Source organism: Thalassotalea euphylliae (assembly GCF_003390395.1).
In the GTDB taxonomy this organism is placed as follows: Bacteria; Pseudomonadota; Gammaproteobacteria; order Enterobacterales; family Alteromonadaceae; genus Thalassotalea_F; species Thalassotalea_F euphylliae_C.
Genome location: NZ_QUOV01000001.1, coordinates 57,672 through 115,342 on the forward strand (window position 1 = coordinate 57,672; position 57,671 = coordinate 115,342).

At 44.6% G+C, this 57,671-nt stretch carries 55 protein-coding genes and 1 pseudogene (2 of these 56 cut by a window edge); 27 read left to right on the top strand and 29 right to left on the bottom strand.

Going from position 1 to position 57,671, the window contains the following annotated elements; all coding sequences use genetic code 11:
- Both DXX92_RS00240 and DXX92_RS00245 read left to right on the top strand, forming a co-directional pair.
- A protein-coding gene (locus DXX92_RS00240) for an SPFH domain-containing protein (RefSeq protein ID WP_115998588.1) crosses the window boundary here: on the top strand, positions 1-921 show its 3' portion. Its footprint begins 9 nt before the window's first position; 921 of the gene's 930 nt are visible here — the last part of the coding sequence; its start codon lies beyond the left edge, outside the window; the stop codon is at positions 919-921.
- Positions 922-1,186: 265 nt separating this feature from the next.
- Complete coding sequence (locus tag DXX92_RS00245; protein WP_115998589.1) at positions 1,187-1,900, top strand: helix-turn-helix domain-containing protein; 714 nt, start codon at positions 1,187-1,189, stop codon at positions 1,898-1,900.
- Positions 1,901-2,236: 336 nt separating this feature from the next.
- Here the strand turns inward: DXX92_RS00245 and ubiK are convergent, their stop codons facing one another.
- Entirely contained in the window at positions 2,237-2,506 is a 270-nt protein-coding gene (gene ubiK, locus DXX92_RS00250; protein WP_115998590.1) for a ubiquinone biosynthesis accessory factor UbiK, read from the bottom strand.
- A 166-nt stretch (positions 2,507-2,672) separates the two neighbouring features.
- Between ubiK and rep the strand changes: the two genes are divergently transcribed.
- Positions 2,673-4,694, top strand: coding sequence for a DNA helicase Rep (gene rep / locus DXX92_RS00255; RefSeq protein ID WP_115998591.1), 2,022 nt, complete (start codon positions 2,673-2,675; stop codon positions 4,692-4,694).
- Positions 4,695-4,719: 25 nt separating this feature from the next.
- On the opposite strand, the gene DXX92_RS00260 is transcribed toward rep, so the two are convergent.
- The 9 genes from DXX92_RS00260 to DXX92_RS00300 all read right to left on the bottom strand — a co-directional run bounded on the left by DXX92_RS00260 (position 4,720) and on the right by DXX92_RS00300 (position 15,030).
- The gene (locus DXX92_RS00260) at positions 4,720-5,736 is read right to left on the bottom strand and encodes a 2-hydroxyacid dehydrogenase (RefSeq protein ID WP_115998592.1); all 1,017 of its coding nucleotides are present in this window, start codon (positions 5,734-5,736) and stop codon (positions 4,720-4,722) included.
- A gap of 166 nt (positions 5,737-5,902) precedes the next feature.
- Complete coding sequence (gene recG / locus DXX92_RS00265) at positions 5,903-7,990, bottom strand: ATP-dependent DNA helicase RecG (protein WP_115998593.1); 2,088 nt, start codon at positions 7,988-7,990, stop codon at positions 5,903-5,905.
- A 57-nt stretch (positions 7,991-8,047) separates the two neighbouring features.
- A complete protein-coding gene (gene trmH / locus DXX92_RS00270) occupies positions 8,048-8,758 on the bottom strand; it encodes a tRNA (guanosine(18)-2'-O)-methyltransferase TrmH (RefSeq protein ID WP_115998594.1) in 711 nt (236 codons plus the stop codon).
- 195 nt (positions 8,759-8,953) lie between these two features.
- A complete protein-coding gene (locus tag DXX92_RS00275) occupies positions 8,954-9,343 on the bottom strand; it encodes a RidA family protein (RefSeq protein ID WP_115998595.1) in 390 nt (129 codons plus the stop codon).
- An 87-nt stretch (positions 9,344-9,430) separates the two neighbouring features.
- Positions 9,431-11,533 carry a bifunctional GTP diphosphokinase/guanosine-3',5'-bis pyrophosphate 3'-pyrophosphohydrolase gene (gene spoT / locus DXX92_RS00280; RefSeq protein WP_115998596.1) on the bottom strand — a complete coding sequence of 701 codons (2,103 nt, stop codon included), beginning with the start codon at positions 11,531-11,533 and terminating at the stop codon, positions 9,431-9,433.
- A 277-nt stretch (positions 11,534-11,810) separates the two neighbouring features.
- Positions 11,811-12,089 carry a DNA-directed RNA polymerase subunit omega gene (gene rpoZ / locus DXX92_RS00285; protein WP_115998597.1) on the bottom strand — a complete coding sequence of 93 codons (279 nt, stop codon included), beginning with the start codon at positions 12,087-12,089 and terminating at the stop codon, positions 11,811-11,813.
- 54 nt (positions 12,090-12,143) lie between these two features.
- The gene (gmk, locus tag DXX92_RS00290) at positions 12,144-12,773 is read right to left on the bottom strand and encodes a guanylate kinase (protein WP_428977351.1); all 630 of its coding nucleotides are present in this window, start codon (positions 12,771-12,773) and stop codon (positions 12,144-12,146) included.
- Between the two features lie 168 nt (positions 12,774-12,941).
- On the bottom strand, positions 12,942-14,129 hold the full coding sequence (locus DXX92_RS00295) for an amino acid aminotransferase (RefSeq protein ID WP_115998598.1): 1,188 nt from the start codon (positions 14,127-14,129) through the stop codon (positions 12,942-12,944).
- 190 nt (positions 14,130-14,319) lie between these two features.
- Positions 14,320-15,030, bottom strand: coding sequence for a DUF445 family protein (locus DXX92_RS00300; RefSeq protein WP_115998599.1), 711 nt, complete (start codon positions 15,028-15,030; stop codon positions 14,320-14,322).
- Positions 15,031-15,146: 116 nt separating this feature from the next.
- Here DXX92_RS00300 and DXX92_RS00305 point away from each other — a divergent pair, with 116 nt between their 5' ends.
- Positions 15,147-16,022 carry a peptidylprolyl isomerase gene (locus DXX92_RS00305; RefSeq protein WP_115998600.1) on the top strand — a complete coding sequence of 292 codons (876 nt, stop codon included), beginning with the start codon at positions 15,147-15,149 and terminating at the stop codon, positions 16,020-16,022.
- Between the two features lie 6 nt (positions 16,023-16,028).
- On the opposite strand, the gene DXX92_RS00310 is transcribed toward DXX92_RS00305, so the two are convergent.
- Positions 16,029-16,958, bottom strand: a complete 930-nt coding sequence (locus tag DXX92_RS00310; RefSeq protein ID WP_181901658.1) for an alpha/beta hydrolase family protein — start codon at positions 16,956-16,958, stop codon at positions 16,029-16,031.
- Positions 16,959-17,139: 181 nt separating this feature from the next.
- On the opposite strand from DXX92_RS00310, the gene DXX92_RS00315 reads away from it, so the two are divergent.
- The 3 genes from DXX92_RS00315 (at position 17,140) to DXX92_RS00325 (ending at position 20,621) form a co-directional block, all read left to right on the top strand.
- Positions 17,140-18,495 (top strand): DASH family cryptochrome, encoded by a 1,356-nt coding sequence (locus DXX92_RS00315; RefSeq protein WP_220347616.1) that lies wholly within the window; start codon positions 17,140-17,142, stop codon positions 18,493-18,495.
- Positions 18,496-18,814: 319 nt separating this feature from the next.
- Complete coding sequence (locus tag DXX92_RS00320; RefSeq protein ID WP_116002240.1) at positions 18,815-18,958, top strand: DUF2256 domain-containing protein; 144 nt, start codon at positions 18,815-18,817, stop codon at positions 18,956-18,958.
- A gap of 22 nt (positions 18,959-18,980) precedes the next feature.
- Positions 18,981-20,621, top strand: coding sequence for a cryptochrome/photolyase family protein (locus DXX92_RS00325; RefSeq protein ID WP_115998602.1), 1,641 nt, complete (start codon positions 18,981-18,983; stop codon positions 20,619-20,621).
- Between the two features lie 38 nt (positions 20,622-20,659).
- On the opposite strand, the gene DXX92_RS00330 is transcribed toward DXX92_RS00325, so the two are convergent.
- From DXX92_RS00330 to DXX92_RS00350, 5 genes are all read right to left on the bottom strand, one after another.
- Positions 20,660-21,349, bottom strand: a complete 690-nt coding sequence (locus tag DXX92_RS00330; protein WP_115998603.1) for a flavin reductase family protein — start codon at positions 21,347-21,349, stop codon at positions 20,660-20,662.
- 74 nt (positions 21,350-21,423) lie between these two features.
- A complete protein-coding gene (locus DXX92_RS00335; protein ID WP_115998604.1) occupies positions 21,424-21,639 on the bottom strand; it encodes a TIGR02450 family Trp-rich protein in 216 nt (71 codons plus the stop codon).
- A gap of 26 nt (positions 21,640-21,665) precedes the next feature.
- On the bottom strand, positions 21,666-22,226 hold the full coding sequence (locus DXX92_RS00340) for a CIA30 family protein (RefSeq protein WP_115998605.1): 561 nt from the start codon (positions 22,224-22,226) through the stop codon (positions 21,666-21,668).
- 91 nt (positions 22,227-22,317) lie between these two features.
- Positions 22,318-22,791: a transcription elongation factor GreB gene (gene greB / locus DXX92_RS00345; protein ID WP_115998606.1), complete on the bottom strand. Its 474-nt coding sequence runs from the start codon at positions 22,789-22,791 to the stop codon at positions 22,318-22,320.
- A 26-nt stretch (positions 22,792-22,817) separates the two neighbouring features.
- Positions 22,818-23,297: an NYN domain-containing protein gene (locus DXX92_RS00350; protein ID WP_115998607.1), complete on the bottom strand. Its 480-nt coding sequence runs from the start codon at positions 23,295-23,297 to the stop codon at positions 22,818-22,820.
- A 193-nt stretch (positions 23,298-23,490) separates the two neighbouring features.
- Here DXX92_RS00350 and dbpA point away from each other — a divergent pair, with 193 nt between their 5' ends.
- The 4 genes and pseudogenes from dbpA to DXX92_RS00370 all read left to right on the top strand — a co-directional run bounded on the left by dbpA (position 23,491) and on the right by DXX92_RS00370 (position 28,403).
- Complete coding sequence (gene dbpA, locus DXX92_RS00355; RefSeq protein ID WP_115998608.1) at positions 23,491-24,876, top strand: ATP-dependent RNA helicase DbpA; 1,386 nt, start codon at positions 23,491-23,493, stop codon at positions 24,874-24,876.
- A 191-nt stretch (positions 24,877-25,067) separates the two neighbouring features.
- On the top strand, positions 25,068-27,449 hold the full coding sequence (locus DXX92_RS00360) for a Tex family protein (protein WP_115998609.1): 2,382 nt from the start codon (positions 25,068-25,070) through the stop codon (positions 27,447-27,449).
- A gap of 142 nt (positions 27,450-27,591) precedes the next feature.
- Positions 27,592-28,016: pseudogene (locus DXX92_RS00365) on the top strand (GNAT family N-acetyltransferase).
- A 126-nt stretch (positions 28,017-28,142) separates the two neighbouring features.
- A complete protein-coding gene (locus DXX92_RS00370) occupies positions 28,143-28,403 on the top strand; it encodes a YdcH family protein (protein ID WP_115998610.1) in 261 nt (86 codons plus the stop codon).
- A gap of 217 nt (positions 28,404-28,620) precedes the next feature.
- Here the strand turns inward: DXX92_RS00370 and DXX92_RS00375 are convergent, their stop codons facing one another.
- The 5 genes from DXX92_RS00375 to DXX92_RS00395 form a co-directional block, all read right to left on the bottom strand.
- Positions 28,621-29,154 (bottom strand): sel1 repeat family protein, encoded by a 534-nt coding sequence (locus tag DXX92_RS00375; RefSeq protein WP_115998611.1) that lies wholly within the window; start codon positions 29,152-29,154, stop codon positions 28,621-28,623.
- Between the two features lie 357 nt (positions 29,155-29,511).
- On the bottom strand, positions 29,512-30,546 hold the full coding sequence (locus DXX92_RS00380; protein WP_115998612.1) for a DcaP family trimeric outer membrane transporter: 1,035 nt from the start codon (positions 30,544-30,546) through the stop codon (positions 29,512-29,514).
- A gap of 260 nt (positions 30,547-30,806) precedes the next feature.
- Positions 30,807-32,705 (bottom strand): acetate--CoA ligase, encoded by a 1,899-nt coding sequence (acs, locus tag DXX92_RS00385; protein WP_115998613.1) that lies wholly within the window; start codon positions 32,703-32,705, stop codon positions 30,807-30,809.
- Between the two features lie 187 nt (positions 32,706-32,892).
- Complete coding sequence (locus DXX92_RS00390; protein ID WP_115998614.1) at positions 32,893-33,645, bottom strand: exonuclease domain-containing protein; 753 nt, start codon at positions 33,643-33,645, stop codon at positions 32,893-32,895.
- 17 nt (positions 33,646-33,662) lie between these two features.
- Positions 33,663-35,552, bottom strand: coding sequence for a putative nucleotidyltransferase substrate binding domain-containing protein (locus DXX92_RS00395; RefSeq protein WP_115998615.1), 1,890 nt, complete (start codon positions 35,550-35,552; stop codon positions 33,663-33,665).
- Positions 35,553-35,792: 240 nt separating this feature from the next.
- Between DXX92_RS00395 and DXX92_RS00400 the strand changes: the two genes are divergently transcribed.
- The 4 genes from DXX92_RS00400 to DXX92_RS00415 all read left to right on the top strand — a co-directional run bounded on the left by DXX92_RS00400 (position 35,793) and on the right by DXX92_RS00415 (position 41,828).
- Complete coding sequence (locus DXX92_RS00400) at positions 35,793-36,038, top strand: DUF4212 domain-containing protein (RefSeq protein ID WP_374188917.1); 246 nt, start codon at positions 35,793-35,795, stop codon at positions 36,036-36,038.
- Positions 36,038-37,774, top strand: a complete 1,737-nt coding sequence (locus DXX92_RS00405) for a sodium:solute symporter family protein (RefSeq protein WP_115998617.1) — start codon at positions 36,038-36,040, stop codon at positions 37,772-37,774. The genes DXX92_RS00400 and DXX92_RS00405 overlap by 1 nt, the downstream gene beginning before the upstream one ends.
- Positions 37,775-37,893: 119 nt before the next feature.
- The gene (locus DXX92_RS00410; protein WP_115998618.1) at positions 37,894-38,334 is read left to right on the top strand and encodes a hypothetical protein; all 441 of its coding nucleotides are present in this window, start codon (positions 37,894-37,896) and stop codon (positions 38,332-38,334) included.
- A 53-nt stretch (positions 38,335-38,387) separates the two neighbouring features.
- Positions 38,388-41,828, top strand: coding sequence for a hybrid sensor histidine kinase/response regulator (locus tag DXX92_RS00415; protein ID WP_115998619.1), 3,441 nt, complete (start codon positions 38,388-38,390; stop codon positions 41,826-41,828).
- 51 nt (positions 41,829-41,879) lie between these two features.
- Here DXX92_RS00415 and DXX92_RS00420 read toward each other — a convergent pair whose 3' ends face one another.
- The 4 genes from DXX92_RS00420 to coaBC form a co-directional block, all read right to left on the bottom strand.
- Positions 41,880-42,536 (bottom strand): response regulator transcription factor, encoded by a 657-nt coding sequence (locus DXX92_RS00420; protein WP_115998620.1) that lies wholly within the window; start codon positions 42,534-42,536, stop codon positions 41,880-41,882.
- Positions 42,537-42,694: 158 nt separating this feature from the next.
- Positions 42,695-44,164 (bottom strand): aminoacyl-histidine dipeptidase, encoded by a 1,470-nt coding sequence (locus DXX92_RS00425; protein ID WP_115998621.1) that lies wholly within the window; start codon positions 44,162-44,164, stop codon positions 42,695-42,697.
- 293 nt (positions 44,165-44,457) lie between these two features.
- Positions 44,458-45,042 carry a nucleoid occlusion factor SlmA gene (gene slmA / locus DXX92_RS00430; protein WP_115998622.1) on the bottom strand — a complete coding sequence of 195 codons (585 nt, stop codon included), beginning with the start codon at positions 45,040-45,042 and terminating at the stop codon, positions 44,458-44,460.
- A 125-nt stretch (positions 45,043-45,167) separates the two neighbouring features.
- Entirely contained in the window at positions 45,168-46,379 is a 1,212-nt protein-coding gene (gene coaBC / locus DXX92_RS00435) for a bifunctional phosphopantothenoylcysteine decarboxylase/phosphopantothenate--cysteine ligase CoaBC (RefSeq protein WP_115998623.1), read from the bottom strand.
- Positions 46,380-46,487: 108 nt separating this feature from the next.
- On the opposite strand from coaBC, the gene radC reads away from it, so the two are divergent.
- The 8 genes from radC to mutM all read left to right on the top strand — a co-directional run bounded on the left by radC (position 46,488) and on the right by mutM (position 50,900).
- Positions 46,488-47,159, top strand: coding sequence for a RadC family protein (gene radC, locus DXX92_RS00440; RefSeq protein WP_115998624.1), 672 nt, complete (start codon positions 46,488-46,490; stop codon positions 47,157-47,159).
- 143 nt (positions 47,160-47,302) lie between these two features.
- Positions 47,303-47,614, top strand: a complete 312-nt coding sequence (locus DXX92_RS00445) for a PilZ domain-containing protein (RefSeq protein ID WP_115998625.1) — start codon at positions 47,303-47,305, stop codon at positions 47,612-47,614.
- A gap of 95 nt (positions 47,615-47,709) precedes the next feature.
- A complete protein-coding gene (locus DXX92_RS00450) occupies positions 47,710-48,378 on the top strand; it encodes an AAA family ATPase (protein WP_115998626.1) in 669 nt (222 codons plus the stop codon).
- Positions 48,365-48,760 (top strand): hypothetical protein, encoded by a 396-nt coding sequence (locus tag DXX92_RS00455; protein WP_115998627.1) that lies wholly within the window; start codon positions 48,365-48,367, stop codon positions 48,758-48,760. The genes DXX92_RS00450 and DXX92_RS00455 overlap by 14 nt, the downstream gene beginning before the upstream one ends.
- A gap of 228 nt (positions 48,761-48,988) precedes the next feature.
- On the top strand, positions 48,989-49,225 hold the full coding sequence (rpmB, locus tag DXX92_RS00460; protein ID WP_084692866.1) for a 50S ribosomal protein L28: 237 nt from the start codon (positions 48,989-48,991) through the stop codon (positions 49,223-49,225).
- A 10-nt stretch (positions 49,226-49,235) separates the two neighbouring features.
- Entirely contained in the window at positions 49,236-49,391 is a 156-nt protein-coding gene (gene rpmG / locus DXX92_RS00465) for a 50S ribosomal protein L33 (RefSeq protein ID WP_115998628.1), read from the top strand.
- Positions 49,392-49,578: 187 nt separating this feature from the next.
- On the top strand, positions 49,579-50,070 hold the full coding sequence (locus DXX92_RS00470; protein WP_147301906.1) for a hypothetical protein: 492 nt from the start codon (positions 49,579-49,581) through the stop codon (positions 50,068-50,070).
- Positions 50,071-50,087: 17 nt separating this feature from the next.
- Positions 50,088-50,900: a bifunctional DNA-formamidopyrimidine glycosylase/DNA-(apurinic or apyrimidinic site) lyase gene (mutM, locus tag DXX92_RS00475; protein ID WP_115998630.1), complete on the top strand. Its 813-nt coding sequence runs from the start codon at positions 50,088-50,090 to the stop codon at positions 50,898-50,900.
- Positions 50,901-50,983: 83 nt separating this feature from the next.
- Here mutM and coaD read toward each other — a convergent pair whose 3' ends face one another.
- Together coaD and DXX92_RS00485 are read right to left on the bottom strand one after the other, a co-directional pair.
- The gene (gene coaD, locus DXX92_RS00480) at positions 50,984-51,463 is read right to left on the bottom strand and encodes a pantetheine-phosphate adenylyltransferase (RefSeq protein ID WP_115998631.1); all 480 of its coding nucleotides are present in this window, start codon (positions 51,461-51,463) and stop codon (positions 50,984-50,986) included.
- Positions 51,464-51,559: 96 nt separating this feature from the next.
- On the bottom strand, positions 51,560-51,952 hold the full coding sequence (locus tag DXX92_RS00485; protein WP_115998632.1) for a nuclear transport factor 2 family protein: 393 nt from the start codon (positions 51,950-51,952) through the stop codon (positions 51,560-51,562).
- Between the two features lie 164 nt (positions 51,953-52,116).
- Between DXX92_RS00485 and DXX92_RS00490 the strand changes: the two genes are divergently transcribed.
- On the top strand, positions 52,117-52,773 hold the full coding sequence (locus DXX92_RS00490) for a TetR/AcrR family transcriptional regulator (protein ID WP_115998633.1): 657 nt from the start codon (positions 52,117-52,119) through the stop codon (positions 52,771-52,773).
- Positions 52,774-52,826: 53 nt separating this feature from the next.
- On the opposite strand, the gene DXX92_RS00495 is transcribed toward DXX92_RS00490, so the two are convergent.
- On the bottom strand, positions 52,827-53,573 hold the full coding sequence (locus tag DXX92_RS00495) for a 3-deoxy-D-manno-octulosonic acid kinase (RefSeq protein WP_245961365.1): 747 nt from the start codon (positions 53,571-53,573) through the stop codon (positions 52,827-52,829).
- 67 nt (positions 53,574-53,640) lie between these two features.
- Between DXX92_RS00495 and DXX92_RS00500 the strand changes: the two genes are divergently transcribed.
- Positions 53,641-54,699, top strand: coding sequence for a glycosyltransferase family 9 protein (locus DXX92_RS00500; protein ID WP_245961366.1), 1,059 nt, complete (start codon positions 53,641-53,643; stop codon positions 54,697-54,699).
- A 67-nt stretch (positions 54,700-54,766) separates the two neighbouring features.
- Here DXX92_RS00500 and waaA read toward each other — a convergent pair whose 3' ends face one another.
- The gene (waaA, locus tag DXX92_RS00505; RefSeq protein ID WP_115998635.1) at positions 54,767-56,053 is read right to left on the bottom strand and encodes a lipid IV(A) 3-deoxy-D-manno-octulosonic acid transferase; all 1,287 of its coding nucleotides are present in this window, start codon (positions 56,051-56,053) and stop codon (positions 54,767-54,769) included.
- Between the two features lie 140 nt (positions 56,054-56,193).
- Here waaA and DXX92_RS00510 point away from each other — a divergent pair, with 140 nt between their 5' ends.
- Positions 56,194-57,000 carry an alpha/beta hydrolase gene (locus tag DXX92_RS00510; RefSeq protein WP_115998636.1) on the top strand — a complete coding sequence of 269 codons (807 nt, stop codon included), beginning with the start codon at positions 56,194-56,196 and terminating at the stop codon, positions 56,998-57,000.
- Positions 57,001-57,288: 288 nt separating this feature from the next.
- On the top strand, positions 57,289-57,671 hold the beginning of the coding sequence (locus tag DXX92_RS00515) for a glycine C-acetyltransferase (RefSeq protein WP_115998637.1). Its footprint extends 820 nt past the window's final position; the window shows 383 of its 1,203 coding nt (coding positions 1-383); its start codon is at positions 57,289-57,291; the stop codon falls past the right edge of the window.

Sequence of the window (57,671 nt, forward strand, 5' to 3'; positions counted from 1 at the left end):
AAAGGATTAACTCAATCAAGCAATACTGAAAATCCTCCAATTTTTCGTCATGCCAAGCTCGGCGGCGTGGCCATCACCGCTTTTATCCTAGTATGGATGGTGTTTTTTACTATTGATGAAGGTCACGTTGGTATTGTTAAACGCTTTGGCGAAGCAACTACCCAAGTAAACCCGGGCTTACATTTAAAAGTTCCTTTTGCCGACTCCGTTGAAGAGCTTGAAATTCGTACCCGTAAAAATACCGAGGCGTTAAAGGCGTCAACTTATGAGCAGATGCCAGTGCAAGCAGAAGTGTCGGTTAACTGGACGGTAATTCGCTCTGAAGCTTTTGAACTGTATAAAAATTACGGTGGTTTAGATCAATTCGAAAACCGTATTCTTGACCCGCGTTTACGCTCTGCAGCAAAGGATGCGTTAGCACGCTTCAAAGCTGAGGAAATAGTGCAAAATCGCGGCAAAGTGATTCAAAAAATAGAAGAAACACTATTGGCGACTATGTCAGAATTTCCAGTGAAGTTAGACAGCGCCCAAATCGAGAACTTAGTACTTCCAGCAAAATATCTGCAAAGTATTGAAACTAAGCAGACCGAGAAGAACTTAGCAGCGGCTGAAAAACATCGCTTAGAGCGTCAAAAACTAGAAGCACAACGTGAGGTAAATACAGCAGAAGCCAAGCGTGATGCGGAAAAAGCCCGTGCTGACGGTTCTGCTTATGCGATTATGACGGAAGCGAAAGCCGAAGCTGAGGCTATTCGATTGAAAGGTTTAGCTGAGGCTGAAGCGATCAAGAAAAAGGCCGAGGCAATTAAAACCAGTAAAGTGTTGGTTGAATACGTGAAAGCGCAGCAATGGAATGGTCAAATGCCAACAACGGTAATGGGTGAAGGCCAGGGTATTTTGTGGAATATGAAAGAGCAATAAGCTCGAAAAACTAACGGAAAGCCAGACTAAACGTCTGGCTTTTTTATTGCGCCGTATTTGGTCATTGCGACTCATAAAAATACTAAGTTTCCTGTTTATTCAAGGAAATTCCCTGATATTCTGCTTTCTATTAACCGAGGAATAGCCAAGAATAATAGCCAATCCAATCGAGATAGGGCGGCCGGCAGCCTTATCTTTGTTGGGTTTCTTCAGGTTTTAACTTTAGGTTATTAACTTTGGCACAAGTAAACATAGGGAAAAGATAATGAGTTTAGGTGAACAGTTAAAATCGCTTCGACAAGCGAAACAATTAAGCCAGCCGGAGCTAGCAGAATTAGCTGGAATCGAGCAGTCGTATTTATCAAAACTAGAAAATGATAAAGCGCAGCCTTCAAATGATATGTTACGTAAGTTGATCGCAGCACTAGAAATTGGGCTGGAAGAGTTATTGCGAAAGCTGCCAACCACAAGCGTACAAAAGTTGGCGTCATTACCAGATGTTGAGCAGTGGCTAAATAAACAAAACCAACAACAATTTACCCAGCGAAGAAATTTTCTACTTATGTCGAGCGCGTTAATCGTATTTGCCATCACATTGTTTTTTACCGGCTATAGCAAGTTAATTTTCTCAGAGCAGCAACATGAATATGTCTCCGAAGGCGTGGTGCGTGAAGGAGAGATCAAAACCATTTTTGATGATTGGCCGCGCTTATTGCCACGAGGCGAAAAAGACGGTCATAAGTTACGCGAGCAAAAAGCCATTGAAATGACAGGGCGTCGTGATGTTGAGCATATTCGCATTGCGACTTGGCTTGGCAATCCTATCGAAAAACCAGTTGATGGTGGAACACGCTATTACTGGTATTCACAAATGGTTGATCAGGCACAACCGATAAATGCTTGGCTGCAGGTGGTTGGTATATTTTTATTTGCTGCGGGTGTGATGGGGTTTGTAATTGAACGCAAACTGTTTAGATAACAAGATAGCGACCAAAGAGTATTTGCTAGCAGTGGTACTAAATACCAATCAGCATAATAATATATTCAACTCAGAGCTATTTCAGCGGTTCAAGTACAAGAAAAATTTTTGCCGATATAGCCACTCTACATCTAGAAAATTTTGCGCCGTAATTGGGCTGCTGAAAAGCTCCCGAAGGGCTTGGCTAAAACACTTTACTGCGGTGTTGCATGTCTTTGAAATAGAATAACTATGACGGGCAACCATGCGCCTTGCATTAAAGCGTTTTAACTCAAGCTGAGTGAACATTTATTTATGCTGATTGGTATTAAACTGCTAGCGCATTACTTGCGTTAATTACTCTGCCGAGCCTTGCTCAAGCTCTGCTAACTTTTGCTCTAAGGTAGCAACAGTGGCTTCCAATGCTGAAAGCTTTTCACGGGTTTTGATCAGTACTTGTGTTTGTACATCAAACTCTTCGCGTGTGACGACATCGAGCTCAGATAACTTACGTTGAATCACGGTTTTTGTGCGCTCTTCAATTTCATTTGCAACAGACTTAACGCCCGGTGGAATGGCATCGCTGACTTGCTTCGCGATTTCTTCAATTTTTTTTGCGTTGATCATTTTGGCTGCCTTATCGTTGATTCGAACACTTGCTTGAAAGTCTACCGTAAAAGCTCGGCTAATCGCATAAATTTTTGCATGAGCTACTGGTCTAGATCAGAAAACAAGGTAAAATTTGCCGCCTTAATAGAGTACGCCGAAATTAACCCATAGGTAGAGTCAAGTAATGCAATTAAACCCTCGCCAAGATGAAGCAAAAAAATATGTCAGTGGCCCTTGTTTGGTGCTGGCTGGCGCGGGCAGTGGCAAAACGGGTGTTATTTGTCAGAAAATTGCTTACTTGATCCAAAAGTGCGGTTATAAGGCGCGTAATATCGCGGCGGTGACCTTTACCAACAAAGCCGCACGAGAAATGAAAGAGCGAGTTGCGAAAATGTTAGGGCGCGATCTTACCCGTGGTCTAATCGTGTCGACCTTTCACTCACTTGGTTTGGATATTGTTCGCCGCGAAATTAAAACCTTAGGTTATAAGCCGGGCTTTACCCTGTTTGATGATCAAGACACCATTGCCTTGCTTAAAGAGCTTACCGAGCAAGAGCTTGAGGGTGATAAAGACTTGCTGAGCAAGTTGCAAATGATGATTTCTAACTGGAAGAATGATTTACTGCTGCCAGACCAAGTGCTTAAACAAGCAGGCGATGCCGATACTGCCTTATACGCCGAGTTTTACCAGCGTTATCACAATCATATGAAGGCTTACAACGCACTGGATTTTGATGACTTGATCTTAATTCCTACCTTGTTGCTTAAGCATTATCCGGAAGTGCGCGCCCGTTGGCAGAAAAAAATTCAGTATATGCTGGTGGATGAATACCAAGATACCAACGCTAGCCAATATGAACTGGTGAAGCTGATCACTGGCGAGCGTGGTCGTTTAACTGTGGTTGGCGATGATGACCAATCGATTTATTCATGGCGTGGTGCTAAACCGCAAAACCTAGTGTTATTAGGGCAAGACTACCCAAACCTTAAGCTGATCAAACTTGAGCAAAACTATCGCTCCAGTGGCCGTATTCTGCACTGTGCCAATATTCTGATCGCCAACAACCCACATGTTTATGACAAAGCCTTGTTTAGTGAGCACGATTACGGTGTGCCAATTCGCATCGTGCAAACTCGTAATGAGGAGCATGAAGTTGAGCGTGTGGTAGGTGAGCTGATTGGTCATCGCTTTATGAATAAAAGCCACTACAAAGATTATGCGATTCTTTATCGGGGTAACCACCAATCTCGCTTGCTGGAAAAAGCGCTGATGACCAACCGCATCCCGTACAAAATTAGCGGTGGTACCTCGTTTTTCTCACGCGCTGAAATTAAAGATATTATGGCTTACCTACGCTTGCTGGTAAATCATGACGACGACAATGCATTTTTACGTATCTGTAATGTCCCTAAACGAGAGCTTGGTCCAGCAACCTTAGAAAAACTTGGCAATTACGCCAATAAACGCCAAATTAGTATGTTTGCTGCTAGCTTTGAGTTTGGCTTAGAGCAAACCTTATCGGGGCGTGCACTGCATAATTTGCAAAAGTTTACTCGCTGGATAGTGGAAACGGCAGACAACGCTGAGCGCGGTGATACGCCCGCGGTATTGCGCTCGATGATCCGTGAAATGAACTATGAAGATTACCTCTACGACAGTTCACCGAGTGGTAAAGCGGCAGAAATGCGCATGAAGAATGTCACTCAGCTATTTAGCTGGGTCACCCAAATGCTTGAAGGCGATGAATTGGACGAGCCAATGACGCTACCGCAAGTGGTTTCTCGCTTAACTTTGCGCGATATGATGGAGCGCAACGAGGAAGAAGAATTTTCCGATCAAGTTCAGTTAATGACGCTACACGCCTCTAAAGGGTTGGAATTTCCGTATGTCTTCCTGATTGGTATGGAAGAAGGCTTACTGCCGCATCAATCCAGTATTGATGAAGACAATGTTGAAGAAGAGCGCCGCCTCGCCTATGTAGGGGTGACTCGTGCTAAGCGAGAGCTGATTTGTACTTATGCCCGTGAACGTCGCCAATTTGGTGAGGTTGCGCGTACCGAGCCCAGTCGCTTCTTATATGAAATGCCACAAGACGACTTAAATTGGGAAAACGAAAAGGCGCCGAAAAGCCAAGAGCAAAAGCAAGAGACCGCTAAGGCTGGGGTGGCGAATTTACGTGAGCTGCTAAAGAAAAAAGGAAGTTAGGCTGTTCAACCTATATCAATCTGGATTAGCCTAAATCAACCAGTAAGCTTGGCTCAATCGCTTGCTGGTTAAGCAACTTTTGCAGGCTCTCAATCGTCGTTTGTGCGATAGTGGCAATCGCTTCTTCGGTAAAAAAGCCTTGATGCCCAGTGATCAGCACATTGGGAAAACTGCTTAATCGAGCGAAGGTGTCGTCCTGTAAAATTTCACCACTAAGATCTTCAAAAAACAGGTTGGTTTCCTGCTCATAAACATCAATACCTAAGTAACCTAATTGCTTGCTTTTCAGTGCTTTGATTACCGCTTTAGTGTCAACCAGTGCACCACGGCTCGTATTAACTAACATGGCATTAGGCTTCATTTGACTTAGGGTATGCGCATTCACTAGGTGCTTGGTTTCCGGGACAAGTGGGCAATGCAGCGAGATAATATCCGATTGTTGAAAGAGTGTGGCTAGCGGAACATAGTTCGCGGTAAGCGCTTTGGCTTCGGTTTTGGCGTCTAAGCTTGGGCTTGGGTCATAGCATAGCAACTGACAGCCAAAGCCTTTTAAAATGCGTAACGTCGCCATGCCTATGTTACCTGTGCCGATAATGCCGACAGTTTTGCCGTAGAGGTTAAAGCCCATCAGGCCATCTAAGGCAAAGTTATCTTCGCGAATACGATTATAGGCTTTGTGAAACTTGCGGCTTAAGGTCAGCATTAAACCAACCGTGTGCTCAGCGACTGCTTGTGGTGAATACTCAGGTACGCGGCAAACCTTGATATTTAACCGCTTGGCTTGTGCAATATCGACATTGTTAAAGCCGGCGCAGCGCAGTGCTATGGTTTCAATACCAAAGCTCGCCAATTTTGCTAACACATTGGCGTTAACCTGATCGTTAACAAACACACAGACGGCGTTAAAACCTTGGGCAAGCTCTACCGTTTCTTCGCTGAGGCGGCAGTCAAAGTATTCAAAGGTTAAATCGCTGGTGGTATTAAACTTGTCAAAAAAGGTGCGATCATACTTTTTACTGCTAAAAACAGCGATTCGAAACATAGATTCTCCTGCCTAACTAACCTAGGTTTTAGCTGGATTCAAGGTGTGTGCTGATTACAGTTTGGCTGAATGGAGGAGTGTTTTCAAAGTCGTTTAGGTGAAATGATTTCAGTTGTTGCGGAATATCAACTAAATAGGTTTATCACGCGATGTCGATATGTAAATGCTAGGCGTTGGAGTATTGTTCGCGATTGCCAAGCCAGCGTTGAATTATCCCTTCCGCTTGTTTGGGGTGTTGCTGCCATAGCAGATAGGCGTGTTGTTGTACTTCTGGGATCAGGTCTTTGTCGCGAATAAGGTCGGCAATTTTAAGATCAGCTAAACCCGTTTGTTTGGTGCCTAACAGCTCGCCTGGGCCGCGAATCTCTAAATCTTTTTGCGCGATAACAAAGCCGTCATTACTTTCTCTGAGCACGCCTAAACGCTTGGTGGCGGTTTTGGAAAGTGGTGACTTATACATTAGCACACAGTGCGAGGCAACCGAGCCACGACCCACACGGCCGCGTAATTGGTGCAGTTGGGCTAAACCTAAGCGTTCAGGGTTTTCAATCACCATTAAACTGGAATTTGGCACGTCAACGCCAACTTCAATCACTGTAGTCGCCACCAATAAGTGCAAGTCACCGGCTTTAAACGCTTCCATCACCTGCTGCTTCTCAGCGGGTTTCATCCGGCCGTGCACTAAGCCAATTTGCAGTTCGGGGAGGGCTTCTTGTAGGTGATTAGCGGTATCTTCAGCTGCTTGGCATTGCAGCACCTCTGATTCCTCAATCAAGGTACATACCCAGTAAGCTTGGCGATTATCATTCATACAACCTTGGCGAATACGTTCAATCACATCATCACGGCGGCTGTCCGGTAGGGCAATGGTATTAATCGGCGTTCGCCCCGGTGGTAATTCATCAATCACTGAAGTGTCGAGATCGGCATAAGCAGTCATCGCCAGTGTTCTTGGAATTGGCGTTGCCGTCATGATCAGTTGATGAGGAAACTTGTTATCAAACGCGCCTTTTTCTCGCAATGATAAGCGTTGATGAACACCAAATCTGTGCTGTTCATCGATAATGATCAAGGTCAGTTTGTGAAATTCTACTTGCTCTTGGAAGAGTGCGTGGGTACCAACCGCCATTTGAATGGTGCCATCGGCGATTTTAGCGAGTGCTTCGCGGCGCGCTTTGGCTTTGGTTTTGCCCGCTAACCAACCCACTGTGATATCAAGTGGTTCAAACCAGCGCTGAAAGTTAATGGCGTGCTGCTCGGCAAGAATTTCGGTCGGCGCCATCAGCGCCACTTGGTAGCCTTGGCTAATGGCGGTAATTGCAGCAAGTGCTGCCACTAAGGTTTTACCTGAGCCAACATCCCCTTGCACTAAGCGCATCATCGGCACTTCTTTCGCCAAGTCGTCGCGAATTTCTTTTACCACTCGTGCTTGTGCGCCAGTTGGCGAAAACGGCAAGCTATCAAGAAATTTCTGGTTGAGCTTAGTATCCACATGCATTGGCATGGCATCGTGTTTATCTGCCGATTGACGCAGCTTAACCATGCTCAGGTTGTGAGCGAGTAGTTCTTCTTTAATTAACCGCAGCTGTGCGGGATGCTTACCGTTTTCCAATTGCTCAGTGGAAACATCTGGTGGCGGGCGATGGATCAGTTTTAGCGCTTCTGCGAGCGTATATGGCTCGTTCAGAAACTGCGCTGGCAGTAATTCTTCTACACTGCCATGTTCTAGGCGCTTTAATGCTTGCTCGCTGATATTGCGAAAGGTGATTTGTCTCAGGCCGTCTGTGGTTGGATAAACCGGTGTAAGTGTTTCTTCAACGGCGGTTAATGCTTGGTCGTTATCAAGCGGCTTGTATTCAGGGTGTACAATCTGAAAGCTGCGCGGGCCGCGCTGTACTTCACCATAACAACGTAATTCAGTGCCTATGGCTAATGCATTTTTTTGCGCCGCAGAGAAATGGAAAAAGCGCAGGTCGATACTGCCAGTGCCATCGTTGATGGTGACGACAAGCATGCGTTTGCGACCCAATACCACTTGGTTATTGGTAATTTCACCAATAATGTTAGTGTAAATGCCGGGCAGTAAATCGCGCACTGCCGTGACCCGAGTGCGATCTTCGTAACGCAGCGGTAAGTGGAACAATAAATCTTGCACAGAGTTTAAGCCCAGCTTGGCAAACTTGTCTGCCATGGCTGGACCGACACCTTTTAACGAGGCGATAGTGACTTGCGCTAAATTAGTGGTTCCCGACATTTTATTCTTATTTTGATTGAGCTTAGCTTTATTCCATTAGTGCTATTTCGTTAACGATTATTCGTCGTCAATATCGGCCCAGGCCTCTTGGCTCATTTGCATTTTTTGCCACCAATCGTCAGAGGCAATAATTTCGCCGTCATCGTTAATGTGTGGGTAAGGTAAGCCTTTTGATTGGCACACTTTAGCAAAAATAGGGTGACCACCTTCAAACAACATACGCTGACGAGTGTCTTCGTCAATGGTTGCACGGCCATACATGCCAGCTGCTTCGCGTTGGCGTTGTGCTTCGTATAACACTACCGCATTGGCGACTGATACATTTAGCGACTGCACCATACCGACCATAGGGATGATGATATCTTGATCGGCCATTTCTTTGGCTATATCTGAAGCGCCAAACTTTTCTTGGCCTAGAATGATCGCGGTTGGTTTGGTGTAATCGATTTCACGAAAGTCGACTGCTTTGTCAGATAGATTAGTCACCAATACCTGCATATTCTGGCGTTTCAGTTCGTTAATCGCATCTTTGGTTGATGAGTAATTGTGAACATCCACCCAGTTTTGACTGCCAGCCGCAATGCCACCAGATGCACGCATTTGCTCATTTTTCCAAACCGCATGTACCGCACTTACGCCAATGGCGTCACAAGTACGCACTACAGCAGCCAAGTTATGTGCTTTGTGCACACCTTCCATACACACGGTTAAATCCGGTTGGCGGTGGTTGAGCATGCTTAAAATACGGTTATGTCGTTCTGGAGTCATTTTCTTCACATTTAAGATTAATTCGGTACTGCTGTGTATTTTAACAGTAATTGCCGAGAATGTATGCTGATGAGCAAAAATGGTGTTGGGTTTGGTGATGTGCACCTAAATTTAGCGGTGGCTGACTAGCCAAGTGTAGCCACGTTTAGGTGCGAGTAGGAAATCAACCGATAAAAATCGGTTGATTGATACCAATTAAGCGACGTTAGGAATTTCCATAATACCGTCAATTTCAATATCTACGCCTTTTGGCAGTGCCGATACTTGAATCGCCGCGCGTGCTGGGTATGGTTCCGCAAAGTACTTGCTCATAATTTCGTTAACGGTGGCGAAGTTGGCTAAGTCCGTCATGAAAATATTTACTTTAACCATGTCGTTAATTTCGCCGCCAGCCGCTTCACATACCGCAACGAGGTTTTTAAATACTTGCTCTGCTTGTTCGGCAAAATCATCAGAAACTACTTCCATAGTTTCCGGTACTAGTGGAATTTGGCCTGATAAATATACCGTATTTCTGACTTTAACCGCTTGGCTGTACGTACCGATTGCGCTTGGTGCATTTTCGGTTGAAACAATAGTTTTCATAATCTTCCTTTTAACTGCAGGTTGTATTACTACAAGCTTTATTTCTGCAGGTCTTTATTGCTAAAAGCTTTTGACGAGCTCTGTTTATTACTTATTGCGAACGACCTTTTGTACGTCGATCATCTTTTTAATTTTGCGAATAATTTCGGCTAAATGAACGCGATCACGACAGGTAATTTCCATGTCGATGGCGTATAAGCCAGTGTCTTTTTCGCCGGAATTCATCGAATGCACGTTGGATTCATTCTTTGCGACAACATTGGTCAGTGCCGCTAATGCCCCTTGATGATTAACAATCTCAACGCGAAGTTTAGCGATAAACTCTTTATCGATATCGCTGTCCCACTTCACTGGGAAGAGTTTACTCTCGTGCGTTTTAACGTTTTTACAGGTTGCTTGGTGAACAATTAAGCCTTTACCTGGGCTAAGGTAGGCCAAAATGGTATCGCCAGGGATTGGTCGACAACATTTACTGTAAGTGACCAGCATACCCTCTGTACCTTTAATTGGCATCTTATTTTTCGTTGGTACGGTTTCTTCGCTGTCGTCAGTAAACTCATCGGTTAAGCGGCGAGCTATACCAATGCTCAGGGCATTACCTAAACCTATATTAACCAGTAACTGATCTAAACTTTCATTGCCTGTTTCGGCAACCACTTCAGCAATCTTCTCTTCTGAAATATCTTCCAGTTTGGTGGTACCTAATGCATGGCTGAGTAAACGCAGACCAAGTGCTTGTGATTCATTTTCTTCCTGCGAACGTAAGTAAGTGCGCACTTGCAGCCTTGCCTTTGCTGTTACCACAAAGTTTAACCAAGTCGCATTGGGCCTTGCCGCAGAAGAGGTGACAATTTCGATGGTTTGGCCCGAATCAATCGGCTGGCTTAGTGGGTAAGGTTTGCGATCAACTTTACAGCCAACACAAGAATTGCCCACGTCAGTATGCACTGCATAAGCGAAATCAACGGCAGTAGCGCCCATTGGTAATTCGATAATGCGGCCATCTGGGGTGAATACGTAAATCTCTTCTGGGAAGAGATCTGATTTTACGTTTTCGATAAATTCAAATGAGCTACCTGCACTTTGCTGCAGTTCCAGCAAGCTTTGCATCCAACGACGTGCTTTCATTTGCGCAGTTGTGCCTGTGTCGTCACCGTCTTGCTTGTAAAGCCAGTGGGCGGCAACCCCTTTATCCGCCATTTGATCCATGTCGTTAGTACGAATTTGGATTTCTACAGGAATACCGTGTGGGCCAATCAGTGAGGTATGTAGCGATTGATAACCATTGGTTTTTGGAATAGCGATATAGTCTTTAAAACGGGTTTCGATTGGCTTAAACAAGTTGTGTACTGCGCCAAGTGAGCGGTAACAGTCGTCAATTTTTTCCGGCACGATGACGCGGAAGGCGTAAATATCCATTACTTCGTTAAACATCAGCTCTTTGTTTAACATTTTGCGGTAAATCGAATACAAGTGCTTTTCGCGGCCAATAACTTGCGCTTGAATACCCGCTTCCGCTAAGCGCTGTTCAATTTCGCCCTGAATATTGTTAATAATTTCTTTACGGTTGCCACGTGCTTGTTTAACGGCAGAGCGCAATGCTCGCGAGCGCATTGGGTAGAGTGCTTCAAAGCCGAGCACTTCTAACTCATTTTTTATATCGTGAATACCTAAGCGGTTGGCAATTGGTGCATAAATCTCTAAAGTTTCACGGGCAATGCGGCGACGTTTGTCGGGACGCAGCGATTCTAGGGTGCGCATATTGTGGGTGCGGTCGGCCAGTTTAATTAAGATCACGCGAATATCGCGGGTCATCGCCAACACCATTTTGCGGAAGTTTTCCGCCTGCATCTCTTCTTTGTTGTCGAACTTTAACTTGTCGAGTTTACTAACCCCTTCGACCAATTCAGCAACCGTGGCACCAAATTGCTCTGCCAGTTCGTCTTTGGTGACTTCAGTGTCTTCAATCACATCGTGCAGTAGTGCTGCCATTAAGGTTTCGTGATCTAAGTGCATTTTCGCCAAGTTTAAAGCAACGGCAACGGGGTGAGTGATATAGGGATCGCCACTTGAACGCATTTGACCATCGTGGGCATCGTGTGCCACGACATAGGCTTGCTTAAGTAAATCGAGCTGCACTTTCGATAAGTAACTGGAGGCAAACTCTTTTAATGGTTCAAATAGATACACTCAAAACTCCCAAAATAGGTTGACGAGAAAATTAGAGAAAGAGGGAAAACGCAGCTAAATCAACGGTTGAATAAATTTAACTCACGTTAAGGCAAGGATAAGCAATATTGTCGAGCTTGCCAAGAGGCAGAGGGCTTACTTTACCGAGCAATACCGCCTAATCGGAGGAGTTTGTTGCGCTTGGAAATCATTTTCATGGTGAACAAATGACGGCAACAAAAAACGGGTTAACGATTGATACCGTTAACCCGTTCCAGCAATAAGTTTTGCAGGCTAATTAGTCTTGCTGACCACCAACAATGGCAGCAACAGCAGCTAACTCAGCAGATTCTTGCTGAACTTGCTCGTGACGCTCAGCGTCATCCATAATTTCCGAAGAAATTAAATCTGACTCGATTTCACGTAACGCTAATACCGTTGGTTTGTCGTTCTCTAACTCAACTAGAGGGTCTTTACCGCCAGTGGCGATTTGACGAGCGCGACGTGATGCAACTAACACCAAGTCAAAGCGATTGCCGATTTTTTCTACTGCATCTTCAACAGTTACGCGAGCCATGTAGCTACTCCACAATGATTATTTTCAAAAATAGCCGCTTATTATAGTAAACGATCAATCATTAGCCAATAGATCCGTGAATAAATCTTGATGCGCTTGCGCTTGTTGGCTGCGCTTCAATCTTTGGTTGTCAACGATCGTAGTTAAGTCGGCTAATGCCGTGTCAAAATCATCGTTAACGATGATGTAGTCAAACTCTTGATAGTGTGAGCATTCTGCTTGCGCTTTGGCCATGCGATCGGCGATGACTTCATCACTGTCTTGACCGCGACCACGTAAACGATTTTCTAGCTCTTGGCGTGATGGTGGGGCAATAAAAATAGAGGTTACATCAGGGCGCTTCATACGTACTTGCTGGGCACCTTGCCAGTCGATATCTAAAAATACGTCAATGCCTTTCGCTAATTGCTCGTCAATCGCGGTTGCTGACGTGCCATAGTAGTTACCAAATACTTCGGCATATTCGTAAAATGCGCCGCTTTTGATTTGCTGTTCGAAATCCGCCTTATCAACAAAGTGATAATGAACGCCGTTTTCTTCACCAGGACGAGGGGCGCGAGTGGTGGTTGATACCGATACTTGTAATGGGCGCGCTGAACCTTGTTTCAGTAGCGCAGAAATTAAACTGGATTTACCTGCACCACTTGGCGCTGAAAGAATAAATAAATTGCCGTTAGCCATGATCATTAACACCCATCTAAGCAAAAATAATTGGGGCGCACTATACAGAAATCATTAGCGAAAGTCTGTAATCGAGGTGTAGCCAAACCCTTTTCAGACAAAATTTAGCTAATAATTAGACAGTAAAAAACCGGGCGAACCCGGTTTTGAATCATTAATTAACGTGCTTTGTTATAGCACTTTGGCAATTGATTGCGCTAGGTAATCAACATTTGCTTTTGAAATACCAGCAATGCTCATGCGGCTTGAGCCGACCATGTAAACGCTAAATTCGTCTTGCAAGCGTTGTACTTGCTCTGGCGTAATGCCAAGGAATGAGAACATACCTTTTTGACGAACAATATGGCTAAAGTCGCGTGTGACGCCATTTTCGACTAGCTTATCAACGATCATTTGGCGGTTGCCGTTAATGCGATCGCGCATTTCTTTCAATTCGTCGTACCATTGGTTGCGTAGCTCGTCTGAGTTTAAAATGGTTTCTACTAACGCCGCGCCATGTGCTGGCGGCATTGAGTAAATCACACGAACGACGTGCAATAACACTGAGCTAGCGATATCTGCTGCCGCTGCTGATTTAGCAATCACGGTTGTCGCACCAATGCGCTCACGGTATAAGCCGAAATTCTTAGAACACGAGCTACAAACTACCATTTCTTCTGCGCTATCTGCCATTAAGCGCAGGCCGTAAGCATCTTCTTCTAAGCCGTCGCCAAAGCCTTGATAAGCCATATCAATCACTGGTAAGAAACCAATCGATTTAGCCACTTCGGCAACTTGTTGCCATTGCTCTTGGCTTAAGTCCATACCACTTGGGTTATGACAACAAGCGTGCAACAACACGGCGTCGTCAGCACTAACTTCTTTTAGGGCAGCTAACATGCCATCGAAGTCGAGCTTTTTGTTTTCAAAATCGTAGTAAGGGTAAGTTTTCACGGTCAGGCCGGCTGCTTGGAATAAACCTGTGTGGTTAGCCCATGTTGGATCGCTCACCCAAATGGTTGCACCCGCTTTACAAGATTTAATAAATTCTGCAGCAACGCGCAAAGCACCCGTGCCACCTGGCGTAGAAACCGTACGCGCACGGTTATTGGTCAGTACTTGGTGCTCACCAAAAATTAACTCAGCCATTTTTTCGTTGAATAATGGCGAGCCGGTCGGGCCAATGTAGACCTTGGTATCTTCGGTATCGAAACGATGTTTCTCTGCTTTTTTAACACAATCTAAAATTGCGGTGTGACCAGCTTCGTTTTTATAAACGCCGACACCTAAATCAATTTTTTGCGAGTTTTCATCTTCACGATATTTTGCCAATAGACCCAGAATTGGATCTGCAGGACGTGGCTTTAAGCTACCAAACATGACTCCATTTACCTTCTTGTTTGCGGGAGAGAAATACTGCGAAAGGACAGTACGATTACTGCCTAAGCATAGCTATTTGGATGGCTAAATAAAAGCGAAAAAAGCAACTTTCGCTTATCGTCAAAATAAAAATAGCGAATGAAAATTTTCATCCGCTATGACAAACAGTTAGAGAATTGATTAAAGTAATTTAGAAGGTATTCGTTAAGGCGGCAATCAAGCCAATAATACCGCCAAATACACCGCCCCAAACCACGAGCCAGCCCAAGTGTTTGCGGATCATATCTTGAATAATCTCTTTCACTAGCTGCGGGGTGAGTTCATCCAGTCGCTGCTGAATAATGTCGCTGACTTTTTCTTGCATATGAGCGATATTGCTGTCGCCTTCTAAGGACTCACGCAAATTCGTATGAAAGTCATCGGTTTGGGTGATGTCTTTAACTGCACTTTTCATTTTTTCGATAAAGGGCTCACGCATTGGCTGTAGCGCTTCACTGCCACCAACCATGGCCAGCATGCCGCCGAATTGAGAATTTTCAATCACATCGACCAAGCCATCAAAAGCTGGGTTTAAATCCACTTTTTCAATCACTGGCTCTAAATTGATACTGGCGGCGCCACCTTTGTCATCTGATAAGAAGCGGTCGATATTTTCCTTGGTGAAAAACTGCTTCATCATCAGCTCACGAATACCGATTTTGAAATCTTCAAAGCGCGCGGGGATGACGCCAGAGCCATATAAACCAGGTACTTTTTCGAACAACATATGCACGGCTAACCAGTTGGTCACGGCGCCAGACAGGGCAAATAAGCCAATGGCAAAAAGAATAGGCTGGGCACTTATATGGCCGATGATTACCAGCATCAGTGCGATAAGGTTAGTGACACTGCTTTTGTTCACTTGCGATCCCTTATTGGAAGATAGTTTTCAGTGATGGCAATGGTAGCAAGTCTATTGAATTGCTGACAATAGTTGCGCAAGATAAGCAAGACAGGAAAAAGAATAAGAAACTAGCTATGTTGAAAAAACTCCTCACCAGCTTAATAGCGGCTGGCATGATATTAGCGAGCTGTCAGGCGCTTGCTGAAACCCAATGGCGTACCGTTAGTCCAGATAACTTAATGGTGATGACGCTGCCCCATGGCAAAGTCGTGTTCGAACTTGCACCACAGTTTTCACCTAAGCATGTTGCTCACTTTAAAGCGTTAGCCGCGAGTGGCCATTATGATGGCAATAAGTTTTATCGGGTAATTGATGGCTTTGTCGCCCAAGCAGGCCCAGATGAAAGCGCGCCAGAAAACAAGGACAAGAAACCTCAGACGATCGCCATGGAAAGCGAGTGGTCTTTGGCGAAATCACCTAAGATTACGCCAGTGCAATCGCCGGATTTATTTGCGGAGCAAACGGGTTTTAGTGGCGGTTTCGCACTCGCCAGTGACAGCAAAGCAAACAAAGCTTGGCTTACCCATTGCCCGGGCGTGCTGGCGCTAGCACGCGGTAATGATCCGGACTCTGGCAGCAGTCACTTTTATATTACTAATGGTCAGGCTCCGCGTTATTTAGATCGCATTATGACGATATTTGGCCGCGTGGTTTACGGCATGCCGCATGTACAAGCCATCACCCGCACAGCGGTAATTGAAGGCGAGGCGCCAGTCGATAAAGCGGACTTTACGCCCATTGTTAACATGGCCTTGATGTCGAGCTTGCCAGCCAGTGAGCAACTGGTGATTCAAGTGGAAGATACTGAATCAGCAGCGTTTGCCAAAAAACTGGTAGATCGTCGCGATCGCAGTCATGCGTTTTTCTACAAAAAGCCACCGCCCGTATTAGATGTTTGCCAAGTACCTGTAGCAAGCAGAATCGTGCCCGCGAATATCGATAAAGGCTAATAAAAGCTAACGGCAATATGACGTTAACCAATCAGTGGTGCGTTTTGCTAGCGCAATGCGGTTCCATGAAAAACTATGATCGCCGGCCATTTCTAAATAGCTGGCATTAGTTGCCCCTTGCTGTTTAGCGCTGGCGATCAAGCCTGCGCTATCTTTTGGGGAAATAATCACTAAATCGCCCACTTGGTAGATGTCTTGTTTGCCTTGTACGATCAATACTGGTTGCGTTTTAAACTTGCCCATTTGCGGCGCTAAGTGAAAGGCCTTTGCTTTCGCCTCTTTTAACGCATCAACAAATGAATAGCCTTTGAGCGGTAGCAATGGGTAGCTCATGTAGGGATCGCTGGCAACAACATTAAAATCAGCAAGCTGTTTCGCGACACCGCCAATATCGGTTGGCGCTATTGCTAGGGTACATTGTGTGCTTTGGTTGATACCAGAATAGAGCGCATTAAAGCCACCTAAGCTGTGGCCCACTAGGCTAATTTTCTGGTGATCAATAAACTCACTGTGTGGAAATTTGCCTGTGCGAATGAGCTTGATGACATTCGCCGTATCAGCCACTTGATTGGCAATGCCGTACTGACCTTCGGCGCCCCAAGCGCCGCGATAATGGAAAAAGATCACGTTAAAACCAGCCCGGCGATAGACTTGTGCTAAGTCCAAGTTTTTCTCATTGCCGGGAAAGCCATGTAGCAAAATAATGGTAGGGTGTGGCCCTTTGCCATTCGCCTTGTACATGATCATTGGCATCGCTGAGCCATCTGATTCGATATTGCCCTCAAAAATGCTGGGTGGCGAGCTAAAGTCCACTTTGTCGAGATCTTCAACCACAGGATTAAAGGTATTGGCAAGCGCACCAGTTGCTAGTGATAGCGTTGAAACAAACAACATCAACCGTAAAAGTAAGTGAAGCATCTCATTGTCTCTTCTCATTAGTTAATTATTTTAGTCAGTTATTTTTCGTCCATTGAATTCACCATAAGCTTTGTCATTGAGATCTGCAACAGGAGTGGATTACCTAACAGTGAAGATTAATGTCATCTTATCTTGGCCTGACAACGTAATGTAAACACACGCTGTTTAAGCAAGTTATCGTCTGGGTAGGCATCACGTGATGAACACTGGCATATTTATTTTTAGCAATGATTTACGCATTCAAGACAATCGTGCGTTATTTGAAGCGGCGCGCCAATGCCAGCGGCTGATACTTTTGTATGTGATTGATGAAAGGCAAAATAACCACGAGCAGTATCAATGCAAGGCGGTTGGCCAGCATCGACAAGCATTCATTGCACAAGCACTGACTGACTTGGCGCAACAAGTACTTTTGCTCGACCAGCACTTAGTAATTCAAAAAGGTGCCACATCAGAGGTGCTGAAGCATCTGGTCACCGTTTACGATGTGGATACCATTTATTACTCGGCAACAGGCGATTACCGTCAACAGCATTTGTTTGCCCATTATCAACAACAAATCACGCCGATTAGAATCGGTGCTGGAAAAGCTGATGTTAAATGGCAAGGCATTTGGCAGCACACCTTGTTTGAGCAAGCTCAGTTACCTTTCGCGCTTGATGATATTCCCACAACGTTCAGTAAATTTCGTCGCCAGCTTGAGAAAAAGCTGCCCGCCATTGCTAAACCACAGCAGCTTACTAGCTTGCCGCCAAGTCCTGAATTACTGGCTTTTGATTTAGGTAGTGATGCAGCCTTGGCCGCGCTGTTAAACCCAGACACTCCCAGCTTTTTTGACGGTGGTAGCCATGCTGGCGAATTACAGTTGGCGATTTATTTTCAAAGTGAACTGCCACAGCACTACAAAGAAACCCGTAATGCCCTTGATGATTGGTCGTCGTCAACCAAGTTTAGCCCATGGTTAGCTGCTGGATGTTTGTCGCCACGACAAGTGTATTGGGCGTTAAAAAAACATGAACGTCAGCAAGGTGAGAACGAGTCAACCTACTGGATATTCTTTGAGTTACTGTGGCGTGACTACTTTCACTGGTTGGCACAAAAGATTGGTGCCCATTTGTACGCTTTTACGGGTATGCATGATCACAAACCGCTGACGAGCTTCCACGGTGAGCGCTTTGTTAAATGGCAGCTCGGCCTAACACCTTATCCACTGGTTAATGCCATTATGCATCAGCTTAATGACACTGGTTATATTTCAAATCGAGCGCGGCAAATTACCGCTAGCTGTTTAGTTAATGAGTTGTCGTTAGATTGGCGTTATGGTGCAGCTTATTTTCAACAGCAATTAATTGATTATGATGCCGTGGTCAATTGGGGTAATTGGCAGTATATCGCCGGTGTTGGTGCTGACCCACGCGGTGGTCGCCACTTTAATCTTCAAAAACAACAGCAGTTGTTTGACCCCAACAATGAATATATTGCTAAGTGGCACGGTGAGCAGCTAGCGGAGCCGATTGACTCTGTCGATATAGTTGATTGGCCGATAGCCAAATAGCTGTTAAGGCTTGGCTCACTATGGCTTAGCTAATACCAATTTGATCAATTATTTAGCCTCTCAGAATGACATAAGCAGTATTAGAACAAACGAAATTTATGACGATATAGTTGTTCTACATCAAGTGAATTTTGTGCAGTTATCATGCTGCTTATGCATTCCCAAGGGCGAGTTTTAAAGGCTCATATACTGCGTTATGGCGTTTGACAAGGGAATAACCATTCTCTACACGCCAAGCCTTGTCTATGAGCCTTTAAATTCTCGCTGAGTGATCAAATAATTATTCAATTTGGTATAACAAAACATGGTGTTGAATGTAATGCATAGCAAACCGCATTTACCTTATAAAACTTGCCCTGTGTGTGATCGTCCGTTTTCGTGGCGCAAAAAATGGCGCAACTGTTGGACTGAGGTGATCTACTGCTCTAAGCGTTGCCGTAGCAACAAGCCCCAACAAACCTGATCAGAGTGACGAGGATGTTTAGATGCCACTTCAACGTTTGGTGCCTGAGAAAAGCGCCAATGAAGGCGCTAACAAAGGTGTTAGCAAAGACAACCAAGAAGCATACAAAGAACTTAGATTAATTTTAGGTGATCAGTTAAACGCTGGGCACTCGTGGTATCAAACCAAACAAAGTGATGTCTTGTATGTGATTGCTGAACTTAAGCAAGAACAGAGCTATGTGAAGCATCATGTGCAAAAGATTCAGGCATTTTTCTTGGCGATGTCACAATTTGCCGATGCACTCAGCCAAGCAGGCCATCAAGTCTTGCATCTGACCTTAGATGATACGCAAGATTTCCAAGATTTACCGAGTTTACTTACTCATTTACTAATGCGTTATCAATGCCAATGCTTTAGTTATCAGCGCCCTGATGAGTATCGCTTAGCGGAGCAATTGTTTAACTTTGCTAGCCGTTTTAGTGGTCAAAGTCGATGTGTTGAAACAGAACACTTTTTCTTAAACTTCAATGAGCTTAGTGATTATTTTCAAGCAGACAAACGCCATCGTTTGGAAGTGTTTTACCGCAAAATGCGCAAGCGTTTTAATTACCTGATGGCGGGTGATGAGCCTGAAGGGGGTCAGTGGAATTATGATCAGGACAATCGCCACAAGTTAAAGCCCAAAGATATTGAACAGCTACCTGAACCACTTGTTTTTGCTAATGACGTTGCAGCGATTAATCAACGTTTGCAAAAGCACAATATTGCTAATTTTGGTGAGCAATCGGATCAATTGCTTTGGCCAGTTAATCGCCGTCAAGCAAAGGAGTTACTGGAACACTTTTGCGTTAGATGTTTACCAAAGTTTGGCCAATTTCAAGATGCGATGACCTGCCAAGGGCAAGATATGATGTCCGATCGTCAGTGGAGCTTGTATCACGCCCGCTTATCGTTTGCGCTGAACGCGAAAATACTGTCACCACAGCATGTGGTAGACGCGGCAATTGATTACTATCGTCTTCAACCCGAGCTAATATCGCTCGCGCAAATTGAGGGCTTTGTTCGTCAAATTCTGGGGTGGCGTGAGTTTGTTCGCGGTATTTATTGGGCGAATATGCCTAATTACGCTGAGCAGAATAATTTGTCAGCTAATGAACAACTACCGACATGGTTTTGGACGGGTAAAACGAAAATGAACTGTCTGCATCATGCGATACAGCAGTCATTGCAATATGCCTATGCCCACCATATTCAGCGTTTAATGATCACCGGTAACTTTTGCTTGCTGGCGGGAATTCACCCCGATCAGGTCGATGCTTGGTATCTTGGCATTTATATCGATGCTATTGAATGGGTTGAAATGCCAAATACGCGTGGCATGAGCCAGTTTGCTGATGGCGGTATTGTCGCTTCAAAAGCCTATGCAGCGTCAGGCAACTATGTTGATAAAATGAGTGATTACTGCAAGTCGTGCGCGTACAAAGTGAAAGAAAAAACAACCGATGACGCTTGCCCACTCAACAGCTTGTACTGGCATTTTATGACCCGTCATCGCGATAAGTTTGGTACGAATCCGAGGCAGGCCATGGTTTATCGCAATTGGGATAAGCAGTCAGAGAGTCAACAGGCTGCAATTTTAGCGAAAGCGGATCGTTTGCTGTTGCAGCTTGATAAGCTGTGAGCCGCTTCTAAACCGCCAATAGGTTTTAATTTTTCTGGCTAGTTTTCGACAATCGCAAATTGACCATCAAATGGTGTCGATTGTTTGCCGTCTAGGGTCAGGTTACTGACTGGTTTATCGGGTTTTGCATAGCTTAAGCGCGATAACCGTTGGGTAACGTGATAACTGTCTAACCCTGAAATCGCCACTGTTTCAATGGTTTCAATATCGAGGTAACCGTCAGCCCGCAGGGCATTTTCAGCGACGTGAATTTGTTGTATTTCACCGATAATAAATTCCGTGTTATTGGCTTCAATTGGCTTAATATCAATTAACTTAACACCGTATTTTAATTGGCTTTCACCAACAAAAGGGGCGTCGAAATTGGCAATAAACTCAGCGCTTAGGCCAACTAAATCAAATTCACTTTGCTCTTGTGCATAACGCGCTGAAGTTTGATGCGCTGCTTGCCAAAATTCTGCTGAAACTTGGTTAACGGTAAACAGGCCGGTTTCGGCAATATTTGAAAAGGTATGGCGTGGCACTGAGTTCGGTCGCATGATTAACCCAATGAGCGGCGGGTTTGCTCCTAAATGAACAACTGAACTAACAATAGCGAGGTTTAGCTGACCGTCAGCGTCTTGTGAGCCAATAAGATTAGCACTCTTAAAGCCAGACAAGCTGTTGATCAGCCGAGCGCGGTACCTGTGCTCTAAATTGTTTAAATCATCACGTTCAAATGTTTTCATTACTGCCTATACCTATTGCTGTCTCTATACTTTGCTTATTGATGTCGATTACTGTTGCAGATCATCGCCAATAGTTACTGCCAACCCTGACGCCATGTTGAAGAATCTTTTAGGTCGCGCCAATTAATCGCTTGAATGCGTTTACTCATCACCGCTTGCAGTTCACAAAGGATTACTTTGCCGTCTTCATCAAATTCAACCTTGGTCACGGCAAAGTGCTTTTCTTTATTCACAGGTTGGGTGTGCGTCCATTTCGAATGGAGCAACTTACGTGGTGCAACTTGATTCATGCTGGAAAATGCGTTTTAACAACTGATTAAATAGCTTCAAGCACTTCAATGGCTTGCACTTGCAGTTTGAACTTGCCCGCGGTTTTATCGCCAATCAACAAGCCAACTTGTATGGCATCGCCAAACTTAAGTGGTGGCGCATCTTGAATATCGCGTCCACGAAAGCGTGGACTAAAATCATCCTCGGTAAAGCTGAGTTGTTGCCATTGGTTGGGTTTGGTGGTGAACTCGGCAACGTAGGCAGCACCTTGATAAACGTCGTGCGTCTTGAGGCGTAATTGATACTTGCGGCCGTCACCTTTAACAACCAAGCGAACTACGCCGCCGTTGCTGAAGTCTGGTGAAATTACACGTCTAATCGATGCAAAACCGCCTTTATTTGCCAGTGACACGTCACCTTCAAACACGCCATAGCCAAATTCGCCTTGGTCATATTGAAAATAAAAGCGACTGGTAGAAATACCGCCCATCACAGAGTCGTTAATGGTCTGCCAATGCTTGGTTTCGATATTATCAAAAAGGATGTCATTCGCTAAAACTAGTGACGGAAATGCTGCGAGCAAAACAAGTACCTTGGAAAATTTCATTACGATAGCTCCAAATGAAGCCTTGAGCTTTTTACTAGTACTGTCTTACGCGCAGAGTGCGGGGAAAGTTCAACGCTCCCTTGTTGACTGCTTACTTATACCAGATTTCGATCACTTCGAGATAACGCTCGCCCTCGGGGGTTTTAACCACTACTTCATCATCAACTTGTTTGCCGATCAATGCGCGGGCGACGGGTGAATCAATGCTAATTTCGCCTTTTTTAACATCCCATTCATCAACTCCAACAAGGCGATAGGTAAACTCGTTATCGTCTTCATCAATCAGCTTGACCCAAGCGCCAAAGAACACTTTGCCTTCTTGCTGTTTTTCAGGGTAAACGATTTGCAGGTCTTCAAGGCGTTTATTTAGAAAGCGCACGCGGCGGTCAATTTCTCTGAGGCGTTTTTTACCATAGATATATTCGGCATTTTCACTGCGATCACCTAATGCTGCGGCTTCAGAAACCGCTTTGGTGACTTTCGGGCGCTCATCTTTCCACAGGTATTTCAGTTCGCGATCAAGGCGTTCATAGCCTTCACGGGTAATGTAATTTGATTTTCGCATGGGTGCCAAGTTTATCTTAAAAGCAGTTATAACAGTAAATTATCATTAATTGCGGTAAAGCTATCAACCGCATTCACTAGGGTATTGGCGGTTAGTTGCTCAACGCCAAACACTTGGGTTGTCACTTGATTTTTATCGCGAATATGGTGCATCAGTAAATCAAAGTCGCCATCGCCAGATAGTAAGATCACTTTATCAACCTCAAGCCCAGCTGCAGCCTCCATTATATCTATGGTAATGCCGACATCCCAATCGCCTTTGGCACTGCCATCTGCCCGCTGAATAAAGGGCTTGAGTTTGACGTTAAAACCTATGTGTTTTAGTGCTGTTTGGAATTTGTGTTGCTGATCATCACTGCGCTGTATTGCATAGGCATTGGCGAGCTGAATATCGTGGTCTTGGCTAAGCTGCTGCCAAAATGCGCGATAGTTAAACTGACGGCCATAAATTTGGCGAGTAGTGTAGTAGATATTTTGTACGTCAACGAAAATCGCGGTTTTTATCATGAGGAGCGGTCAACCGATTAAGGAAGTTTTTTAACAGTTACTGAGCATATATTGAGTGCAGTTAATAGTCGAATTGAATGTGGGGCTGATAGTGAAATTGCGAGCAGAATAAACACAGCGCATGTGAGCACTAGCTGGTACAATTAGGCTTTAAGCATTATACACCTTTCTCATTTTTAAAAAGGGCATCGATTTGCAGTCAGCCAAGTTCTCAACCTTGCCGTTGAAAAAACCATTGTTAACTAATTTAGACACCTTAGGCTATGTCGAAATGACCGACATTCAAGCGCAAAGCTTACCGTTGATTTTGGCGGGTCAAGATGTGATTGGCCAAGCCAAAACAGGCTCAGGTAAAACCGCCTCATTTGCATTAGGGTTGCTGAATAAGCTGGATGTGAAAAAGTTTCGCGTACAAAGTTTGGTGTTGTGTCCAACGCGTGAACTTGCCGATCAAGTAGCAAAAGAAATTCGCCAACTGGCACGTGCGATCCACAATATAAAAGTGCTGACTTTGTGTGGCGGCATGCCGATAGGCCCACAAATTGGCTCGTTAGAGCATGGCGCGCATATTATTGTTGGCACGCCGGGTCGCATCGAAGATCACCTTAGCAAAGGGCGATTGGATTTAACGCATTTGAATATGCTGGTGCTAGATGAAGCCGATCGCATGTTAGAAATGGGCTTTCAACAATCACTCGATGCGATTATTGATTATTGCCCTGTGGTCAAACAGTCGCTGCTGTTCAGTGCCACTTTCCCTGACAAGATCAAGGCAATTGCGAGTCGATATTTACACAAACCTGAGCATATCAAGGTGGAGTCGGTGCACCAAACCAGCACGATTGAACAAGTGTTTTATCCGGTGGACAGTAATGATGACCGATTAGATGCGGTAAGACGCTTGTTGCTTGCTCATAACCCCGCCTCAACCGTCATTTTTTGCAATACCAAAGCCGCGGTACAAACCGTAGAGCAGGGGCTGCGTGATTTTGGCTTTAGCGTACTCGCACTGCATGGCGATTTAGAGCAACGTGAGCGCAATGAAACTCTGATCCGTTTCGCGAATAAAAGCGCCTTAGTGCTGATTGCTACCGATGTTGCTGCCCGAGGGTTAGATATTGATGAACTTGAAGCGGTGATTAATTACGATATTACGCCAGATCCAGAAGTGCATGTGCATCGCATTGGCCGCACTGGACGCGCTGGCGAAAAGGGTATTGCCTGTTCAATTTATTGTGACAAAGACACGCGCCGCATCGCGGATATTGAAACCTATCAGCAAATCACCATTAGTACCTTGCCGCTGCCAGATGGCAGTGTACTAGCCCAGTCGCCGGCTAAAGCAAGCATGACCACACTACAAATTGACGGCGGTAAAAAACATAAGTTGCGCCCTGGCGATATTGTCGGTGGCCTAACGGGGAAAACAGGTATTGCCGGCGATCAAATTGGCAAAATTCAGGTGTTGGATGTTAAGGCCTATGTGGCGGTTGGCAACAAAGTCGCTAAGGCGGCGCTGAAAAAAATTAGCGACGGCAAAATGAAAGGCCGTAATTTTCGCGCCCGTATTTTGCGCTAGTCAGATTTTACTTTAGCCTTATTTTACTTTAGCCATATTTTACATTAACAAAGTTTTTAGGCTAAATTGCGCATGACATTCGCTCTGCGCATTAATGTTATCAAGCAAGCATATTGCCGTTAATTGAGTATATAATTTTCGGCAATATTTCGTTTACACGAACATATGTTCAAAATTTTCAAAGGTTTTCTATGAGCCAGATTGCTCACCAAATCGCCCGCGAACTGCAAGTCAAACCTGCGCAAGTCAACGCGGCGATTCAATTGTTAGATGATGGCGCAACTGTGCCTTTTATTGCCCGTTACCGTAAGGAAGCAACTCAAGGTTTAGATGATGGTCATTTGCGCAACCTGTCTACTCGACTAGTCTACTTGCGCGAGTTGGCGGAGCGTCGCCAAGTAGTGTTAACCAATATTGAGCAGCAAGGTAAATTAACCGATACCTTGCGCCATGCTATTGAGCAAGCTGACAACAAAACCCGATTGGAAGATTTGTACCTACCGTACAAGCCAAAACGCCGCACTAAAGGACAAATAGCTATTGAAGCGGGACTTGCACCATTAGCGGATCAACTTTTTGCTGATCTCAATTTAGTGCCAGAGCAAGCTGCGCAAGCTTTTCTCACTGCTAACAAAGAGAATGTCGATAAAGGTTTTAACACTAGCGAAGAAGTGTTAGCTGGCGTGGTGAGTATTTGGGCAGAGCGCAGCGGTGAAGATGCTGAGCTACTGGCTAAGCTGCGTAATCACCTGAAAAAACAAGCGCATTTAGTCAGCAAAGTGGTCAAAGCCAAACAGAATGAAGCGGCGAAATATCGTGATTACTTTGCTCATCATGAAGCATTAACTAAAGTACCCGCACATCGCATGTTAGCTATGCTACGTGGCAAGAACGAAGGTTTCTTGCGCTTAAGCATTGATGTTGACCCAAACAGTGATAGCAAAAGTTACTGCTCAGCACACGATGTGATTGCTCAGCATTTTGGTCTACGTTTATCAAATCAAGCAGCGGCAAAGTTTATTGGCGCATTAATCCAACAAGTTTGGAAAACCAAGTTATCTGGGCAGTTTGAAACCGAGTTTTTTGGCGCCTTGCGCGAGCAAGCCGAGCTTGCTTCAATCAAAGTATTCGCCAGCAACTTAACTGATTTATTGATGGCAGCACCAGCTGGTGCGAAAGTGACCATGGGCATTGACCCTGGGCTGCGCACGGGCTGTAAAGTGGCGGTCATTGATGAAACAGGCAAGCTAGTGCAAACCGCGACGATTTACCCACATGCACCGCAAAACAATTGGGATAAATCAATGCGTACGTTGGTGAACCTAGCGCGTCAGCAAAAAGTTGAGCTGATCGCCATTGGTAATGGCACCGGATCGCGTGAAACTGACAAACTCGTGGGTGAAGTGATTGCCGCGTTTGAACAACACAAACCAACTAAAGTGATGGTTAGCGAAGCAGGTGCTTCTGTATATTCCGCATCAGAATTAGCGGCGGCTGAATTCCCAGAATTAGATGTTTCTATTCGTGGCGCGGTTTCTATTGCTCGTCGCTTGCAAGATCCATTAGCAGAGCTGGTTAAAATTGATCCGAAAGCCATAGGTGTCGGTCAATATCAGCATGATGTTAGTCAAAGTGCATTAACGGCTTCACTTGATAATGTGATTGAAGATTGCGTAAATGCGGTTGGGGTTGATGTGAACAGTGCCTCACCCTCATTGCTTGCACGGGTAGCGGGCTTAACCAAAACCATCGCACAGAATATTGTTGATTACCGTGATCAGCACGGTCGCTTTAGCGATCGCCGTCAGTTATTAAAAGTAGCGCGTTTAGGGCCAAAAGCGTTTGAGCAAGCGGCGGGCTTTTTACGTATTCGCGAAGGTGACAACAAGCTAGATAACACGGGAGTTCACCCGGAAAGTTACCCTGTGGTTGAAGCCATTATTCGCCAATTACAAACGCAAGTTGATGAGCTGGTTGCAAACCAAACCTTGTTATCACAAGCCAATTATCAAAACCTGCCAGCTAATACGGTTGGTGAGTTAACGTTTAACGATATTATCGACGAGTTAAACAAACCTGGTCGTGACCCGCGCCCAGAATTTAAAGTGGCGCAGTTTAAAGAAGGGGTTGAAAGCCTTGCCGATCTTAAGCCGGGTATGGTGCTCGAGGGCGTGATTTCCAATGTCGCTAACTTTGGTGCTTTTGTTGATATTGGCGTGCACCAAGATGGTTTAGTGCATATTTCAGCACTGACTAACAAGTTTGTCAGCGATCCGCGTGAAGTGGTGAAAGCAGGCGATGTGGTGAAAGTGAAAGTGTTGGAGTGTGATGTTGAGCGTAAGCGTATTAACCTCACCATGCGTTTAGATGATGATGTTAAACCATCAGGTAAGGGACAGGGTGGTAACGCGGCTAATCACGCGCAACCTAGCCGTAAACATCAGGGTAACTCAAATGGCAAACCACAACATAAAACGGGTGGTGCCAAGCATAAGCCACGCAAAGAAAAGGCTCCTGCAAATGCTGCGATGGGTAATGCCTTTGCCGACGCATTTGCCAAATTAAAAAAATAAGCCACACCAATTCGCGTGAACGCTTTGAAGTGGCCTTTCAAATAAGGAATGGTCACTTCACTACTCCTTACTTTTCAACACGCTCTAACTTAATTTATCAGTCGAACAAAGACTAATAATATCAATCGAGAGGAGTACCCTGATGAATGGCTATCGTATTAGTTGCCAATTAGCAGACATGGACTTTGAGGTAATACACGGCTTTATCTCAAGCAGTTATTGGGCAAAAGGAATGCCTGCAACAACATTACACAAGGCGCTAGCTAATTCGCTGTGCTTAACCAACAAGACCAAACGCTTGCCTTTGCACGCGTGATCACGGACAAAGCTACGTTTGCTTATTTGGCTGATGTGTTTGTCTTAGAAAGTGAGCGAGGCATAGGTTTAAGCAAATACCTTGTTGAACATATCGTTAGCCATGAGGATTTACAGGGACTTCGTCGTTTTATGCTCGCCACGCAAGACGCACATAGCTTATACGAAAAGTTTGGCTGTAATTCGGTTTATGAAAACGAGTCAAAATCGCTAATGCAGATTCGTGATCCTGACGTTTATTTAGCCAATTAAGAACCATAATAATTTGTGCTAGATCAATATCCTACAATGCACTCGGCGTAAACTGAAATTATCGATTAAGGACTTATGTTTCCTTATCACACGATTAATTTGAGCCTAAGTAGGAGTAGTTGAATTATGTTTAATGAAAAACACGATTTGCATCATGAATTTCCTGAGTTTAAAGACGCTATCCGCCATTTAAAGATGAACGATGCTCATTTCGCGCGCTTGTTTAAAGAATATCACGAGCTTGATCACGAGGTGATTCGCATTGAGCAAGGGGTTGAAAATACCTCTGATGAATATTTAGAGCAGCAGAAGAAGCAACGATTACACTTGAAAGATGCCTTGTTTACCATGCTGAAAAAGCATGAGTCTGATGTAGCTACGGCTTAAAATTCAGTCATATTTTATCCTCTATGCTTTCCCAACCTTGTAAGTAAGCAACTTTGAAATTTAGCATTGTGCTAGGCTACCTTCGGGTAGCTTTTTTTATGCCAATACCTTACCGATGTTGGCATAAAAAAGCCCTAGCCGGTTGGGAGGCTAGGGCAAACGTCACTATTGATCCAGAGATATCAATACGACTAGTGATTGGGTTATATTGTGCTCTTTAGTTAGCGGCTAGCGCTTGGTTACTAGCGTAGTAAAAGCCGTCTTTTACTTCTGTTTTTGTACATAAGTGCGTTGGCTTTTTCGAACCTAAGGTTTTGGTATTACGGCATTTCATTTTCTGTGCTTTCGCACCGTACTGAGCTTGATAATCTTTTGCCTGCTCTTTTGCTAAGGCTAAATAATCTGCCGGTAATTTTTCATCTAGCATGGCAAGAGGTTTCTTCCAATGTTTAGACTTTTGCTCATTTGCAACGGATAACCACGCGTAGCTTTTCAGTAAATCTTGCTCTGTGCCTTGGCTGTTTAAATACATAGTACCCAAAATATATTGAGCTTGTTTTTCACCGCGCTTTGCCACGATTTCCAACGCAGACAGTGCTTTTTCGTAATCTTTCGCTTTGTATAAATCTAATGCTGATTGGTATTCGGCTTTGTAAGTATCGACTTCAATCAAATTGGCATTGTTAGCACTGGCAAATACAGATGTGCTGCTGATAGCTAAACCTAAAAAGATGCTGGCTAATTTGTTCATGGTGATTCCCTGTCAGTAAATGTAATACTTATTAAGTTGCACAAAGTGTTACAAAGGTTGTGCCAATCACAAATTATTTTTTAATTTATTGAAAAATAAGAGAATATATTCTTTGTGGATAGCGTGATAAAACGCTTGGTTTAGGCGAGAATTCAATATTTGGTCAAATTGATTAAATGTTAGTGGGTAAGCGCACTTAAGGGCTTATTTGATTGAAGAGTCTGATGTTGAATCAGTTAATGTGCTGATTTGGATAGAATGTTTTTGGTGTTTGAAAAGAGGTGAGGAGATAAGCGCAGCACTAACTGTGCTCGGCTACCTCGCCACCTAAAATAATCTTGATAGGTATTATCTGCTTTAAAGCACGTATTTCACCGAAAACTGTGCGTAGTCAGAGTCTGCATTTGAATCTTTTTGTTCAAAGTTACCTACTTCAAATCCCCACGAAAGTTGCTTAGTAAGGTTGTTAAAAATATTGATACCCCAGTGAATACGCTTAGCGTCGGCAACATCTGTGGTTGTTTTGCCATAGAATACGTTGGTACGGTAGTCATCAAACCAAAAGTGGCGGTAGGCAACCATAAAGGAAGTGGATTCTTCTACTTCTTCGCCAACGAGGTCACGGGCTGCAACAACACCAACGTAACGACCTGTTTCGCCGCCATGGTATTGGAATCTAATGTCGTCGCGACCAAAGGTTTTTACTTTACCCGCAATACCATAACCAAAGGCAGATTCTGAGTTACCGCCAACCGTATTAAGCTGACGTGCTAGCCCTGCGACTGAAACATTACCCCAGTCGCCTGAGAAGGTGTATTTGGCGATAACATCAGGTACTGAATCTTGGCTGGAGTCACCGCGATCGGATTCTGGGTTTTCAATTGCCACTTGCAAGCCACCATAGGTGTATCGAATTTGCCCTTGGCGGATAAAGGCGACAGAGTTAAGTGGACCGGCAAAATCAGCAGCTTCAGCTAATGCGCTGGTGTTCACAAATGTTGACCAAGTTTGCCCCACTAGGAAGTCTTTGTATTTAATGAAGGCGTGACGAATACGAGGGTTCGATGAGTTAGAGACAATTTCGTTGCCACCACCACCGTGAAAGTCCATTTCAATAAAGCCGGTAATATCGCCGTGAACATATTTCGTGTTGAAACGCGTTTCCGTTGCTCTAAAACTAAACCTAGAAATATCACCGACATTACCAGCGCCGACCCAATAGTCATTGGTAATACTGTTAACGTTGCCATCGACATACCTTGCATCGAGTTTGATATAGCCGCCGAATGTCAGGCTATCTTTGTCAGTAATTTTTATTTCAAACCCTGCGTTTGCCTGTGATGAGGCAGCAAGAATGCCTGCCACGAGTAGTGACTTGTTAGACGTTTTCATCTTGATCTCCCGTTACTATTAGCACCGAGACTTGGCTTGTTGAATCAATCTAGGGGCTAAGTTGCTTGTTGTAATTAACTGTTTTAGCTTTTTGTTTTAATTGTTTTTATCGTTAGTTTTTCTGGCTCTTTTGTTAAGTTTTGCCGTGTTAAGGAAGTAAGGCATACCGGTTGAGATAACGGGCGCAATATCGAAGCACATGGTTTGGTTATCGTTATTGCGCCAGTGTTTTCTCGTTGGTGTGTTATTCCTTTAAAGTTCTATTCTTCTAAGGTACTAAGGTCACCTTCATCTTGCCCTAACGCACGGGCTTTAAGGACGCGGCGCATAATTTTGCCAGAGCGCGTTTTAGGTAAACTTTCTACGAATTCAACTGCTTCTGGCGTCGCGATTTTACCCATTTCATGAGCGACATGTTCTTTGAGCGCTAGTGCTAGGTCTTTTGATGGTGCAATCCCTTGCTTCAAAATGACATAAGTGTGAATGGCATTGCCTTTTAGCTCGTGTGGTAGGCCAACGGCTGCGGCTTCACTCACTTCTGGGTGACTGACTAAGGCACTTTCAATTTCTGCAGTACCTAGGCGATAACCACTGACTTTCAGCACTTCATCCATACGGCCAATGACCCAGATATAGCCGTCTTCATCTTTTTTCGCGCTATCGCCCGCAAGGTACCGCCAACTGCCGTCGTCAGTTTGCTTCCAATACAGATCTTGGTAGCGTTCAGGGTCTTTAAAGATGGTGCGTGCCATACCCGGCCAAGGGTTGTTAATGACTAACTTGCCTTCTTCATTGGCTGCAACTTCATTACCATCGTCATCAACAATGGTCATTTCATTGCCAAAGAAAGGTTTAGTGGCCGAGCCCGGTTTTAGCGGCGTAATTGGCAGTGGGCAAATCATAAAACCGCCAGTTTCGGTTTGCCACCAAGTATCAATGATCGGGCATTTATCTTGGCCAATGACCTGGTGATACCAGCGCCACGCTTCTGGGTTAATCGGCTCACCAACACTGCCGAGTAAGCGCAAGCTAGACAAATCATGTTTTTGCGGCCAGCGATCACCGAAGCGCATTAAGCCGCGAATTGCCGTGGGTGAGGTGTATAAAATATTGATGCCGTAGTTTTCAATAATTTGCCACCAACGATTTGGGTAAGGGTAGTTGGGCGCACCTTCGTACAACATAATAGTGGCACCATTAATTAGTGGCCCATAAACAATATAGCTGTGACCCGTGATCCAGCCGGGGTCAGCAGCACACCACCAGCGGTCTTGTGGCTTAATATCAAATGCCATGCGATGGGTGGTCGAAGTGTAAACGGCGTAGCCACCATGGGTGTGTAGCATGCCTTTAGGTTTACCTGTGGTACCTGAGGTATACAGAATAAAGAGCGGATCTTCCGCCGAAGTTTGCTCAGTTTCACACTTGCTACTGGCGATAGGTAGTGCTTTTAAGTCGTGCAACCAAAAATCGCGGGTTGGCTCCATTTCCACATCAAGCTCGTTGTTTTTGACACAAATACATACTTCAATGCTAGGTGAGCGCATCATTGCATCGTTAGCAATAGATTTTAGGTCAATCGCTTTACCGCGACGCCAGCCACCGTCGGCAGTGATCAGTACGCGTGATTGCGCATCATCAATGCGCGATGCCAAGGCTTCGGTACTAAAACCACCGTAAACCACTGAATGCACGGCACCGATCTTAGCGCAGGCGAGCATCGCAAAAACCAGCTCAGGAATTTGTGGCATATAGATGGTCACGATATCGCCTTTACTCACCCCCATGCTTTTTAGCACATTGGCGAACTGACACACTTCTCGGTTTAAGCCGTTGTAGGAAAAGTTACGCACTTGGCCGTTTTCACCTTCCCAAATAATTGCCATCTTATTGCGATTGGCGTTATTGAGGTGACGGTCGATGGCGTTGTCGACGATGTTAATCTCACCGCCATCAAACCATTTGTAAAATGGAGCGTTAGACTCATCTAACACACTATCCCACTTTTTGTACCAGCTTAGGGTGTCGGCTTGCTCTGCCCAAAAGCCTTCGCGATCTTCAATGGAGCGCAGATAAGTTTCTTCGTAATCTTGAACGTTCGCTTGGGCAACCACGTCTGCACTTGGGTGAAATAAGTCATTTGGCTTAGTTGTCGTCATAGTAATTCTCTGCCTGTTGAATGCTGTTTTATCGCTATGGTTTTAAGGTAGAGAGAGTTGGCCGATTTAGGAATTAGACCTAAGTCTAACTCTGGGTAAAATCGGCTTAGACTTTAGTCGTAGAAAGTTGAATTTTTATGACTGGCAGTTGCTACTAAGTGCCGATAAAAGCTTTTTAAATAAAGGCTTAGCGCAGTAATTTCGTTAGTGGTGTGCTGGGTAGGTGATGATGGGCAATTTCAGCCAGCAGCAGCTCGGCGGTTGCGACTGCATCATTTAACGCGTTGTGGGCATAATGGCTCGGCAGTTGGTAACTATCACGTAAATTGGTGAGTCGCAGTTCTGATGGGTCGTAGGCAATTTGCCTGCTATCTAAACGCCTTTTGGCAAGGGCTAAGGTGTCAATCACAGGAAAAATCGGTTCATAGCCATAGAGTTGCTTACAGGCTTTAGCTAAAAAGCTTTGTTCGATTTTAGCGTAATGTGCGACCACTACTTTACCTGCCATGGCGTTTAGTAGTCGTTCAATGGCTGATGCTAGGGGCTCGCCTTGTTGTGATTCTTGCTCGGTGATTTGGTGAATAACAACAGTTTCTGTGTTTGTCTCAATGCTTGAGCTTGAGTCTTCGCTCTCTAGCCCGTTAGTCTCAGGCTTCACAAGATAATGATCACTTGAGCTAAGTCTTATGCTGAGCTGTTCAATACCGACAAAACCGACACTCAGCAGTTGGCCAGAGTTTGCAGAAATAGCGGTGGTCTCAAAGTCTAAAGCGAGCAAAGGAACTTCGCTGATAATTTGGCTTGGCTCGGGAAAGGGTATCGAGAGAAAATCTTTTAACGGGCCATTGGGCACTTTACGCGCAAGGCGCTCACGTCGCTTGTTGAGGCTAAATGGGTTTAGGCTAAAAAAATCAGCGCTCCAGAATTTACCTTGTTCCATTGGCTTGTTAAGTCCTATCAGTAAACCGCCTGACGGTTATCTTGCAGTGTTTTAATCACTTTAAACGCGTCTTTTAAATGCTCCCGCTCAAGCTTAGAAATTTCCTTGGGGGATAAATAGTTATCCGCTTTGCGACCATGACTTAATCGGCTTGCTTGATGATTAAGCCTAAGTGTGGTTAAAAACTCGAAAGCATCAATTAGGTTGTCGGCGGATGCCTTGGTGAGCGCAGGTGTGCTTGCTGCTTGGCGCAAACGCTCTATGGTGTTTACTGCGCTAATGCCTTGTTGCAGCGCATAAATACGGGCTAAATCAACAATCGGTGCTATGCCATTGTGCTTTAGGTCCATGGTCTTCTTATTGTCACCATTGGAAATCAGCACAAAATCGCGGAAAAAGCCTAACGGTGGTTTGAATTGCAGTGCATTTCTCGATAAATGGGCAATAAACAAACTCGCTTTTTGGGTTCGCGCCAAGGTTTGTTGTTGCAGGCGAGCGAGCAAGGTGGTGTCACCGTATATGGTGGTTAAGTCAAAGAAAACACTACACTGGAGCAGTGCTTTTGGATCTGGCGAACTTATCCAAGTATGAAAGTATTGCTGCCACTTTGCTTCCGTTTGTCGCCATTTGGGGTTGGTCGCCATAATATCGCCGGGACAATAAATAAACCCACACTTGGCTAATCCGTCACACACGAATGTCGCAAGCTTTTCAAACCAAGAGGCGTGCTCTGGTTGCATGCTATTGTCGATAATCAGCGCGTTGTCTTGATCCGATTGCGCCATTTGCTCTTGTCTGGCCTGCGAGCCAGCCGCTACCCAGGCAAAGGGCACAGGCGCTTGGCCATATAGCTGCTCGGCAATTTCAATTAAGCGAATGGTAATTGCCATAGTGATGGCACTGACACTTTTACCCACTTGCTCCGCGGGTATACCAAGTTTTGCCATCCTGATCTGTAGCTTAGGTAATAACTGACTAAGCTCAACCAGTTCATCAACCGAGCTTGATTTATGAATTTGGCTAGTTAAGCTGATGGCATTTTGCTCGGCAAAATACATTAAATCAGTAATGGTGAGCATGCCGCAAAGTTGGCCTTGGTCGGTAATTGGCAAATGGTGAATATGGCGACTAGTCATAGCTATCAAGGCATTAAAGGCGGTATTTCTAACATCCATGGTGGTGATGTCAGCAGTCATAATCGCGCTAATTGGCTCACTGGGGGCAACCCCTTGGGCAATGCAGCGGCGACGAAAGTCTTTGTCGGTCACTATGCCGCATACTTTGTTCGCGTCATCGACAACAACCAGACAGGAGAAACCTAATTCCGTCATTTTTTGTGCCGTTTCGCTGATGCTGCTAGTGAGCTTAATCGTCGCGGCTGGCGACTGATACAGTTGATCGATCCCTGTATTGGCTAATGTCGCATCAACCATCGCCTGTTCATGCAAGGCGGTGACTTGGTTTTTTAGTCGCTCTGCTGCTGAACGCTCAAAAAAGTGAATAATGGCGGGGGTATCACTAAAACAGTCAAGTAGGGCTTGTTTTTCAATGCAGTAGAGCAGGCAGTCTTCTTCGGCAATTACCTCAATATCTGGATATTTATCTGGATAGCAAAATACCGTACAGATATCGCCTTCGCCATATTTGCCTATCAATTCCTTGTCTCGCTCTTGAGCAGAGAGCTCGGTTTTGACTGCTGTTTTTACATAGCTAAGTGCCCCCTTGCGCACAATATAAAAATTCGGGGTATTGGTTGCTTTGAGGGAATCCGGTGGCAGCTGCTGATGCTGGGTGATATAGCAAATATTAATGTGACTGACGAGCTTGACGATACGTTCAAGTGGCACTTGCTCAAACGGTGCGATCCCTCCAATAAAGGCATAAATTTCACTGAGTTCGTTATCCATGCTTTACCTACCTTGATATGGCCTAGCTTATTCGTATCTGCCAGTCGCGATTACCTTGTTCTTTTTTAGGCGAGCACAGCGGTGTGGTCAACGGTTTTCACCCCAACCTAGACTAAAGTTGAATATCTCAGCGAAAACTTCCTTGCTAGTGTTTAGCTCAAGGTAGGCTCAATAACATTCTAAAAAAGCCTACTTACAGATTGATACTAATAACACAACAGGCGACACGAGGAGATCATTGTGGAAACAAGTTACTGGCAGGAGAACCTGCGACTTATTTTAATCTGTCTCGCAATATGGTTTATCGTATCGTTCGGCTTTGGCTTATTGCTTGTTGAACCGCTAAACACAATTCGTTTAGGTGGTTACAAACTAGGTTTCTGGTTTGCTCAGCAAGGTTCAATTTATACCTTTGTCGGATTGATATTCTGGTATGCCCACAAAATGAATCAACTAGATAAAAAATATAATGTGGAGGACCAGTAATGGACGAGTTAAAACTTTATACGTGGATCGCCGTTGGCGGTACCTTCGGTTTATATTTCTTCTTAGCCTGGTGGGCACGTGCTGGCTCAACCAGCGAATTCTATGCCGCTGGTGGTGGCATAAGCCCATTGCAAAACGGTATGGCGATTGGTGCTGACTGGATGAGTGCGGCATCGTTTATTTCGATGGCGGGTTTAATTGCCTTTTTAGGGTATGGCGGCTCGGTATTCTTGATGGGCTGGACAGGTGGCTATGTGCTACTAGCAATGTGTTTAGCGCCTTATATGCGCAAACACGGCAAATTTACTGTACCTGAATTTATTGGTGACCGATTCTATTCACGCACCGCTCGTATTGTTGCTGTTGTCTGTTTAATTATTGCCTCAGTAACATACATTATCGGCCAAATGAAAGGGGTCGGCGTTGCCTTCTCTCGCTTCTTGGAAGTGGAATACGACATGGGGCTTTATATTGGCATGGGTGTGGTTTTTGTTTACGCAACCCTTGGCGGTATGAAAGGTATTACCTACACGCAAATTGCCCAGTATGTGGTGTTAATCACGGCTTATACCATTCCAGCAATTTTCATTTCATTACAGTTAACCGGTAACCCAATCCCCCAATTAGGCTTAGGTTCAACACTCGCCGATGGCAGTGGTGTCTATTTGCTTGATAAGCTGGATATGGTAGTCACCGATCTCGGTTTTAAAGAATATACCACCTCAACGCTTGGCTCGGTTGAAATGTTCGCCTATACCATGTCGTTGATGATAGGTACGGCGGGCTTACCGCACGTTATTATGCGCTTCTTTACGGTACCGTCAGTAAAAGCGGCTCGTCAATCTGCGGGCTACGCCTTGGTTTTCATAGCATTGCTTTACACAGTTGCCCCGGCCGTTGGCGCAATGGCACGCTTCAACTTGATGAATACCATTGAGCCCGCTGCGGGTGAGAATCTGGTATACGATGAGCGTCCACAGTGGTTTAAAGACTGGGAACGTACTGGTCTACTGCAGTTTGAAGACAAAAATGGCGATGGCAAAATTCAATATACCTCAGATGCGGCGACCAATGAAATGGTCAAAGTTGACCGCGACATTATGGTGTTGGCGAACCCATCAATTGCGAATTTACCGAACTGGGTAATTGCACTTGTTGCGGCAGGTGGCCTAGCGGCTGCTCTCTCCACAGCGGCAGGCCTCCTGTTAGCGATATCGTCAGCGGTATCGCACGACTTGATGAAAGGGGTTTTGGTGCCTGATATGAGTGAGAAAACTGAGTTGCGTGCCAGTCGGATTGTGATGACCTTGTCGATACTGTTTGCTGGCTACCTTGGCCTGAATCCCCCCGGTTTCGCCGCTGGTACTGTTGCACTCGCCTTTGGTTTAGCAGCATCCAGTATCTTCCCAGCACTGATGATGGGTATTTTCTCGAAGAAAATGAGTAGCAAAGCGGCAATTGCAGGTATGTGTGCAGGCCTTGGGGTAACCATGCTGTACGTGTTCCAGCACAAAGGCATCATGTTTATTCCAGGTACCTCATTTATGGGCGGTATGGAGCAAAACTGGTTCTTCGGAATTTCACCAAACGCATTTGGTTCGGTCGGCGCTTTAGTTAACTTTGCTGTTGCCTTTATTGTGCTGAAAGCAACAGGGCCTGCACCAAGCGAAATTCAAGAGTTAGTGGAAAACTTCCGTACGCCACATGGCCAAATTGCCAGTGCGCATGACCATTAATTCGATTCGCACAGAGGCGTTAGCTGAAATGCTTTGAGAGTTTGTTGTACTCGAGGCTTTGGGTAATCTAGGTGTCACCCTAGATTACCCTTTTTTCACTCATATTTATTAGAGGTTATATGAACAAACATACCAAGCTGGCAATTTTTGTCGCGCCATTTTTACTACTAGGTGGCTATATCGCCTCAGATTACTATTTGGAATATCAAGCGAGTCAAGACAAGGTCGTTGAATTGGTGCCTGATGGTCATTGTGATGTCATCAATGAAAAGTGTGTTTTTGCAGCCGGTGATTTGCTTGTTAATGTTTATGATAAAAATGGTGTTACTGGCGTTAACTCAACCTACCCCATCGACAGTGCGGTACTGTTTATTGTCGATAGTGCTAAGCAATATCAAACCTATAATTTAGCCATGGCAAACAGCCCCTACTATTGGCAGCAACCAACGGATTTGCGTGAGCGAATTAGCGAAAAAGGTGAAAAACAGCGGATGCGGGTGATAGTGACAATAAAAGGTGGTAAATATATTAGTGAGTTTTATAGTCAAACTGTGCAATAAGCGAAGGGCGTTTGCTTATCGTTTCATTTATCTAACAAGGATGCTTTAAATTTATGTTCGCCAATTGGCAATTAATCGTTGTTAGTTTTAGTTATATTGGCTTGCTGTTTGGTATTGCTTATCTTGGCGACAAGTATCGCCATCAGTTAACTAAACAGTGGCAGCCGCTAATTTATGCCATGACCATGGGCGTGTATTGCACCTCGTGGAGCTTTTTAGGCACAACGGGGCAAGCGGCAACAGATTTTCTCTCTCATCTCCCAATTTTCTTGGGCCCCATTTTACTCTTTGTTTTCGCATGGCCGTTTTTGTTGCGCATGATCCGCGTCAGTATCAAGCTGAACCTGACATCGATTGCTGACTTGTTGGCGGCGCGCTTTGGTAAATCTCATAATTTGGCGATTTTAGTAACGATCGTTGCTCTAGTTGGTACCATGCCGTATTTGGCATTGCAGCTAAAAGGCATTGTTTATTCATTTGAGCAATTGCAAGGCAGCTCGCCAATTAACACCACTCAGCTTGGCCTGATCATTAGCTTGGTTTTAGCAGGTTTCACTATTGTATTTGGCGTGCGTCAGCTCGATGTGACTGAGCGCCACCCGGGCGTAATGTTGGCTATAGCTTTTGAGTCTATGGTTAAACTGATTGCCTTTATCATTATTGGCGTGTTTGTTTGCTTCTTTTTGTTCGACTCGCCACAAGCCTTATGGCAGCAATCAAATGCTCAAGCACAAATAGCAAGCCAGTTAGAGTTTTCTAACTTAACTGGGTTATTGGCCATGTTAATTGTCGTGATGGCGGCGTTTTTATCATTACCACGACAGTTTCAGGTGATGGTGGTTGAGCTGCAAGATGAGCGAGATACTCGACTGGCGCGTTCATTGTTCCCCATTTACTTATTAATTTTTGCGTTGCTGGCGATTCCAATGGGCTTAGCGGGTAAAGAATTGTTAGGTAATCAAGTACCAGCAGATACCTACGTACTCTTTTTACCCGCCGTTGGTGGCCAGAACTGGATGTCATTACTGGCCTTTTTAGGAGCAATTTCGGCAGCCAGTTCTATGGTGATTATTGCCGCGATAGCACTTAGCACTATGCTCAGCAATGAAATTGTTTTTCCATTGCTGTACCGTTATCGCGGTCGAAAACAAGATCTTTCATTCAATGAGTTTCGCGTTAACTTACTGAAAATAAGAAAGCTATTAGTGCTGTGTGTGATCATGCTGGGCTATATGGTGTTTTTACTGGCATCACCAGATACGTTAGCGGCGCTTGGCGTGGTGGCATTTGGCGCTTTTGCGCAACTAACCCCTGCATTGTTGGCTGCGTTCTATTGGCGAGGCGCTAGTTTAACGGGTGTTTTTGCCGGCATTTTAGTGGGTTTTTCGATGTGGCTGGTGTTGAGCTTTTTACCGCAAATGGGGCTGGGATTTGACGGTTATAGCGATGCTTTAGCTGAAAGTAGCACTATGGTTAGCTTATTGAGCTTGCTCGCTAACATTTTTGTCATGTACATCATTTCGCAAGTGAGTCGCCAAAGTGTGCAAGAACGCGTGCAAGCTTCAGTATTTCTTGAATGGCAGGCACCCGAGGCGAAGACCAAACAACACAAGAAAACTGTCAGCCCCAAAGAGCTTGAGCTACTGGTGTCGCGCTTTATTGGTCAGCAAAAAGCACGTGAGCATTTTACTGCGTTTAATGCCTCAGTGAATAAAGTCGTGATTGGTGCTGCGCAATATAATCAGCAATTATTGGAATTTACCGAAAACAAGCTGGCGAGCACAATGGGGGCATCGTCAGCGCGCTTGGTTTTGTCATCGGCACTAGAGGGGCGAGACTTTGCACTAGACGAACTGGCGATATTGGTGGAAGAAGCGTCGAGCCAACAGCAACGCTTTAGCCAATCACTGCTGCAAAGCGCCATTGAAAACGCCAGCGAAGGTATTTCCATTATTGATAAAGATCTTAATTTAGTGGCGTGGAATAAAAAGTATATCGACTTATTCGGCTATTCAGAGTCTGTGGTGTATGTCGGTAGTCCAGTTGCTTCACTTATCCGCTTTAACCTTGAACGCGGGCTTTATGAAGCGGATCAAGTTGAGCAGCAAGTTCAGCGTCGTATCGATTTCCTTAGACAAGGTAGCCCGCATAGTTCAGAACGGGAACTTGGCGATAAGGTGATTCGTATTCAAGGAAATCCATTGCCAGATGGTGGTTTTGTGATGCTGTTTTCCGATATTAGTGCCTACCGTCAGGCGGAAAAAGTACTCAAAGATGCCAATGTAGATTTAGAAGCCTTAGTGGATGAGCGCACCGAAAAGCTGGCGAAAGTGAATCGTGAGTTGGCGCAAGCACGACACAAGGCCGAGCAAGCACATCAACAGAAAAGCTTGTATTTAAAGGCTTGTAGCCACGATTTGATGCAGCCAATTGAGGCGGCGCGTTTGTTTAGTGAAGCCTTGGCAAATCAACCGTTATCAGCACAGCAGCAAAAGCAAGTTGAGAACATAGGTCACTCGCTCAAAGTCGCTAATGACTTATTGTCAGACTTGGCAGAAATCACTCGAATTGAGAGTGGTAAAATTAGCCCTGATGTTGAGCCATTTGCGCTGCAAAGCTTATTTGATGAAATTGCCAATGAGTTTTCACTCTCCGCTCAGCAACATGGTATGCGTTTCACCGTCAAGCCAACCAAGATTTGGGTGTACTCGGATCGCTACCTGCTAAGGCGCATGTTGCAAAACTTGATCACTAACGCATTTCGCTACGCCAGCCCTGGATGCTTGTTATTAGGGGTAAGACGCCGTGCCAATAAAGTACAGGTTCAAGTGATTGATACTGGGCCGGGTATCGCGCAAACGCAACAAGCACTGGTGTTTGAACAGTTCACTCAACTGGCGAGTGAATCACAACACAAAGGCAAGGGCTTAGGGCTAGGCTTAAGCATTACCCAAGGGATCAGTCAGGTACTTGGTCACAAGTTATCGCTGCACTCGGAGCTCGGTCACGGCTGTTGCTTTGCCATTGACGTTCCGCGAATAGAAGCTGCGAGTAAACCTGTTGCTCAAGCGATTAAGCCAGTCGCACTCAATGGTATTTGCGTGCTGTGTATTGATGATGACGAAGACGTGTTAGCTGGTATGGTGGAAATGCTTTCCAGTTGGCAGTGTGAGGTATTAGCGGCTAATAACGTCACTAGTGCTGTTGAGATGTTTGAGCAACATAAGTTTAATATCGATATTCTTTTAGTGGATTACCAATTGTCAGCAACAGAAAATGGTATTGCATTAATCAAAACATTACGTGAGATGACGAATGTTTATCTGCCCGCTATTTTAGTTAGTGCAAGCAGTGAACAAGGGCTCAGCGACAACGCCGCTGGTGCAGATATCGGCTTTATGCGTAAAATGGTTAAACCTGCCGCTTTGAGGGCAATGATGAGTGCTAAGTTAAGTGAGCAACTGCACCGACAGTTTGTTGGTGAACGAGGCTAATCGCTTGCGCAGGTCGCCTCGCTAAGTCAACGCTAATTGTTGCTAATGACACTAGTGTGAAAAGTCATGATCGCCTAAGTCTAATTGACTAATGGCAATCACTGCCTGCGTGCGATTGCGGACATTTAATTTCTTAAATATCGCTGTGGCATGTGCCTTAATCGTGGCTTCTGAGACATTCAGGTCATAGGCGATCTGCTTATTAAGCATACCTTCGGCGAACATCAGTAATATTTTATGCTGTTGTTGGGTTAGGCTAGCGACGCGCTCGGCAATATCATGACACTCATCTGCTGCTGAGTGCGCACTGAACTGGGCGGGTAGCCATTGTTTACCGGCAAGCACTTCGAGAATTGCTTGATAGATAATGTCTATTGGCGTTGATTTTGGAATAAAGCCAACAGCACCAAGGTCGATAGCCTTATTCATCGTATCGTTATCTTCGTGCGCAGACATAATCACCACCGGAATTTGCGGGTGGTTTTTCCGGATATTGATCAAGTTGTTAAAGCCGTGGCCGCCAGGGATGTTTAAATCTAAAATCAGCAGGTCAGCATCTTGGTGTGTAGCAAGCTGCTGCTCCAATTCACCGATGGTTTCTGCGTCCAGCCATTGGCATTGAGTGATCTTCTGCGAAAGCGTTGTCAACAGTGCCTGTCGAAATAACGGATGATCGTCAGCTATTATTATTTTATCTGGCTGAATCATACATTTATCCTATTGTAATAGCCCAAAAGGGTTAGCTGTATGGGACTATAGCGTATGTTAATTGCAATTGAAAACGTAAAATATAGCGCCACTTTTGCGATCAAAAAAGGCGGCTTGTTGCCACCTTTTTAACAGATAACGTTTGCTTTATTTAAACGTTATTTTGCAGGGATGTTTTTCAGTACCGCTAACAATAATTGCCAGTATTGACCAACGGTTTCAACGTTCACTTTTTCATCAGGTGAATGCGGGAATTTAATGGTTGGGCCAAATGAAACCATATCCCAATGTGGATAGGCGGTTTTAAATAAACCACACTCTAGACCTGCGTGAATCACCATAATTTCAGGCAATTTACCAAATTCTGCCTGATAGGTTTCACGAACTACCTGCATAATTGGTGAGCTGGTATCTGGTTGCCAGCCAGGGTAGGCACCCGTAAATTCGATATCGGCACCCGCTAATTCAAATACTGAGCGCACGGTTTCTTCAGTGGCTAAGCGACCATCGTCATGCAAGCTACGGATCAAGGTTTGTGCAACAAACTTACTGCCTTTAGTGCGCATCACACCTAGGTTAAGCGAAGTTTCGACAATGCCTTCAATATCATCACTCATGCGAATAACGCCGTTAGGGCAGGCATTTAGCGCATTTAGAATTGTTAACTGGCACGCTTTTGACCAACACTGTTCAAAATCTTCTGGCGAGATCAACAGCATATCCAGATCCGTTTCAATCGCTTTTAGATTGTCTTTAGCTTGCGCTAGATAGTCAGCTACTGCTTTTGTTAATGCCGGGACATGTTGCTTGGCAACGACAAAACTGGCATTTGCTTCACGTGGAATGGCATTGCGCAAGCTACCACCGTTTAGCTCGGTTAACTGAATATCAAACTGTTTAACAGCACTCAATAAGAAGCGCACGAGCAACTTATTGGCATTGGCGCGACCCGTATGAATATCAACACCTGAGTGGCCACCTTTTAAACCTGACAGCGACAGGTTAAATGCCTGATAATCAGCAGGCACAGCTTCAGTTTCAATGGCAAAGGTTGCATTGCCATCAATACCACCAGCGCAGCCCATGTACACTTCACCTTCTTGTTCAGAGTCGGTGTTGATTAGAATCTCGCCGTCAAACTCACCTGACTGTAAGCCAAATGCGCCTGTCATACCTGCTTCTTCATCAATGGTTACTAGCACTTCAAGTGGGCCATGTGCGATATCATCACTTGCCAGTACGGCTAATGCCGATGCTAAACCGATACCATTATCGGCACCTAAGGTTGTGTCTTTGGCGGTTACCCACAGGCCATCGGCTTCTTCAACTGTGTATGGCTGAATGGGGTCGGTTAAAAAGTCGTGTTCAGTACCGCTATTTTTTTGCGGCACCATGTCCATATGCGCTTGAAGAATAACGCCTTTTCTAGCTTCCATGCCTGCGCTTGCTGGTTTCTTTAGAATTAGATTACCAACAGCGTCTTCTTTCACTGCGATGCCTTGTTCTTTCGCCCATGACTGGATCCAAGCGGAAATCGCTTGTTCGTGTTTAGACGGGTGAGGGATGCTGCAAATACGGTCAAATAATTGCCACAGTGAGTTGGGGGTAAGTTGTGCTAGTTGCGACATGGTTTTACCTTTCAATTAAAAAACGCCAGCTCTCTATCAGGCGAGAAGCTGGCGCTGTTAGAATATTTTATTTGGTTATACCAATTTCAATAAATACTTGATCATTCTGGCTGGTTAAAACGCTCATCAACTGTGTTGTTATTTTTGAAATTAGAACAACTAGTTACCAAAAAATAACGCCTTGCCTACATGGATGTAGGTACTTAGGTTTTGCAGGGAGCATAAAACCTGTGTTTATGAACCTTTTTCCTACGCCATAATTGATCAACTAATTAATTCAATTGGTATTAGGCTTATTTGCTTGCCATTAAAAATTGCCATTGTTCATTAAATTCATCGCTTGGCTTTTTGCTAAAACCAGAGCGCACGTATTGGCTAATTTTACCTTCAGCAAACGAGACTAATAAATTCGCAAGTGCCTGCTCTGAGATCTCAAAACCTTTACCTTCACGCAGCTTGCGCTCGCGTAAGACCTGCTTAAATTGAGACTCGAGTTTTTCAAAAAACTGGTTAACGCGCAAACGCAAGCGCTCGTTTTCACCCATCAGCGCGTCGCCAGATAAGATACGGCACATACCAGGGTTGCGCTCTGCAAAAATCAGCAACACATGCAAAATATGATGGCAGCGGATCACCGCTTCTTTGTGGTCTGATAAAATTAGGTTAATGCGAGAAAAAATCGATTCTTCAATAAACTCAATTAAGCCTTCGAACATGCGGGCCTTCGACGGAAAGTGGCGGTAAAGCGCGGCTTCAGAGACACCTACTTCGGCGGCAAGTTTAGCAGTGGTAATACGCTGTCCAGGACTTGATTGCAGCATCATAGCCAAGCATTCAAGAATTTGCTGTTTACGATTCGGTTTTTCGGTGGTTGACATCTAAAACTTCTCAGTCGAATTGTTATTGATTTTATCGCCGTAATTTTAGCGGCTTGATGATACTAACATCAAGCCAACGGGCACAAATATGATGTAGCGCAATAATTACGTTAGTAAGCAAACACTTACGATTTGAGCTCTGCTTTTGCTGAAATAATCGCCACAAGATCTTTTGCTAACTGTGTTTTGCTGGCCAGCGAAAGCTCGGTTTTATCGGTTGCTGAAAACACGGTTAAGGCGTTGTCATCGCTGTTAAAGCCTTGACCTGCAACAGACACATTATTTGCTGCAATCAAATCTAGACTCTTGCGCTGTAATTTACCACGTGCATATTGTTCGACGTCTTGCGTTTCTGCGGCAAATCCCACAGTAAACGGACGGTTTTCGGTTAGCGCGGCAACATCGGCAACAATGTCAGGGTTTTTTACCATGTTGATTTGCATAGCATCTTCGTGTTTTTTGATTTTTTGCTCGGCAACTTGTGCAACGCGGTAGTCGGCTACAGCCGCACATGCCACAAAGACATCTGCTTTTGGCGCGTTGGCAAGCGCTTGCTGGTGCATTTCTTGCGCGCTAACGACAGGTACATGCTGGCTGTGACTTGGCGGTGTTAATTTTGTTGGTCCAGAGATCAACGTGACATTAGCGCCAGCTTCAATCGCCGCTTGTGCTATCGCGTAACCCATTTTGCCTGAGCTATGGTTGGAAATATAACGCACAGGATCTATCGGTTCTTGTGTTGGGCCAGCAGTTATGACCCAGTGCTGGCCGGCGAGCACTTGTTGGTCGCGAGCAAACAGCTCAGTTACAGCACTGACTAATTCAGGCACATCTAACATGCGTCCTAAACCAACATCACCACAAGCCTGTTCACCAGCTGCTGGACCAAATTGTTTGATGCCAAACTTAGCCAATTCATCAAGGTTTCGTTGGGTGATAGGGTTGTGCCACATTTGTTGATTCATTGCTGGTGCGATGGCAACAGGTGCCGCTGTTGCTAACGCAATAGTCGTCAATAAATCATCTGCCATACCGTGAGCGAGTTTGGCAATGGTGTTTGCTGTTGCTGGCGCGACAAGAATCAAGTCGGCCCATTTCGCTAACTCGATATGTCCCATGGCTAATTCGGCTTGCGGGTCGAGTAAATCGTCAGCAACTGGATTAGCAGAAACCGCTTGCAGCGATAGTGAGCTAACAAATGCTTTCGCTGATTCCGTGATGACCACGCGAACATTCGCGCCTTGTTCTTTTAAGCGTCTAACGAGCTCAGGTCCCTTGTACGCGGCAATCCCACCAGTAATACCTAAGACAATGTTTTTATTGTGTAAAATTTGCATACGCTGCTAATCTTAAAGCACTTCTGCTCAATATAAATACGAATGGGCAGCAGTATATCAGGGATGAGATGTCAGCATAAGAGTCAGCGAGAGATAAGGAGCACATGGATGTTAAAGACATGGCCAGCACAGGAAAGGCCGCGTGAAAAGTTGTTGAGTCAAGGAGCGCAGTCACTCAGTGATGCTGAGCTCTTGGCAATATTTTTACGCACCGGAGTAAAGGGTTGCTCGGTGGTTGATTTGGCTCGCCAGCTGCTCAACAGTTTTGGCAGTATTGCCGCTATTTACCAAGCCAGCATGCAAGATTTTTGTCAGCACCATGGCTTAGGGCAAGCTAAATATGTTCAGCTGCAAGCATGTTTAGAAATGTCTAAACGCTATCTTAAAGAGCAAGTTGGCGAGCAGCACTATTTAACCAGTTCTAGCGATACCAAAAATTATTTAATTTCAGAGCTTCGTGGTGAACGCCATGAAGTGTTTGGCGTTGTTTTGCTTAATAGTCAGCATCAAGTAATTGGCTTTGAACGATTATTTGAGGGGACAATAGACGCCGCTGCGGTATACCCGCGTGTTGTTGTCGAAAATGTCCTGTTACAAAGTGCTGCGGCCGTAATTTTGGTTCACAATCATCCATCTGGATTGGCGACACCGAGCGAGGCAGATCAGCGTATTACGCAGCGGTTAATTCAGGCGTTGGCCTTGATTGAGGTAAAAGTACTCGATCATTTAATTATCGCTAAGCATCAGTGTTATTCATTTGCAGAGCATGGGCAATTATAAAGCGGTTGCAAATCAGCATAATGGCAGCTAATTTTAGCTTAATAAGGGAACAATTATCCCGATGAACAAAGTACTGAGCAATGTACTGAACAAAGTTTTAAGCAAAGTATTTTCAATCAAAAGCAACAAGCAAGGATTGTCTTATGACCGACAGTAGTAACCATGAGATGGAAAGGCGTCAATCAATTCGATTAGATATGGAAAAAGAACTGGTCACCGTCAGCTGGTCTGACAGTGATGGCAGGCAGTGGACAAAAACCTTGGCTTGTTTAGATTTTTCGCGCGGTGGTGTGCGAGTCGATAGCGATATGGCAATTGCAGAAAATACGCAAGTGGTGATCACCTTTAAATCTAACAGTTCAGCGCAGCAAGAGTTTGATTGTACTGTGTTGCGTTGCATTGAGCAGCCAACGGGCTGGTATGAAGTTGCCTTCACGTTAGATGATAAGAAGTAAGCGTTAAGTGCACACAGCGATGTGAGATGATATTTGAACTATACTGGTGTACAAGTAAACAAGAACTCTACCTGTTTTGATAGGAAGTTAGCAGCATGATGATATTGGTTGGTGGTGAAAAAGGTGGTAGCGGTAAAAGTTGCTTAGCGCAGAACATGGCGGTGTACTTTGCTAAACACAAAAATGCCATTGTCTTGATGGTTGATTGTGATCCGCAACGCACAACGTCTGATTGGATTCAGGCGCGTAATACTGACCCTTCGCTGCCGGCTATCAATTGTATTCAATTATACGGCAAGATCCGCAATGATTTACTCAGTTTAAACCAACATTACGATTACGTTGTGGTTGATTGTGGTGGCCAAGACAACCTTGCGCTGCGCGCTGCAATGTCGGTTGCTGACCATGTGGTGATTCCACTTCGCCCGAAACGTCGAGACTTAAAAACCGTGCCTCATATGGAAGACATGCTCAGCACGTGTAAAATGGTTAATCCTAAAATGCTCGCCTCATTTGTGATTACTCAGTGCCCTGCACTGCCAACCCAAGCCAATCGAATTTTAGAAGCCAAAGAAGTATGTGCCTCATATGGCATCAATGTACTTAACGCAGTCACTTATAACCGCAATGTTTACGATGATAGCGAAGAGTCTGGCTCTTCGGTGTTAGAAAATGAGCCTGATGGCAAAGCTGCACAGGAAATGATAGCGATTGCTGAGGAGCTGCTTGCGATGAAGCCGGATAACTCTCATGAGTTTAACTGATCTTAAAAAGGGAAAAGGGGAAGCGGTAAAAAGGAAGAACTTTACTGTTGATGAGTTTATCTCTGACGCTGAAGACTACGCGAAAGGCCAACCTAAACTGGTTAAAGAAGGTAAGAAAGCGCCTAATACTGGTTTAAATCTCGAACAGGCTATTGCGGCTGCTGAGCAACAAGTGGTGGCCAAAAGTAAAAGCAAAGAAAGCAACCGAACATTTCGCCATGCAACGTTTACTTTGAGTGAAGATGCCATTGCGCAGCTGAATGTTTTAGCTAAAGAGTCTAAGTTGGCGAAGTCACATATTATTCGTATTTTGATTGATCAGCTGGCGACACAAGATCAAAAACAACAGCTAGCGGCTCTGTTAGGATCGAAAACCCTCTAATTCGGTATAATTAATCAGCACTTTGTTGGTTTTTTAAGGGCTAAATCTTGTTGTACATCACCTCTATCTCTATGATAAATAAGCTAGTTATCATTGTATTTGGTTAAAATATGATTAGTACTAGCATTCGAGGATTAGTTTCACTATAATATGCCACCTTTTTCAGGATCCCGAGGCGACGGCCAAGGGGAATTAGCTCGAGCTGAAATTAATTTTGGAGTGACTCAAATGTCTAAAGTTTGCCAAGTAACTGGCAAAAAACCAGTTGTAGGGAACAATCGTTCTCACGCTAGAAACGCGACACGTCGTCGTTTCTTACCAAACCTTCAATCTCACCGTTTTTGGGTTGAGAGCGAAAACCGTTTCGTAAAATTACGCCTTACTCCTAAAGGTATGCGTATTATCGATAAGAAAGGCATCGATGCAGTATTAGCTGACATCCGTGCTCGCGGCGAAAAAGTCTAAGGAATAAGTCATGCGTGATAAAATTCGTTTAGTATCTTCTGCTGGTACAGGTCATTTTTATACTACTGATAAGAATAAAAAGACTATGCCAGAGAAAATGGAAATCAAAAAATTCGACCCTGTAGTACGTAAGCACGTTGTCTACAAAGAAGCTAAAATCAAGTAATTTTACTTCTCGAATTTTCTAAAAAACCCAGCAATTGCTGGGTTTTTTATTGCCTAGAATTTATCTAATATCAAATTGAGTGATTATTTGCTCACTCAGCGATAATTAATCAAATTGTTATAAGCTAATGTAATAGCGCCATAGTTTTCGTATGATATAGCGCTAATTGACGATAAATGAAGATGTTATGAGACTTTCCCGCGCCGCTTGGAATAATGTGATTATTTTTTCAGTGATGGGTTTTATTCTGTTAATCAATTTTACCCAACAAGGTGAAAGCGGCGATCCGCAATCAGCTGCTGTTGAACAGTTCGTCATTGGTGAAAATAAAGTGATTCTGACGATGAACATTGATCAGCAAGTCACTATTGAGCGAGCTGGTCAGGGGTGGCGGTTATTGCCAGCGCAGCGTTTATCGAATCAACTTATTGAACAAATGATGCGTACTTGGCAACAAGTGCAGGGGCAAGTGCTTGATATTGAAATAGATCGCTCCCAGCAATCTGGCTTGTTTATTAGTATGGTATTAGCTGATCAACCCAATATTCAGTTATTTACTTTGTATTTACTGGCAGAACAAGTCGTTGTTCATAACCACCAATTGGATCGCTATTTTTCGCTGCCATTGCCAGTGTTTAATCAACTCATACCAACTGGTTTACTGATAAATCAGTCATAACCTGATAGTGAATTAAGATGCCCGAATTACCTGAAGTCGAAGTATGCCGTTTAGGCATCAAACCACATATTGATGGTGAAACAATTACCGATATTGTGGTGCGCCAACGTCAACTGCGATGGCCGATACCAGAGCAAATTAGCGATGCGATTGGCGAAGTGATCGTCGCCGTTGAACGCCGCTCAAAGTACCTAATTATTAAAGTGGCAAGTGGCAGCATACTCATTCATTTAGGCATGTCAGGTACCATTCGTGTTATTGATAAGACGTTAGTGCCAGTAAAACACGATCATGTTGATATTGTTTTGGGCAATGGCAAGGCATTAAGGCTTAATGATCCGCGCCGTTTTGGCGCAGTGCTATGGCTTGCTGGTGATCAAGACGAGCAAGGGGTGCTTGCTAAACTGGGGCCAGAGCCACTGACAGACGATTTCCATGCCGATTATCTTTATGAGAAATCGCGCAATAAAGCAGTGCCTGTTAAAACTTTTATTATGAATAATCCGGTCGTGGTTGGTGTTGGTAATATCTATGCAAATGAATCACTTTTTTTAAGTGGTATTAGGCCAACCAAAAAAGCGGGCAAGCTGACTAAAAAGCAATGCCAAGTCCTCACTAATAACATTAAAGAGGTACTTGCCGCGGCAATTAAACAGGGCGGTACAACGCTGAAAGACTTTACCCAGGCCGATGGTCGCCCAGGTTATTTTAAACAGTCTTTGTATGTCTATGGGCGCGCAGGTGAGCCTTGCTTAACTTGCCAAACGATGTTGAAAGAGGTACGCCAGTCAAATCGTAGCTCAGTGTATTGCCCACAATGCCAAAAATAACTTAGCAGCAGATAGTCTAGGCTTGGAAATTTTTGCGTTGAGTAGCGCTTAATTGCAGGTGATAGAAAAGGCGCTAAACGCACCTATTTCATAGAGTCTTCTAATGCTTGCTGAACAACAGGGTGAACAAACTGGCTAACGTCACCTTTGTGCAACGCAACTTCTTTAACTAAGGTTGAGGAAATAAACGAGTTTTCTTCAGCAGGCGTTAGAAAAACACTTTCTAAATCCGGTGATAAACGGCGGTTCATGTTGGCGAGTTGAAATTCATACTCGAAATCCGACACAGCACGCAAGCCACGGATCAACACGTTAGCTTGGTGTTCTTTCGCTAGATCGACGAGAAGGCCAGTAAAGCCTATTACGCTGACGTTGTCTAAGTGAGCGGTGACTTGCTCAAGCATTTTTACGCGGTGGTCTAAATCAAAGCGCGGCTTTTTACTCGGGCTATAGGCGACGCCAACAACAACTTCAGAAAATAATTTGCTGGCACGCTCAATCAGGTCAGTATGACCGTTGGTTACAGGGTCAAAAGTACCTGGGTAAATTGCTTTTACAGACATCTTCTATGCAATAATTTAAATTAAAGTGCCGATCATTCTAGTGATCAGCACGGATAAATTCAAAGTGATTGTGCAGCTAACAGGGTTTAGTGAACATTATACTTGTTGCTGCGCTTTATATTTTTCAAGCAGGGCAGTCATACGTTCGTTGATTAAATTGATCGCCTTGAGCGGCCTTACCATGACTTTAAAATCAATAATTTCGCCCGAATCGTTCCACGTGATCATATCGATACCATTGACAAAAATGCCATCAATTTCTGTGCTGAATTCGAGGACCGCGCCATTTTTACAAAGGAATTCTCGATCATAGGTAAAGGCTTTATTGGCAAAAGTATGGAGGGCGGCTGTTAAATACATACCAACCATTTTTTTACCTTCCACTGGACGATGAATAATTGGTGAGTGCAGTATCACGTTATCTGCCAGTATTTTTGGTAACATATTGATATCACGTGTTTTAACCATTTCGTGCCAGTTGGATAGCATACTCTTTCCTTTGTTCTTTTGATTGATCTTGTCAGTGTCAAGATAAGGTGGCTTGATGAAAATAGCAACAACGAATCACAAGTTTTTTTGAGCAAATACTTTAAGTCAGATTGACTTTGATAGTATGATAAAACGACAGCTGGGAAGAGGGGTACACAATAATAATGAAAACATGGGATAAAATTATTCAAGCTAGTATCGAATTGTTTAATGAACATGGAGAGCGCAATGTCACAACAAATCACATTGCTGCACATTTAGGTATTAGCCCAGGCAATCTCTATTATCACTTCAGAAACAAAGAAGACATTATTCTGTCGATATACGAACAATATGCGCGTAACTTAATTCTCGATACGTTTCCGTTAATGTCAGACGATATCGAACCGCTTGATGCGATTATTTTGTATATGGATGCGGTTTTTCAGGCAATGTCTAAGTTCCGTTTCTTTTATGCAAATCTTCCTGTATTGCTGGCAAAGAATCCGTCATTGCGAGAGAAGTATGTTGAGGTTCAGGAGCTGATCAGTAAGCGAGTGAGCGATATGATGATTTCATTGCGCGACGCTGGCATGATTAACTTTAACGACGAAGAGCTCCCTGATCTCGTTAGCATTTTGCGTTTGGTCAATACCTTCTGGTTGAGCTTCTACCAAACACAGAATATGGAAAATGAGATTGATGCTTCAGTATTCTACGAAGGGGTGTTGAAGATTCTCGTTATCTTAAAACCTTACACCACAGAAAAAGCATTACCCGAATTTCTAAAAGCTCGCGAATTGTATTTAGCGCGCCATGAAGAAGCCCGTTTAGCTGGCTAGTGACTCTACATACAGCGGACAGAATTAAATCTAATAAACCTTTCTAAGATAGGTTACTTGAGCGTTTGCTGATAGCTTTGCTCAAGTAACTGCCACTGTGCATCTTGCCAATGAACCGCAGGGTGCTTGGTTTTTTCTTTGTGAAAAGACCTTAACAGCCTTGCCATATTAGCTTGCTGCCAATTGCCACCCGAACGTATTTCACCTTGGTCAAAATCAATTAGCCAAACTTGCTGTTTGTCATCTAGTAAGATGTTGTGAATGTTCAGGTCGTGATGATATACCCCTTTTTGATGAAAAGCCGCAATGGTCTTGCCAATACGTTGCCAAAGTTCATCTGTCACAGGTTCGCGTAACAATCGCGTGTAGAGATCTTCCGCGTTGTTGATCCGCTCAGAGATAATGTCTGCGCGATAACTCAGCCCACTGCGGCGAATTCGACAAGCAACAGGTCGTGGCGCTGGTAATTTCCACTGTTCAAGCTGGCTCAACAGAATGTGCTCTTTAACTGCACGAGTGTTGTTGATGCCAGTATACAAATAACTGTCATGGATAAGTTTGCCAATCAGGCCACCGCGATAGTAATGTCTGAGCACCCAATCATGCCCTTCACATTTGACAAAGTAGGTTGTGCCGCGCCCCTGTGCACTGCCGGTCACGGCGTTCTGATTCTGCCAATAGTCACTGTCGAACATTTCATTGTTTAACAAATGGGCAAATTGTTTGTTGTAAAGCAGCCATTGGTGCGGTTCTTTTACAAGTGAGGCAAGTCCAGAATTTACAATTGCATCGAGGTTCAAGATAATAGGCCAAATTCAAATACCAGCATAAGCTGCCTATTGTGGTGATTCCTCTATGGCGGGTCAAATGATCGCTCCAAAAAAACTCTGTATTTTACGTTTATCCGCTATTGGCGATGTTTGTCATGCGGTTGCTATGGTGCAAGCGATCCAGCGACAACATCCTGATTGCGAAATCACTTGGGTGATCGGCAAAGTGGAAGCCATGCTGTTAAGCGAATTACCCGGTGTAAAATTTGTCGTATTCGATAAAAAAGCAGGCTGGCAAGGCTATATGGCATTGCGCAAAGCCTTGGCAGGCCAAGTGTTTGATGTGTTGTTGCACATGCAAGTTGCACTGCGCGCTAGTATTGCCAGCTTAATGATTAAGGCAAAAACGCGCATTGGCTTTGACCGCGCTCGTGCCAAGGAGGGGCAGTGGTTGTTTACCAACAGCCAAATTCAGTCGCAAACTGAGCCTCATGTGTTAGACGGCTTTATGGGCTTTGCCCAGCAACTTGGGGTGAGTGATACAACGCCGCACTGGCATATGCCAATCAGTGATGAGCAGCAGCTATGGGCGAGTGAGCAGCTAGTGAGTGATAAGCCGATAGCAATTATTTGTCCTGCGGCTAGCAAAGCTGAGCGCAATTGGTTGGCACAGCGCTATGGCGAAATTGCCTACCACTTGCACCAGCAAGGCTTTGCTGTTGTACTTTGTGGCGGCCCAACAGAGCTTGAACAGAAGTTAGCGACCATTATTCAAGCCAACTGTCCTGAGCCTTTGTTGAATTTGGTTGGTAAAACTTCGCTTGTGCAATTAGCGGCTTGTTTGAAACTGGCACACTTGGTAATTGCACCCGACACTGGGCCTGCTCATATGGCAGTAACTGTTGGTACACCTGTTATTGGCTTGTATGCACACAGCAATCCTAAACGCACTGGCCCATACTTGTACCCACAATATGTTGTCAGCTACTACCAGCAAGCCATTCAAGCGCAATATCATCAGCCTGTTAGCAAACTCCCTTGGGGGGTAAGAGCGAAAGGTGATGATTTAATGGAAAACATTTCTGTTGAACAGGTCAAAGATAAGATTCGACAGCTTATCGCCGATCGCTATCCTGAGCTATCAAACACACCTTAATATCACTTGAGCGAGTTGCACGGCTGACGTGTCAAAGTTTAGGCCATACAGGCCATTTCAAGTCAATTTAGCTCAGTTCAGCTTTTAGTGCCGCTAGCGTTCGCTCGCTACATCCTTGGTTGGCTTTCACCACTTGATAAGCGTTACGCCCCAACGTTTGCGCTTGTGTGTTGTTAGCTAGTAGTTGGCTAACCTCTAAGCTTAATTGCTGAGCAAGTTGCTGTTTGTTGTCCTGATGCGCTAGCGTAATGATGCCGTTTTGCTCTACTAACTGTTGATGTACTTCTGCAAAATTAGCCATGTCTGAACCCACAATTGTTGGCTTTTGATAAAGCGCAGGTTCAAGCGGGTTATGCCCACCAATGGTGGAAAACGTCCCGCCGATGGTCACGATATTGGCGAGTTGATAGGCAGCTAACAGCTCCCCTAAAGAATCCATCAACCAAACTTGTGTTTCTGGCAATATTGGCTGAGCATCACTACGTCGCTGATAGCTAAAGCCTTGTTGGGCAAGTAACTGGGCAACTTTGTCGAAGCGCTCTGGGTGGCGTGGAACAATCACCAATAACAGTTCGCTGTGTGCTTCACGAACTTGGCGATAAGCATCCAAAATTAGCTGCTCATCACCTTCATGACTGCTGGCAAGTAGCCATACAGGGCGTGCTGGCGAAAACATTGGGCTTAGCGTTTGGTACTTAACCTTAGTGTCACTGCCTTCACTGATGTCATACTTAAGATTACCAATGTTATGACAGCGAGCTTGCCTTGCCCCCAAGGCGATAAGGCGCTCTTTATTGACTTCACTTTGCGCGAATACCTGATCAAATTTTGCTAAACATGGCTTGATAAGCGCTGAAAACTTTTGGTAGCTAGCTACCGATTTATCCGAAATTCGACCATTGATCAGCAGTAATTTGGTATTTCGCTTATACGCTTGTGCCACTAAATTGGGCCAGAGTTCGGTTTCCATGACCACTAAAGCTTTGGGTTTGAGTTTGGCTAAAAACATTGTAGTGCACGGCCAAACATCGAGTGGGAGGTAGCAATGCTGAACCCGATCACCGAAAATTTTTTGCACTTGCTCTGAGCCTGTCGGCGTAAATGTGGTAACCGTTATGGGTGTATTGGGAAATTCAACTAAGCACTGATTAATAAAAGGTTTAAGTGCCAAAACTTCACCGACACTTGCGCCATGAATAACAATACCGCCTGGACGGAACTTACTGGGCACTATACCTAGTCGCTCGTGTAGCCTTTGTCGATAAGCTGGCTGGCTTAATGAACGCAATATTGCCGCGAGCAACACGACAGGTAGTAGGAAAATAAGAAGCAGTCGGTAGGTTAGCAATGCCAAGGTAATGTCATTATGTCGAAAATTTTCGCTATTATAGCCCCCGTATTTAGAAAAGTAATTGTTGATGGTTTTCCTCTGACATTGGCTTTGCTATCTTATTGAATTACATCAACTACTGCGCGATTAGTGTGCCACTCACCATGAAACTATCTATTATTTTCCCCGCATTGTGCTTTATTTTATTTTCGTTCGCTTCTAACGTAAGTGCGGTGCAAACTCAATCAAGCGCGAATTCAAGCACTAACGTCAGTGACGCGGTGAATTTGATGGCTGAAGTGAGTATCACCACTAAAGATAAATTTACCTTAAGCGCTGATTATTTTGAGGGCTTGCCGCGCAGCGATGGCTTTTTGTTATTGCACGGGTGCCAGTCTGATCGCCAATCGCTAACGCCAATTGCTAAGCTATTGGCTGAGCAAGGTCATCACGTATTATCATTGGATTTGCGCGGTTATGGTAAAAGCACTACAGAGCAATATTCACATGCCAACATTAAGCGTGATACCAAAGACATCATTAATTACCAGCAACGTATGGCTCAGCTGATGGCGTACTGGGAAGAAGACGTACTCGCTGGCTATGAACATCTCGCGACTAAGTTGGCTAAAGAAAACAATATCTCAATTTTGTCGGTTGGCTGCGCCGCTCGCTATGCTGTTTCAACAGCCGAGCAGTTATACGTTGCGAACATGGCGCTACTCAGCCCAGATATGGACTATGCCACCAAAGAGCGTTACAAAAACTTAAGAGATATCGCGAGTTTCTTTATTAGCTCAGTGCATCATGTGGAAAGCTACCAAACGGCCAAAGAGCTGTTTGAATGGAATGGTCACGATCGCTCAACAATGTTGCTCTACAAGGGTAATTATGCGGGCAACCAGTTGCTGCGCCGCAATAAGTCATTGGCAATTGATATTGCCCACTGGCTAAGTGAAAGAGCGAAGTAGCGCAAGCTACGTATTGCAATCTGAGACATGGCGCAGTGCGCCATTGCCTGCCTTTTGATTTTTCCCTGCCAATAAAAGTTGTCATCTTGGCTTGGTTTAGTCTCAGTTTATTTCACTGATCGGACTATACCTGCGCCAGTAAATCCGTAGAATACGCCGACATTAAAACGCGGCTTGAAAAATCAAGCTGCTAGGCTAATGCTTAGCTATTACTGACCCAATTGATACACCCATTAGATTCGGTTGGAAACGCACGGTATTTTACGACAAAAATAATTAGAGGCACTTATGTCATCGAACTTTTATGCGCATCTACAAGAGCAAATAGATCAAGTTAAAGCCGACGGCTTGTATAAAGCTGAACGCATTATTACAACAGCACAACAAGCTGAAATTGCGGTTACGAGTGGCGAAGAAGTTATTAATTTCTGTGCTAATAATTATTTAGGCTTGGCAAATCACCCTGCGTTAATTGACGCAGCAAAATCGGGCTTAGATGATCACGGTTTTGGTATGGCGTCTGTGCGTTTTATCTGTGGTACACAAGATATTCATAAAACGCTTGAGCAAAAGTTAAGTGATTTTTTAGGCATGGAAGATACCATTTTGTATTCTTCTTGTTTCGATGCTAATGCCGGCCTATTTGAAACCCTATTGGGGCCAGAAGACGC

Excerpts from the sequence above, each read along its gene's own strand:
- DXX92_RS00245 (WP_115998589.1), top strand. The coding sequence starts at position 1,187 with ATGAGTTTAGGTGAACAGTTAAAATCGCTTCGACAAGCGAAACAATTA.
- ubiK (WP_115998590.1), bottom strand. The coding sequence starts at position 2,506 with ATGATCAACGCAAAAAAAATTGAAGAAATCGCGAAGCAAGTCAGCGAT.
- rep (WP_115998591.1), top strand. The coding sequence starts at position 2,673 with ATGCAATTAAACCCTCGCCAAGATGAAGCAAAAAAATATGTCAGTGGC.
- DXX92_RS00260 (WP_115998592.1), bottom strand. The coding sequence starts at position 5,736 with ATGTTTCGAATCGCTGTTTTTAGCAGTAAAAAGTATGATCGCACCTTT.
- recG (WP_115998593.1), bottom strand. The coding sequence starts at position 7,990 with ATGTCGGGAACCACTAATTTAGCGCAAGTCACTATCGCCTCGTTAAAA.
- trmH (WP_115998594.1), bottom strand. The coding sequence starts at position 8,758 with ATGACTCCAGAACGACATAACCGTATTTTAAGCATGCTCAACCACCGC.
- DXX92_RS00275 (WP_115998595.1), bottom strand. The coding sequence starts at position 9,343 with ATGAAAACTATTGTTTCAACCGAAAATGCACCAAGCGCAATCGGTACG.
- rpoZ (WP_115998597.1), bottom strand. The coding sequence starts at position 12,089 with ATGGCTCGCGTAACTGTTGAAGATGCAGTAGAAAAAATCGGCAATCGC.
- DXX92_RS00295 (WP_115998598.1), bottom strand. The coding sequence starts at position 14,129 with ATGTTTGGTAGCTTAAAGCCACGTCCTGCAGATCCAATTCTGGGTCTA.
- DXX92_RS00305 (WP_115998600.1), top strand. The coding sequence starts at position 15,147 with ATGTTGAAAAAACTCCTCACCAGCTTAATAGCGGCTGGCATGATATTA.
- DXX92_RS00310 (WP_181901658.1), bottom strand. The coding sequence starts at position 16,958 with ATGAGAAGAGACAATGAGATGCTTCACTTACTTTTACGGTTGATGTTG.
- DXX92_RS00315 (WP_220347616.1), top strand. The coding sequence starts at position 17,140 with ATGAACACTGGCATATTTATTTTTAGCAATGATTTACGCATTCAAGAC.
- DXX92_RS00320 (WP_116002240.1), top strand. The coding sequence starts at position 18,815 with ATGCATAGCAAACCGCATTTACCTTATAAAACTTGCCCTGTGTGTGAT.
- DXX92_RS00325 (WP_115998602.1), top strand. The coding sequence starts at position 18,981 with ATGCCACTTCAACGTTTGGTGCCTGAGAAAAGCGCCAATGAAGGCGCT.
- DXX92_RS00330 (WP_115998603.1), bottom strand. The coding sequence starts at position 21,349 with ATGAAAACATTTGAACGTGATGATTTAAACAATTTAGAGCACAGGTAC.
- DXX92_RS00335 (WP_115998604.1), bottom strand. The coding sequence starts at position 21,639 with ATGAATCAAGTTGCACCACGTAAGTTGCTCCATTCGAAATGGACGCAC.
- DXX92_RS00340 (WP_115998605.1), bottom strand. The coding sequence starts at position 22,226 with ATGAAATTTTCCAAGGTACTTGTTTTGCTCGCAGCATTTCCGTCACTA.
- greB (WP_115998606.1), bottom strand. The coding sequence starts at position 22,791 with ATGCGAAAATCAAATTACATTACCCGTGAAGGCTATGAACGCCTTGAT.
- DXX92_RS00350 (WP_115998607.1), bottom strand. The coding sequence starts at position 23,297 with ATGATAAAAACCGCGATTTTCGTTGACGTACAAAATATCTACTACACT.
- DXX92_RS00360 (WP_115998609.1), top strand. The coding sequence starts at position 25,068 with ATGAGCCAGATTGCTCACCAAATCGCCCGCGAACTGCAAGTCAAACCT.
- DXX92_RS00370 (WP_115998610.1), top strand. The coding sequence starts at position 28,143 with ATGTTTAATGAAAAACACGATTTGCATCATGAATTTCCTGAGTTTAAA.
- DXX92_RS00375 (WP_115998611.1), bottom strand. The coding sequence starts at position 29,154 with ATGAACAAATTAGCCAGCATCTTTTTAGGTTTAGCTATCAGCAGCACA.
- DXX92_RS00380 (WP_115998612.1), bottom strand. The coding sequence starts at position 30,546 with ATGAAAACGTCTAACAAGTCACTACTCGTGGCAGGCATTCTTGCTGCC.
- acs (WP_115998613.1), bottom strand. The coding sequence starts at position 32,705 with ATGACGACAACTAAGCCAAATGACTTATTTCACCCAAGTGCAGACGTG.
- DXX92_RS00390 (WP_115998614.1), bottom strand. The coding sequence starts at position 33,645 with ATGGAACAAGGTAAATTCTGGAGCGCTGATTTTTTTAGCCTAAACCCA.
- DXX92_RS00395 (WP_115998615.1), bottom strand. The coding sequence starts at position 35,552 with ATGGATAACGAACTCAGTGAAATTTATGCCTTTATTGGAGGGATCGCA.
- DXX92_RS00405 (WP_115998617.1), top strand. The coding sequence starts at position 36,038 with ATGGACGAGTTAAAACTTTATACGTGGATCGCCGTTGGCGGTACCTTC.
- DXX92_RS00410 (WP_115998618.1), top strand. The coding sequence starts at position 37,894 with ATGAACAAACATACCAAGCTGGCAATTTTTGTCGCGCCATTTTTACTA.
- DXX92_RS00415 (WP_115998619.1), top strand. The coding sequence starts at position 38,388 with ATGTTCGCCAATTGGCAATTAATCGTTGTTAGTTTTAGTTATATTGGC.
- DXX92_RS00420 (WP_115998620.1), bottom strand. The coding sequence starts at position 42,536 with ATGATTCAGCCAGATAAAATAATAATAGCTGACGATCATCCGTTATTT.
- DXX92_RS00425 (WP_115998621.1), bottom strand. The coding sequence starts at position 44,164 with ATGTCGCAACTAGCACAACTTACCCCCAACTCACTGTGGCAATTATTT.
- slmA (WP_115998622.1), bottom strand. The coding sequence starts at position 45,042 with ATGTCAACCACCGAAAAACCGAATCGTAAACAGCAAATTCTTGAATGC.
- coaBC (WP_115998623.1), bottom strand. The coding sequence starts at position 46,379 with ATGCAAATTTTACACAATAAAAACATTGTCTTAGGTATTACTGGTGGG.
- radC (WP_115998624.1), top strand. The coding sequence starts at position 46,488 with ATGTTAAAGACATGGCCAGCACAGGAAAGGCCGCGTGAAAAGTTGTTG.
- DXX92_RS00445 (WP_115998625.1), top strand. The coding sequence starts at position 47,303 with ATGACCGACAGTAGTAACCATGAGATGGAAAGGCGTCAATCAATTCGA.
- DXX92_RS00450 (WP_115998626.1), top strand. The coding sequence starts at position 47,710 with ATGATGATATTGGTTGGTGGTGAAAAAGGTGGTAGCGGTAAAAGTTGC.
- DXX92_RS00455 (WP_115998627.1), top strand. The coding sequence starts at position 48,365 with ATGAGTTTAACTGATCTTAAAAAGGGAAAAGGGGAAGCGGTAAAAAGG.
- rpmB (WP_084692866.1), top strand. The coding sequence starts at position 48,989 with ATGTCTAAAGTTTGCCAAGTAACTGGCAAAAAACCAGTTGTAGGGAAC.
- rpmG (WP_115998628.1), top strand. The coding sequence starts at position 49,236 with ATGCGTGATAAAATTCGTTTAGTATCTTCTGCTGGTACAGGTCATTTT.
- DXX92_RS00470 (WP_147301906.1), top strand. The coding sequence starts at position 49,579 with ATGAGACTTTCCCGCGCCGCTTGGAATAATGTGATTATTTTTTCAGTG.
- mutM (WP_115998630.1), top strand. The coding sequence starts at position 50,088 with ATGCCCGAATTACCTGAAGTCGAAGTATGCCGTTTAGGCATCAAACCA.
- coaD (WP_115998631.1), bottom strand. The coding sequence starts at position 51,463 with ATGTCTGTAAAAGCAATTTACCCAGGTACTTTTGACCCTGTAACCAAC.
- DXX92_RS00485 (WP_115998632.1), bottom strand. The coding sequence starts at position 51,952 with ATGCTATCCAACTGGCACGAAATGGTTAAAACACGTGATATCAATATG.
- DXX92_RS00490 (WP_115998633.1), top strand. The coding sequence starts at position 52,117 with ATGAAAACATGGGATAAAATTATTCAAGCTAGTATCGAATTGTTTAAT.
- DXX92_RS00500 (WP_245961366.1), top strand. The coding sequence starts at position 53,641 with ATGATCGCTCCAAAAAAACTCTGTATTTTACGTTTATCCGCTATTGGC.
- DXX92_RS00510 (WP_115998636.1), top strand. The coding sequence starts at position 56,194 with ATGAAACTATCTATTATTTTCCCCGCATTGTGCTTTATTTTATTTTCG.